This window comes from Vibrio variabilis, from assembly GCF_003263785.1.
Taxonomy (GTDB): domain Bacteria; phylum Pseudomonadota; class Gammaproteobacteria; order Enterobacterales; family Vibrionaceae; genus Vibrio; species Vibrio variabilis.
The window spans coordinates 1-57,671 of the sequence record NZ_JYJK01000130.1 but is presented as its reverse complement, the minus strand read 5'-3'; the positions used below and the strand labels follow the sequence as shown (position 1 = coordinate 57,671).

Below are 57,671 nucleotides of genomic sequence, written 5' to 3'. Positions count from 1 at the left end.
AATATCCACCAACTTATCCGCTTCCACCAAGATCGGAGACGTGAAGGACGTTTGAGCGTGAGCTACTCCCGCAATAAGTGAGCAAAGCAGAGCCAATACAGTCCAGAATTTTGAGCCCATGACGGTTTCCATTAATTGAGAGTGCTTACTGTCGTGCCATACGCATATTGTGAGAAGGTGCGCTGTCTTGGTTTGAGCGGTACGGGTTGATGTCCAAACCGCCACGGCGCGTGTAGCGAGCATACACGGTTAGCTCTGTTGCTTACAGTACGCCATAATATCTGTGAAGATACGCTCAACACATTGCTCGTGGAACTCATTATGTTCACGGAACGAGACAAGGTAGCGCAATAGGGCTTCACGGTCGATCTTTGCGCCGTGATATTGGATCTCGACACTGCCCCAATCAGGTTGATTAGTGATAAGGCAGTTGGATTTTAGCAGGTGACTGTGCAGCGCTTCTTCAACCACTTCCTCTCCTGCAGCACCCTCAAGTAGCGCCGCGTCGAAGTCGTAGCTGTCGATACGAATATCTTGGTTGTCGATGCACTCGCCCTTCATGCCTACGATCTGAGTGTTTTCAAAGTCGCCCACTGGGATAAGTTTGACCGTCACTGTTTCACCAGCGCAGTTTGATAGGTCGCTAGCGATGGTGTTTTGTACTTCATCCCATGAATCAAATCGCGTTTGGTTGTAGCTGTTGAGGTACAGCTTAAATGACTTAGATTCGATAAGGTTGGCACTGGTTGCTGGGATGTAAGCTTCACCAACGGCGACCTGTGGCAAGCCATTGGCATTGAGCCAAGAAATCTCATACATAGTCCAAATATCACAGCCTTGGAATGGCAAGCTATCACCGAGTTCAAGGTCGTCACGGTTTAGGCTTCGTGGTACAGGTTGCAAAAGCGAAGCGTCATACTGGTTGGCATAATCGGTCTTTTGACCCAGAGTGAGCCCCGAAAGCTCTTTCGCGTTGGAATATTTGCTCATAATTGTGTGATATTTCGATTAGAATAAAACGAATTTTACGAGATCCCCGAATAGCTGTCATCCTTTGTGCTCGGAAATCGCCGAACAATTGAAGGATGAGTGGAGAGCATATGAATCAAAGTGTACAGCAAGCTTTAGAGGCGTTTTCACAGCGCTATCAACAAGCTTGGCAAGAAAAGCATCAAACACTACCGGCCAGTGAAGAGCTTCACGGTTTAGTTTCCCCTTGTATTGACCGCAAAGATGACGAATCGGTGTATTGGCGTGCCTGCGTCCGCGACGTCCCTGAGCGTTTGGAAAACATCGAGCAAGGGATAGAGCTAACGCTACACGATGACATTAAAGCTTTCTATGGGCACCAGTACAGCGCAGACATGAATGCCACATGGCAAGGTAACGAACTCACGTTGCTGCAAGTATGGAGCGATGACGACTTTACCCGTCTGCAAGAGAATATTTTGGGTCACTTGGTGACTCAGCGTCGCCTAAAGCTCAAGCCAACCGTATTCATTGCGGCCACCGATGCGGATATGGATGTGATTTCTATCTGTAACATCACCGGTAACGTGATTCTTGAGCGTCTGGGTACCGATCGCCGTGATGTGGTTGCCGAAGATATCGAGACTTTCCTAAATGGTCTGGAGCCTGACGTTTAATTATGTATGTGGTAGAGCTTCATTTTGAGTGTTTTGATAACACCACAATCAGCGCGGTAGAGAAGGGCATTAACGGTCTGATGGACGCGCTGCGCTATAACGGTCAAGTGTTAGGTCGCGAGTTTCCTGTGGTGATGGGCGAGGGGAATTCTTCGTTCGCGCGGTATGCCCTGAGCAAGATAGCTTGCACCCAAGTAACCACTCAGATTTCGTAAAAGTGTGTTTAAAGCGTTTGTCGGATGCGTGTCTATTGGCACCTAAGGTTCGCCTTCTGGGGCGTGATATCAACTCAGAGCAAGCTGCAGAAGATGAAACGCCGAGCTGGCAAGTGCTGTACACCACCTATGTGCACACCTGTTCACCGCTTCGAAGTGGTGAAACCTTGTTGCCGATCCCGTTGTACCGTAATCCACCAACACTCAATGGCGACCATAAATCGGTGATTAAATGGCAAACCGAGTGGCAAGCGTGCGATGAAATCCAAATGGCAGGTGGTTGTAAAGCAGAACACGCTACGCTGCGCGAGTTGTCTGACGTAGGTAGTGACTTGTTTCGTCGAGGCTGGGATATTCGCGGTCGTATCGAGTACATTACCCAAATCCCAACGTACTACTATCTATACAAGGTAGGCGGTAAGAGTCTTGAGGAAGAAAAAGCACGTAAGTGTCCGAAATGTGGTGGAGAGTGGTTGCTTGATGAGCCGCTGCACGACATCTTTTACTTCAAGTGCGATTCATGCCGAATCGTCTCCAATATTTCTTGGGATCACCTAAAGTAAACAGACTTATCGGGTGAAAATACAAAAGGGGTTGAAGCTAAGCTTCAACCCTTTTTGATGCTTGGTGCAAAGGTGGTGAGATTACCAGCCTTTAACCACGCCACCTTTGAAGATATCAGAGGCTGCGTTGTACACATCTTCTGTTTGGTACGCTTTGACAAAGTTCTGAACGTTTTCTGCGTTCACATTGTCTTCACGCGCAACGATTAGGTTTACGTACGGAGACTCTTTGTCTTCAACGAATACACCGTCGCGTTGAGGTGTTAGGTCGATAGAGCTTGCGTAAGTTGTGTTGATGATAGATAGCGCTACGTCATCAAGAGAGCGTGGTAGCTGTGCAGCGTCTAGCTCAACGATAGTGATGTTCTTTGGGTTTTCTTCGATATCACGAACTGTCGCCAGTAGACCAACACCTTCACGTAGAGTCAGTAGACCTTGCTGCTCAAGTAGTAGTAGAGAACGACCTAGGTTTGTTGGGTCGTTTGGTACTGCGATACGCGCGCCGTCTTGGATTTCATCGACAGACTTCACTTGCTTCGAGTAGCCCGCGATTGGGTATACAAAGGTGTTACCTGCAATAGTCAGTTTGTAGTTACGATCCGCTACTTGTTGGTCTAGGTATGGCTTATGCTGGAATGCGTTGATATCGATAGAGCCATCATCAAGCGCTGCGTTTGGTGTTACGTAGTCGGTAAAGGTAACTAGCTCAACGTCTAGACCGTATTGCTCTTTAGCTACTTTTGCTGCAACTTCTGCAACTTGTGCTTCCGCACCTGCCATCACACCGACTTTGATCTTGCTGGTGTCGACTTCTTTTTCACCACAGCCAGATAGAATAAGTGCTGATGCAGCGGCTGCAATTGCGAGTAAATTCTTAACGTTGAATTTCATGACTCTCTCCTTGTTATAAATCTTAAAATCTCGATTATCTGTGGTCTACGCGGCGAACAACGGCATCACCGATAGACTGAATAATTTGTACCAATACAATGAGCATCACCACAGTCACGGCCATAATGGTCACATCGTATCGGTGGAAACCATAGCGAATGGCTACGTCACCTAGACCGCCACCGCCGACGGTACCCGCCATTGCTGAGTAGCTTACTAGGGTCACTAGAGTGATTGTCACCGAATTGACAATCGTAGGTAATGCTTCTGGAAGCAATACCTTAGTAATAATTTGGTATGGTGTTGCGCCCATTGATTGTGCCGCTTCTACCAGACCTGTTGGTACCTCAAGTAGTGCACCCTCAATAAGGCGTGCCACAAATGGAATCGCACCAACGGTTAGTGGAACGATTGCTGCTGTGGTACCGATAAAGGTGCCAATCAAAATCTTGGTCAGTGGAATGATCGCTACCATCAATACTAAGAATGGTACCGAGCGACCGACGTTAACAATGGCACCTAACACACTGTTTAAGCGCGTATTTTCTAGCAAACCACCTTTTTTAGTGGTATGCAGAATAACGCCCAGTGGAATACCCACGGCGAAGCAACCACACCTGCTACCGCAACCATGTAAAGGGTTTCCCATGTTGCCCCTAATAGTAGGTTACTGTTTAGAGATAACCAGTCTGTGACAGTGTTAAAGGACATAACCAAGTACCTCTACTTTTACATTGTGGTCACGAAGATATTGAATCGCCGCGTTGTCGTCTTGCTCATTACCAAATAGTTCTGCCACCATCATGCCGAATTTTACGCCGCCTGCGTAATCAAGATCGGAGCTTAGGATGCTGACATCAATATTGTATTTACGTGCAATTTGCGTCATTAGCGGCGCGTCTACAGTAGCACCGGTAAACTCTAAGCGAACAAGCGGGTAGCTGCCTTCAACACGCTCAGCTTGCAGCCTTGCTTGGTAGTCTTCTGGAATCGATAGATCGAGTGTTGAACGAATGAACTCGTGTGCAAGCTCGGTTTTTGGATGAGCAAAGATTTCTCCCACGGTGCCTTTTTCAACCAAGCGACCGTCGCCAATGATTGCGACCTCATGACAGATGCTTTTTACCACGTCCATTTCGTGAGTGATCAGTAACATGGTGATCTTTAGCTTGCGGTTGATTTCTTTCAGTAGTTCAAGAATCGATTGTGTCGTCGCAGGGTCAAGTGCGCTGGTGGCTTCATCACAAAGCAGTACCTTAGGGTCTGACGATAGCGCGCGAGCAATCGCAACACGCTGCTTTTGACCGCCACTTAGATTGGCAGGGTAGGTATCGCGCTTATCTGCCAAACCGACAAGCTCTAGAAGATCCGTCACTTTGGTTTCTATGTGTGAGCGCTCTTTGCCAGCAAGCTCAAGTGGCAGTGCCACGTTTTCAAATACAGTGCGAGATGAAAGCAAGTTAAAGTGCTGGAAAATCATGCCGATGTTGCGGCGCGCTTCTGACAGCTCGGATTTCGACAGCTTAGTCAGATCCACACCGTCAACGATGACTTCACCCGACGTTGGCGCTTCAAGCATGTTTACGCAGCGAATCAACGTACTCTTACCTGCACCAGAGGCGCCAATCACACCAAAGATGGTGCCTTCTGCGATATGCAGATTGATGTCTGCCAAGGCGTTGATTTCCTTAGCGCCTTGATAAAACACTTTGTTTACTTGATTAATTTCGATCATCTAAGCAACCTGAAGTCCGTGAGTAGCATAAAAGTTTGAACTACATCTCAATTGATAGAAGATGCTATGGTTTTCACCTTTTAGTGTCAATAGATATTTTTACGTCTAGACGTCTAAACGGCATTTTCATAGTGCCGTGACTATAAAAGCGTGTAATAATTCAGTTTATTAGCACCTATCTATAACAAGAGAGTGAACTGTGGCAAAACCAGCTGTTTTTTTGGATCGTGATGGCGTCATCAACGTTGATCACGGGTATGTGAGCGATGAACACGACTTTGAGTATGTTGAAGGCGTCTTTGAAGCGACGAAAAAACTGCAGGACATGGGCTATATGCTAGTGTTGGTGACCAACCAATCAGGCATTGCTCGCGGTATGTTCTCCGAAGATCGCTTCCTTTCTCTAACCCAGTGGATGGATTGGAACTTCTCTGATAATGGCGTTGAGTTCGATGGTATCTATTACTGTCCACATCACCCAGAGCATGGTATTGGTGATTACAAGCAAGATTGTAACTGCCGTAAACCAAAGCCGGGCATGTTTATCTCTGCTCGTGACTTCCTAAAGATTGATATGGAAAACTCGGTCATGGTTGGTGATAAAGCCGAAGATATGATGGCCGCTGAAGCGGCTGGCGTTGGTACCAAGATCTTAGTGCGTACTGGCAAACCGGTTACTGAGCGCGGGGAGTCTGTCGCAACTGTGGTACTTGATAGTATCCGCGATGTGCCGCAATACTTAGCTAAGTAATCAGTCGACCCAAAAGGAGTCATTATGAATACTTACGTTAAATACGGATTGGTTGCCGCGTTGATGGCGGGTGGTTTGACAGCGTGCAGTAGCTCGGAGCGGGCAGCGCCGCAAACCCCGTATCATGTTCTTCAGTATCAGTGCGATAACCAGAGCTTTCAGGTAACCCAGTTATCGAGCGAGCAGGTTCTGCTACTCATTGATGGCGAAGAGTATCATCTGCATCGTGTCCCTTCTGCATCTGGTACCAAATACTCTCTCGATGGCCAGTCGCAAGCTGAGTCTGAGGTTGAGCTGTTTAGTAAAGGCAGAGAAGGTATGCTTACCATTGCCGGTGAAACCGATAAAAGCTGCATGATGACTACGCGAAGCGTACCAAAAAACGGATATTGAACCTTTTAGACACCCATGAGCAAAAAACTCACCATACTTGATATTGCCAAGCTGTCGGGAGTCGGTAAATCTACCGTCTCTCGAGTGCTGACTAACGATCCTAAAGTAAAACCCGAAACCCGCGAGAAAGTGGAGCGTGTGATTGCAGAGCATGGCTATGTGCCCTCCAAGTCGGCGCAATCGATGCGTGGGGTGGCGTGCAAAAGGTCATTGGTGTCATTATCTCTCGTCTCGACTCGCCTTCTGAGAACAAAGCGGTGAGCAGCATGCTTAATGTGCTTTACTCGGCAGGTTACGATGTGGTGATCATGGAGAGTCAGTTCGATCCCGAGAAAACCAACGAACACCTGAGCGTACTGCGTAAACGCAACGTTGAAGGTGTCATTGTGTTCGGTTTTACTGAGCTTGATATCGACAAAGTGTCTCAGTGGCAGGAGAAGGTTGTCGTCATCGCTATGGATACCGATCAAGTTTCTTCTATCAACTACGACAATCACGGATTAATCCGAGCGGTTTTGAATAAACTGCAGGCACAAGGCGTCAATCAGCTTGCTTACATTGGTGTGGATCCTAGGGATAAAACCACGGGCTTGGCTCGCCTCAATGCATTTCAAAAGTGGTGTGATGATAATGATCAGCATGCCGAGTATCGTACCGGTGAACTTCATCATGAGAGTGCCTACCAGCTTGTTGATGAGGTAGTGACGGACTCACTTCAAGCGATCGTGTGTGCCAGCGATACCTTAGCGCTTGGCACGATCAAACGCTTACAAGAGCTTGGCCGAGAAGATATTGTGGTGACGGGCGTTGGTGGTAATGAACTGTTATCTTTCCTGTTCCCGAATATCTACAGCATTGATCCTGGCTATCAGCAAGCGGGAGAAAAAGCAGCTAACCTATTGATCAGTCAGCTTACTGGTAATAAAACTATCTCTCACCTCACGCAAGAAGCGGTGTAATCACGGCTTCTTTTTCTTAGCAGTTCCCTTAATCAACTTGGCGCATTTATCAACAATTATTGTGATCACACTCAATTAATGGGATTGTTCCCATTTTTGTTTGAATCATTCCGTGGCACACTTTACGCAACTTTTGGGAATGTTCCCATTCGCGTGTTGCGATATTATTAATACAACGAGACAAATGGACCTAGACGTCTTAACCCTACGTCTCTATATCAGTAAAAGGTGTACAAACGATGAGCAAAATAGCCCAGCAAGACATTGCAGCGATCATCGACGGTGTTGGCGGCGCTGACAACATTGCCAGTGTTAGCCACTGTTTAACTCGCTTAAGATTCGTTCTTAACGATACCGATAAAGCCGATAAGTCGGCACTAGAAAGCCTCAAGATTGTTAAAGGCTGCTTTACTAATGCCGGTCAGTTCCAAGTGGTGATTGGTACTGAAGTCGACGAAGTCTATAAGATGTTGATTGACTCAGCAGGCAAGAAAGCGGCGTCTAAAGACGATGCCAAGTTGGCTGCTCGTCAGAACATGAACTTTCTAGAGCGTGGTATTTCGCACTTAGCCGAAATTTTTGTTCCCCTTTTGCCGGCGATTATCACGGGTGGTTTGATTCTTGGTTTCCGCAACGTTATCGGCGACATCCGCATGTTCGATGGCAAAACCTTAGTAGAAATCAGCCAGTTCTGGGCAACCGTACACTCGTTCTTGTGGCTAATTGGTGAAGCAATCTTCTTCTTCCTACCGGTTGGTGTGTGTTGGTCTACGGTGAAAAAACTGGGTGGTACGCCAATTCTTGGTATCACGTTGGGTGTGACCTTGGTATCGCCTCAGCTGATGAATGCCTATCTCATTGGTAAAGAAGTGCCAGAGGTTTGGGACTTTGGATTGTTTGTGATTGAGAAGGTGGGCTATCAGGCTCAGGTGATCCCGGCGATGCTCGCGGGTGTGGCATTAGCGCTTATTGAAACCAATCTAAAGCGTATTGTCCCAAGCTACCTGTATCTGGTTGTGGTGCCATTCGTTTCAATCATTCTGTCGGTCATTCTTGCTCACGCTTTCATCGGTCCTTTTGGTCGCGTGCTAGGTGATGGCGTTGCATTTGCGGCAAAAGCGGCGATGACGGGTGATTTTGCAGTACTGGGTTCTATGGTGTTTGGCTTCTTGTACGCACCATTGGTGATTACTGGTATCCACCACACAACCAATGCGGTTGACCTTCAGCTTATGCAAGACCTAGGCGGCACGCCAATCTGGCCTCTAATTGCACTGTCTAACATCGCTCAAGCATCTGCGGTTGTTGGCATCATCATTATTAGTAAGCGTGAGGGTGAGCGTGATATCTCAGTTCCTGCGGCTATCTCAGCTTACTTAGGCGTCACTGAGCAGCTATGTACGGTATTAACCTCAAATACAAGTTCCCAATGCTCAGCGCAATGATTGGTAGCGCGATTGCAGCCGCTATCTGTGGTAGCGCTGGCGTGATGGCGAACGGTATCGGTGTGGGTGGTCTACCGGGCATCCTATCGATTCAGCCTCAATACTGGATGGTGTATCTCATGGCGATGTTAGTCGCGATGGCCGTGCCGATTATGCTTACTTTGTTCCTGTACAAACGTGCTCAATCAAAAGGCGAGCTAGAGCTTGCGAGCGCGTAACCCCATTAGTGGCTCATCTTGAGCCACTTCTTTGCTTTTTATTTTGACGAATTTCCAAATTGGTAAGTGAGATTAAACCTATGAGTCAAACTGCTCAAAAAGACTGGTGGAAAACAGCCACGATTTATCAAATCTATCCAAAGAGTTTTTGCGATAGCGGTGATAAAGGGATGGGGGACATCAAAGGAATTACCTCGAAGCTTGATTACTTAGCGAAGTTAGGTGTCGATGCCATCTGGTTGACTCCAGTGTATGCCTCACCAATGATAGATAACGGTTACGACATCTCCGACTACTATGCCATCAACCCTGACTTTGGCACCATGCAAGACTTTGATGAGCTGCTCGCGGCTGCCCATCAGAAAGGTATTCGCATCATTATGGATATTGTGGTGAACCACACCTCAACCGAACATCAGTGGTTCCAGTCGGCACTAGGGGATAAACAAAGCCCGTACCGCGACTACTACATCTGGAAACCTAACGAAGGCAAGCTACCTAACAACTGGCAGTCAAAGTTTGGTGGCTCAGCATGGGCATTAGACGAGGCCACCGATGAATACTATCTGCACCTATTTGCAAAAGAGCAGGCTGATCTGAACTGGGAAAACCCAAAAGTTCGCGAAGAAGTAAAACAGGTCATCGAGTTCTGGGCACAGAAAGGGGTGGATGGCTTTAGGCTGGATGTGATCAACCTTATCTCAAAACAGCAAGACTTTGCTGATGATGATATTGGTGATGGCCGCCGTTTTTACACCGATGGTCCGCGCGTTCATGAGTATTTACAGGAAATCAGCGAAGCAGTATTCCAGAAGTACGGCTCGGTAACCGTTGGTGAAATGTCGTCTACGACGCTAGAGCATTGCCAGCAGTACAGCTCATTGGATGGTAAAGAGCTTTCGATGGTATTCAATTTCCACCACCTAAAAGTGGATTACCCCAATGGTGACAAGTGGACGAAGGCAGATTTTGACTTCCTGCAGCTAAAACAGATTTTCAACCACTGGCAAACAGGACTAAATGGTCAAGGTGGGGGCGCTATTCTGGTGTAACCACGACCAACCTCGCGTAGTCAGTCGTCTTGGTAATGATCAGCAATATCGAACCGAGTCAGCAAAAATGTTGGCAGCGTCTGTTCATCTAATGCAAGGCACGCCTTACATATACCAAGGTGAAGAGATCGGCATGACCAACCCAGGTTTCACCGAGATGAGTCAGTATCGGGATGTCGAAAGCCTTAATATGTATCAGCTGATGGTGGAACAGGGCGATACCTCTCATGACGATATGATGGCTATTCTGAGGCAGAAATCTCGTGATAACTCTCGCACCCCGATGCAGTGGAACGACAGCAAACACGCTGGCTTTACCCAAGGTACACCTTGGATTGGAGTTGCTGAAAACTATCCTCAGATCAACGCTGAGGCAGCGGTTGAAGATGAGCATTCGGTATTCTACTTCTATCAAGAGCTTATCGCGCTTCGTAAGCAGTTAGCGGTGATTACTGACGGTAGCTATGTGGATTTGTTCCCAGAGCACTCTCAGGTTCATGGTTACTTGCGTGAGAGTGAGGAGGCGATGCTGGTGTGTTTGAACAACTATTATGGTGAGGAGACTCGCGTGGAGTTGCCAGAGCAGTTTGATGGTTTGGTGAGTCGTGCTGTGTTGAGTAACTATGGGGTTGTTGGTGAGGTTGAGTTGGTAGGTGAGGTGGTTTTGAGGCCTTATGAGACGTTGGCGCTTTTGTTGGATATAAACTAAGAGTAAAGAGCTAGAGCTTTACCCCTCCTGCCGGCAGGAGGGGTAAATGAGCAAAGCGAGTAACCCCACCTCACCCATAAGTCACCACATACCTCGTCGGCTTATGATTCATCGCCAACACCAAATTCAACATCACCGCACCAAGAATCGAAATTGCGATAATCGACGGCGACACAAAGAAGAATGATGCAATAAGAATGGCGCAATCAATCGCCATCTGCGTTTTACCGACCGAAATTCCAAACTTGTCCTGAATAAACAGACATAGCACATTAAAGCCACCTAGGTTGAACGGTGTCTGAAGAGAATCAGCATACCCAATCCCATCAATAAGCCACCGGCAATTGCGCAGTAGATGGTATTGACGTTATCCAGCGTGACCACTCGATGCATGTTGTCCGTAATAATAGACACTAAGGCACCAGAGATGGCGCTGCTGGCAGCAAAGCGTTTACCAAAGCGTTTCCAAGCAAGTAGGTAAAACGGGCTGTTTAGGGCGAAATAAAGCGTACCGAAAGAAATCGGTACAAACTGGCTCATAAGAAGGGCGAGACCTGTAGTACCGCCAGTTAACAGTTGAGCGACTGAAGAAAGAATATCCCCTGAGCGACGATAAAGGTGCCAGTGAGAATCGCTATCCAGTCTTCTTTACGTGAGTGTTTTTGCATCAACTTAAAATTCTTCTAATCAATAAACGGCGCAATATTATTGAAAAGTTGATGTTTTCGGTAGCTTGAAGGGGAAATTTACGGTAAACCTATGTAATTCAATTTTTACACTGTGTAAATGGAATTATTGACACTTAGCGCCCGTGATAGTGCCGATTTATCGGCGTATATGATGAAGCCTAAGGTTCACTATGAAAAAACTGCATGAGAAATTTCCAATTTTCTCTTTATGACCTAGATCAAATTATGTATCATGCGAGTCATCAAATGTGGTGACGAAAACGTTTGCTTTTGGTCATTGTGTGGTTTTTTTGAAACTTTCAGAACAATCTGAGTCAGGAGATACAGATGCTTAAGCGTGATATGAACATCGCTGATTACGATGCGGAGCTATTTGCAGCAATTCAAGAAGAGACACTACGTCAAGAAGAGCACATCGAGCTTATCGCTTCGGAAAACTACACCAGCCCTCGCGTAATGGAAGCGCAAGGCTCTCAGCTAACCAACAAATATGCTGAAGGCTACCCAGGCAAGCGCTACTACGGTGGTTGTGAGTATGTTGATAAAGCGGAAGCACTAGCGATTGATCGTGCTTGTGAGCTATTTGGTTGTGAGTACGCGAACGTTCAGCCGCACTCTGGTTCTCAAGCGAACAGCGCAGTATACATGGCGCTACTTAACCCAGGCGACACAGTTCTAGGTATGAGCCTAGCGCACGGTGGTCACCTGACTCACGGTTCACCAGTAAACTTCTCTGGTAAGCACTACAACGTTATCCCTTACGGTATCGACGAAGCGGGCCAAATCAACTACGACGAGATGGAACAGCTTGCTGTTGAGCACAAGCCTAAGATGATCATCGGTGGTTTCTCTGCATACAGCCAGATCGTAGACTGGGCTCGCATGCGTGAGATCGCAGACAAGGTTGACGCTTACCTATTCGTTGATATGGCGCACGTAGCGGGTCTTATCGCTGCCGGTGTTTACCCAACGCCAGTGCCACACGCTCACGTGGTAACAACAACAACGCACAAGACTCTAGCAGGTCCTCGCGGTGGTCTTATCCTGTCTAATGCAGGTGAAGACATGTACAAGAAACTGAACTCTGCGGTATTCCCTGGTGGTCAAGGTGGTCCTCTAATGCACGTTATCGCTGGTAAAGCAGTGGCGTTCAAAGAGGCGATGGAGCCAGAGTTCAAAGAGTACCAAGCGCGCGTTGTTAAGAATGCAAAAGCGATGGTTGCACAGTTCCAAGAGCGCGGTTACAAGATCGTCTCTAACGGCACTGAAAACCACCTGTTCCTTGTTGACCTAATCGACAAAGACATCACTGGTAAAGAAGCAGATGCAGCGCTAGGCGCGGCAAACATCACTGTGAACAAAAACTCAGTACCAAATGACCCACGTAGCCCATTCGTAACGTCTGGTATCCGTGTTGGTTCACCTGCGATCACTCGCCGTGGCTTCACTGAAGCGGATGCGACTGAGCTTGCTAACTGGATGTGTGACGTTCTAGACAACATCAACGATGCATCAGTCATCGAAGCCACGAAAGCGAAAGTACTAGAGATCTGTAAGCGCCTTCCTGTTTACGCGTAATTCTCTATTGCCGAAACGCAATGAAAAAAGCGAGCTAAATGCTCGCTTTTTTAGTGCTTGAAATTTGAAGGTCGAAGGGAGTATTACTTATTGATATTAAGCAACGTGCCCGACTTGCATCGGAATGAGTAGTACTTGCGACTCTCACTAAACTGACCCAAGCCTTCGCCATTACAGTAATCAATGTTGATATCACGCATGATATCTAATGTCTTTTCGCTGTTAAGGGCGAACTTAGCACCATCCTTACAAACGATACGAACGCGACCATCGTCGCTGACCGAGTATAGGTTCACTTCAGTGTTACATAGCTCGAATGACGCTTCTAAATAGTTGTCTTGCTGAGTGTTTTGCGCACAGCCTGCGATCACTGTTGCCGCTAGAATCGGCAAGCCAATTTTCAATAACTTCATGCTACATCCTTGATTGGGTGAAACTTTTTCTTTAAGCCTACTTAAAAATAGCAAAAATGCGAGTATGAGATTGTCATGTTGCCTATTTTTCTCAAAAAAACACGGATTGCTTCAACAGCGAACCCGTGTCTCTTGTTCCGAAAAAGGCGATATTACTTCAAAGAAGCAATGTTCCTTCAAGAAGATAAAGCTATTTCACTTCTTCGCCTTTTGCTTGCAAGTCTGCATGGTAAGACGAGCGAACAAATGGACCACAGGCTGCATGGGTAAAGCCAAGCTCAAGGGCAATCTCTTTTAGCTCATCAAACTCTGATGGCGGCACATAACGCTCTACCGGCAAGTGATGACGACTTGGAGCTAGGTATTGACCAAGAGTTAGCATGGTAACGCCGTGAGCTCGAAGATCTTTAAGTACTTCAATAATCTCTTCTTTGGTTTCTCCTAGACCCATCATCAAGCCAGACTTGGTCGGTACGTCAGGGTGCATTTCTTTGAACTTCTGAAGTAGTTGCAGTGACCATTTGTAGTTCGCACCTGGACGCGCTTTACGATACAAGCGAGGCGCGGTCTCTAGGTTGTGGTTGAACACATCTGGCGGGTTATCTTTTAGTGCTTCAAGCGCTACATCCATACGACCACGAAAGTCCGGCACCAAGGTCTCGATGCGGATCTCTGGGTTAAGTGCGCGGATTTCGCGGTTACAGTCTGCAAAGTGCTGAGCGCCGCCATCACGTAGGTCGTCACGATCAACAGAGGTCACCACCACGTACTTAAGCTTCATATCTTTGATTGTTTGAGCAAGCTTTTGTGGCTCACCCGCTTCAGGCGCATTTGGACGGCCATGAGCCACATCGCAGAAAGGGCAACGACGAGTACAGATAGCACCTAGGATCATAAAGGTTGCCGTACCGTGGTTGAAACACTCAGCCAAGTTAGGGCATGAGGCTTCTTCACATACCGAGTGAAGGTCGTTTTTACGCATTGCAGACTTGATGTCTTGAATACGCTGGCTGTCCGCTGGCAGCTTGATCTTCATCCATTCAGGCTTACGAAGGATTTCTTTTTGCTCGGTAGGCATGTTCTTTACAGGAATCAGTGCCATCTTGTCAGCGTCACGGTACTTGACGCCTTTTTCCATTTGGATAGGTTTGCTCATCGTCTTATGCTTCTTCGCTGAATTCTACTTGCTCGTAATCAAGTATTTCTAATAGTGCTTTGATCATTTGTCTTCGACAATCGAGACCTCTTTTGGACCACCCAGTTGGCTCACTTGAACCATTTCCATCCCTGCATAGCCGCAAGGGTTGATACGAAGGAAAGGGGAGAGATCCATATTAATATTTAGCGCCAGTCCGTGGAATGAGCAGCCTTTGCGGATGCGCAGACCGAGCGAACAGACTTTTTTACCATCGACATACACTCCAGGGGCATCCGGTCGTGCCGCTGACTCAATATCATACGCGTTAAGTGTCTTGATAACGAGGTTTTCGATGTGCGTAACCAGCTCGCGAACGCCAAGCTTTTTACGACGCAGATTGATAAGAAAGTAGGCCACGAGCTGGCCGGGACCATGATAGGTCACCTGACCGCCGCGATCGCTTTGAATGACGGGAATATCACCAGTGTTGAGTAGGTGCTCTTCTTTACCTGCTTGTCCTTGAGTAAAGACCGGGTTGTGTTCCACTAACCACACTTCGTCGCGTGTGTCGTCTGTTCGATTGTCAGTGAAATCATGCATGGCTTTCCAGACAGGTTCGTAGTCTTTTCGCCCAAGCTTCCTTACAACTAGCTGATTTTCCACCAGTCACCTCGCTGCCACTTAATAAAGTATTCGCATTATAAACATGTTGATGGTTTTGAACTACCAATAAATAACGAATTCTTAACCAATGTATGATGAAGTACTTTTATCTCGTTGATAAATAAAAAGAAAGCAGCCGAAGCTGCTTTCAAAAAAAATTTAAAGTTTCAAATTTTTACAGAACCATGCGAACGATGTCGATATCACCAAGTTCTTTGTAAAGGGTTTCTACCTGCTCGATTGAGGTCGCTGTAATGTTAATCGATACAGCGTGGTAGTTGCCTTTGGCACTAGGTTTGATGGTTGGGCTGTAGTCCCCAGGCGCGTGGCGTTGGATCACTTCCAACACTTTTTCAGGAAGCTCTGGTTTAGCGTAACCCATCACTTTGAAGGTAAACGAGCAAGGGAACTCGAGTAGGTCTTTGAGTTTTGCATCAGAGTTGATGGTCAACATAATAGGGACTCCAAAAAATACCAATTCTTTATAACGGTGCGAATAGTAATGCCTTACGTGGACGATCTCAAGCCAATGAAAAAGTAAAGCCGCTTAAAGCGGCTTTACGATGACTCGATTACTTTCGCGTTAAACGCTAAGGCTTAGAAAAAGCTCTTGAAAAGTAATACGATGTAATCCCACAAGCGACTGAACAGGCTACCTTCTTGAACATCTTCAAGAGCAAGCAGCGGATATTCAGCAACGTCTTCGCCTTCTAGTTGATAGTATAGCTTACCAACGACATCGCCCTTAGATATTGGTGCTTCTAGCTGTTTTTCAAGTACGAAGCTTGCTTTTAGGTTTTTCGCTTGGCCGCGTGGCAGTGTGACATACGTGTCTTGATCCACACCAAGTGCGACTGCGTCTTTGTCACCCATCCACACTTTCTCTTCAACGAAGGTTTCGTCAGCTTTGTGTGGGTTCACCGTTTCGAAGAAGCGGAAGCCGTAGCTCAGTAGCTTTTTGCTTTCTGATTTACGAGCGTTAGCGCTCTTCGTGCCCATCACAACCGCGACAAGGCGCATCTTACCCTCAGTCGCAGAGCTCACTAGGCTGTAACCTGCTTTGCTCGTGTGGCCAGTTTTGATGCCATCAACGTTCATGCTCTTATCCCAAAGCAGACCGTTACGGTTGTATTGGGTGATGCCGTTGTAGGTAAATTTCTTCTCAGAGTAGATACGGTACTCATCTGGCACGTCTTTGATAAGTGCGCGACCTAATAGTGCCATGTCGTAAGGCGTTGAGTACAGGTTCGGGTTGTCTAGACCGTGAACGTTAGCGAAGTGCGAGTTGGTCATGCCAATAGACTTCGCCCAGGCATTCATAAGGTCAACGAACGCATCTTCTGAGCCTGCAATGTGCTCAGCCATCGCCACACAAGCATCGTTGCCCGATTGAATGATGATGCCTTTATTTAGCTCATCAACGGTGACCTTAGTGCCGACTTCAATGAACATTTTTGATGAATCAGGGAAGTTTTTTGCCCACGCATTCTTGCTGATGGTCACTTCGTCTTGTGGTGCGATATTGCCACGCTTTAGCTCTTGACCGATCACATAGCTGGTCATCATTTTAGTCAAACTGGCTGGGTGAAGCTGAGTATTCATTTCTTTCTCAGCGAGAACCTTACCAGAGTTGTAGTCCATCAAAACGAAGCCTTTGGCTGCGATTTGAGGTGCATCAGGCATGACAACAGGTGCCGCAGAGGCAGAAGTCGCTGCCAAAGTTGCGGAAAGAGCAATAGTGGTTACAAATTTCATAGAAGATTTATTCTTATTCATTTCGAATGCGTTTGAGTAATAGTTCGTATAGTAACAGAATGTTGCCTGCAAACTAGATAGCTTACACTAAGTAACAACGGTTATTTATGTCAATGATGTTTACAGTTTTTTGACGAAAGCTGAGGGGTAGCCAATCTTTTGCACCTGCTCCAGCACGTCTTGGGTTTGCTTGTAATCTTTAAATGGGCCAAGCATTAGTCGATAATTTTTGTTTACCGGGGTAAGAAAGGTGTCAACCGATAGTTTTTCGCTCAGTTGCTTGGACAAGTTGTCGATGCGATCTTTATGCGGTGAGGCAGCGACTTGAATCGTGTACTCCGGGTGCTTGCTCAGCTCATGTTGGCTGGACGGCTTTTCGACGATAATCACTTCAATTTCAACGTTAGCCGTCCCCGTTTTAATCACATCTAGCTTGTTTGCAGCGGCATAACTTAGGTCGATAATACGGCCGTCATGAAAAGGGCCTCGGTCATTAACGCGAACAATCGTCTCTTTTCCGTTATCAAGATTTTTCACTTTGACATAGCTCGGCAGAGGCAAAGTTTTATGCGCCGCCGACATTGAGTACATGTCGTACACTTCGCCATTCGAGGTTAAGTGTCCATGGAACTTTTTGCCGTACCAAGATGCTTCGCCACGCTCTTTGAAACCTGCAGGGTCTTTAATCACTGTGTAGCTTTTGCCGCGCAGACGGTAACTCTTATTGCCTCCGAGACTGTATGGTTCATATTTTGGCACCGCGCCTTCAATATGATCGACAGAAATAGGCGCGTTAGGCGCCACATCGTCTTTCAGATCATAGCGACTGTCTGAGGACGACGAGCATCCAGCTAGTAAGGTCAGCCCTAAGGCTAAACCAAGCCAAGAAAGGCGCTGGCGCAGTATGTCATTCCATTTGTTCATTAGGTTGCCTTTGAGAATGCTTTTCTGTGTGTATGAATGGACATTAGAATGCCAAATCCAGCCATTAGGGTCACCATGGAGGTGCCACCGTAGCTGACAAGCGGCAATGGTACACCAACTACCGGTAATATACCGCTCACCATACCAATATTTACAAAAACATAAACGAAGAAGCTCAGAACGATACTGCCGGCCATCATTCGACCAAATGCAGTTTGAGCGGAACTAGCGAGATATAAGCCTCGCCCGATGATGAATAGGTAGAGAGTAAGTAGCAGTAGAATGCCAATCATTCCCCATTCTTCTGCGATAACGGCAAAGATGAAGTCGGTGTGACGCTCAGGCAAGAACTCGAGCTGTGATTGGGTGCCTTGCATCCAACCTTTACCGGTAATTCCCCCAGAACCGATAGCAATTTTACTTTGAATGATGTGATAGCCCGCGCCCAGAGGATCCGACTCGGGGTCAAACAAGGTACGTACGCGCACTTTTTGATACTCACGCATCAAGAAGAACCAAAGTACAGGAATAAATGCACTTAGTGCGACCACGGCACCAAAGATAATTTTCCAACTAATGCCGGCTAAAAAGATAACGAAAATCCCCGAGGCGGCAATCAAAATGGAAGTACCAAGGTCTGGCTGCTTAGCGATTAATATTGTCGGTACGAACACCATCACTAGCGAGATGAGCAAGGTCTGAAACGTGATGGGTAGTGAACGTTTACCAATATATCGCGCCACCATCAGCGGTACCGCCAACTTGAGAAGTTCGGAGGGCTGAAAGCGCACAAAGCCCAGATTTAGCCAGCGTTGTGCACCTTTAGATGCTTCACCAAAGAATAACACGCCAAATAGCAGCATGACGCCCGCAAAGAACATCAAGGGAGCCAAGGTCTCGTAGGTTCTTGGCGATAGTTGAGCCAGAACAACCATTACCACAAGAGCAAGCACCATACGCATCGCTTGTCTGTCCATCATTGCCATACTTTGGCCGCTGGCGCTGTACATCACCACAAGACCAAACCCCATAAGCGCCAGAATTCCCAGCACCAAAGGCAAGTCAATGTGGAAGCGCTCAAACATTACTCGGCTTTGACCGGTGGAAGGATCAAATCTCATTCTTCTTCACTCTCTTCCTTTTCTGCCAATGCCAAGTCGAACAGTTGTCGAGCGACTGGCGCACCGTTGCTAGAACCACCACCGGCGTTCTCAAGAACGACAGTAACCACGACCTTAGGATTCTCAAACGGTGCAAAGCCGGTAAACAATGCGTGGTCTTTGAGGTGTTCAGCGAGCTCTTCAGCATTATACTCTTCGTCTTCTGCCAAGCTAAATACCTGCGCGGTTCCTGATTTACCACCGCTTTGATAAGGCATATTGGTGAAGGCACGTCGAGCGGTACCTTTAACGCCGTGATTCACACGTCGCATACCTTCTAACGCAATGTCCCAGTAGCGCTCTTGTACACCAGTGATGGGTGGTCTTGAGTCAACTTCACTCAAGGTTTGATGGTCAAAGCTGTCGCCATTGTTGATGGTTGCACGCAGCAGGTGAGGGGAGAGAACTTCACCGCGATTGACGAGAACGGAGGTCGCTTTCGCTATCTGCATCGGCGTTGCTGTCCAATAACCCTGACCGATACCGACAGGGATGGTATCGCCTTGATACCATGGCGTGCGGTGTCGTGCCATCTTCCATTCGCGAGTTGGCATATTGGCTTTGCTCTCTTCAAAGATATCAATGCCAGTATAATCGCCGAAACCAAACATCATCATCCATTTAGATAGGCGGTCGATGCCCATATCGTAAGCAATTTGGTAGTAGAAAGTATCCACTGACTCTTCAATCGCTTTGACAATATCAACCTTACCATGTCCCCAACGCAACCAGTCACGGAATGGGCGCGTCTTAGAGTTTGGAATACGCCAGTACCCCGGGTCATTACGTGTGGTCTTGGTGGTAATGACGCCTTCTTGAAGTGCGCCAACCGCGATAAACGGCTTCACCGTCGAAGCGGGTGGATAGATACCCAAAGTCGCGCGGTTTACTAGTGGACGGTTTTTGTCTTCTAATAGCGCGCGATAGCCTTTACCGGAGATCCCGTTCACAAAGGCATTCGGGTCGTAGCTTGGGCTAGATACCATCGCTAAGACACCGTTGTCACTAGGATCAAGAATGATCGCTGAGCCACGTCTGCCATCGAGCAGCTTGTGAACTTTAAGCTGAAGCGTGATATCCAGGTTAAGAACGATGTCTTTGCCTGGGACTGGTGGCACGAATTTGAGGGTTCTTAATACGCGGCCGCGACTGTTCACTTCTACTTCTTGATAGCCAGCGGTGCCGTGCAAAATATCTTCGTAGTAGCGCTCAATACCGAGCTTACCAATATCACGAGTCGCTTGATAATTGGCGTCTTTCTCTTCACGGATCAGGCGGCGCATGTCTCGGTCATTAATGCGGGACACATAACCAATCACGTGAGTAAGCACATCACCGTATGGATAGAAGCGTTTTAGGTTCGCAGCAATCTCAACGCCCGGGAACTTATGCTGATGGACGGAAAAGATCGCGACTTGGTCTTCAGTTAATTGGGTCAGAAGCGGGATCGACTTGAAGCGACGTGTGCGCTTGCGATCGCGATTGAAGGCTTCTTCTCGCTCAGGAGAGATCTCTAGATATTGCCGCAGCGCTTGGATGGTCGCATCCATGTCTTTGACTTTCTCTGGAGTGACTTCCAAGTTGAAGACAGGGCGGTTCTCAGCAAGCAAGATACCGTTACGGTCGTAGATAAGTCCGCGGTTTGGCGCGATCGGCACCACCTTAATGCGGTTATCGTTCGAGCGGGTCTTGTAGTCTTGATACTGGTTGATCTGGATGTTGTAGAGGTTAGCGACGAGCACCAACATCATCACAACGATACCAACAAACGCCACAATGGCGCGACTTTTGAAGAGTCGCGCCTCGGCCTGATGGTCCCGTATCTGGCTGCGTTTACGTTTCATCGCTAGCTCAATTACTCTCTGTGATACGGATGATTAGCGGTAATTGACCATGCTCGGTACAAGCTCTCCGCCATCACAATACGTACTAGCGGGTGAGGAAGTGTTAACGCAGACAAAGACCAGCTTTGGTCTGCGGCTGCTTTACAAGCAGGAGCCAATCCTTCAGGGCCGCCAATCAAGATAGAAACATCACGACCATCGAGCTTCCAGCTTTCTAACTGCTCAGCGAGTTGCGGTGTGTCCCATTTTTACCGGGAATATCCAAAGTGACAATACGGTTGCCTTTTGGCACGGCAGCAAGCATCGCTTCCCCTTCTTTTTGGAGGATACGCGCGATGTCGGCATTTTTGCCTCGCTTACCTGCGGTAATTTCGATGAGTTCCAGTGGCATATCATGTGGGAAGCGGCGACGATACTCTTGAAAGCCTTCTTCTACCCACTTAGGCATTTTAGTGCCAACGGCGATCAGTTGAAGTTTCAAACGATTAGCTCCAAAGCTTTTCTAGTTGGTATAGCTCACGGTGCTCTTCCTGCATCACGTGTAGCATGGTCGAGCCCATATCCAGTACGACCCACTCGCCCTCGGTGCTGCCATCGATACCAAGTGGTTCAAGACCAAGCTTTTTCACTTCTGCAGCCACATGATCCGCAATTGAAATGACGTGTCTTCTAGAAGTGCCAGTACAGACGATCATAAAGTCTGTGACGCTAGACTTGCCTTCAACATCAAGGGTGACTATGTCTTGGGCTTTCATATCGTCCGCTTTATCAGCTAGAAAAAGTTTCAATTCTTCGCGTTGCAAAAGAGATTCCTCAGTGTATGTATAGTTAGGAGAGTATCGCTACTCAATCGATCGGTAATTATATCACGATTTTAGGGTTGCAAAGACAGGCCGTTGTCAGCACTGCTCAGGTTAAGAGACAGTTGCTGCAAGTATGGCCAAGGGCTTTGCTCGTATTGGGTTTTCACCTGCACCTCAATGGCACTGAGCAACTGAATGTTTTGGCGCAGTTTTTCTGGTGAGAGTCGGTTTAGTGCCGCGCTATAGAGCGGCTTTTTATTTTGCCATACTCGAAACTGATCAAGCACCTGACCCAGTGACGATTGAGCTAGCATGGCTTGCATCTTACCCAGTTGTACCAACTCTTTTTGGATCGTGCGCAGTAAAATCGTGGCTTCTATGCCTTCAGCTTCAAGCTGACTCAAGATGCGATGAGCGCGTTTTGGCTTGCCTTCCAACAGGGCATCAACCCAATGAAATACAGTGAAGTGATTGTGTCTGCTGAGCGACTCTTGAACCCTCAGCAGTGTCAATTGACCATCAGGGTAGAGCAAACCGAGCTTTTCAAGGCTTTGTGACAAAGCAAATAGGTTGCCTTCATGCCATTGGCAAAGCAGTTGAACGGCTTCCCCATCAGGCATTAATTGATGGGCTCGGCAGCGCCTCATGACCCATTGTGGCAACTGTTTAATATCCGGCGTATTGCAACTGACTAAGCAGCCGCTGAGCGCCTTAAACCATTTCGCAGATTCTTGCGCACGGGTAAGCTTAGTGCCAGTGATGATAAGCACAATGTCTTCATGCAGAGTAGGTGCGATATCGGCGAGCTGTTTGGCAATACCGGCATTAACACCGGTCTCTGGTACGCTGAGTTCAATGATTTGCTTTGAGGAGAAGAGACTCATTGCTTGCGTGCAATCATACACCTCATTCCAGTCAAGCGAGCTGTCGACACTAAAACGGTGATGTTCTTCAAAGCCAAGCTGCTTGGCATGACGAACCACCGCATCGCGACTCTCTTGAACGAACAGAGGTTCATTACCAAACAACAAGAAGCAGTGGTGCCACTGTTGGTAAGGTGCTCAGAAAGGCGGTCAGCAAAAATTCTCACTATCGGTTACCTATTAAGACGGTGAGTTGTCTTGCGTGTTGCTGTTTGATTGTTCAAGGTTTTGTTTTTCTTCAAACTCTTGAATTTCTGTTTTCAGTCTTGCCATTTGACGCATCATTTGCTGCGCAGAAAACTCGCGCATTTCATCTTCAATAAGCTTACGCTCTGCGGATTTCGCCAGTGCGGATAGAGGGTTGTCTAGGTAGCTACGAGTCATGGTTGCGGTAAAGTCTTTTGCGCCAAGATCAGGAACAGTGACTCGATAGTTGACCTCGTAGACGATCTCTTTTTCCGCCGCTCGAGTGTTTTGATAAAGCGATAGGGTACGGTCGGTGATGGTTTCACCCGTGATGTGTATGTTCGGTACATCTTTGTTAGGTGTCACAAGTTCGATTTGGCTAAGGCGCAACTGCTCTTTGACCAAGCGTGTGATCTTACTGTATTGGTCGAAACTGGTGACAGAGATAGCGGTAATATCCTCGGGTACAGAGTACTCGCCACGTAACTGGAATCCACACGCAGTCAGTAGCGAAGAGAGAAGAATGATAAAACTGGCTTGTGTTAGTTTTTGTTTGAATCGAAACATAGCGACCGAAGACTCTCGTTGAAAAGGCTTATGTAAGTCCCAGAGCAGACACTTAGATAAGACTTTGCTTAAAATGGACGAAAGAGCCGCAGTAGCGAACTGCGACTCTTAGTATCATAAAGTGATGATGATTAGTTCGCTACAATATTCAGTAGCTTACCTGGTACATAGATCACTTTACGAACCGTTTTGCCATCTGTGAACTTAGTGACGTTCTCGTCGTTAAGACCAAGCTCTTCGACTTGCTCTTTAGACGCGTCAGCCGCCACAGTCAGTTTAGCGCGCAGTTTGCCGTTTACTTGAACCACGATCAGCTTCTCGTCTTCAACAAGGGCTTTCTCGTCATGCGTTGGCCATACTGCATTATCAATGTCAGATTGACCTAGAGCAGCCCACATTTCAAATGAGATATGTGGAGTGATTGGGTAAAGCATGGCAACGACTGCTTTTAATGCTTCATCTAGAATCGCACGATCTTGCGCAGACTCTTGAGGCGCTTTCGCTAGCTTGTTCATGAGTTCCATGATCGCAGCGATTGCTGTGTTGAACGTTTGACGACGAGCGATATCATCCGTTACTTTCGCGATAGTCTTGTGAACGTCGCGACGAAGTGCTTTTTGGTCACCAGAAAGAGCTGCAGTATCTACGGCTTCTGCTGCACCTTTCGATGAGTGTTCATTAACCAGTTTCCAAACACGTTTTAGGAAGCGGTTAGCGCCTTCAACACCAGACTCTTGCCACTCAAGTGTCATATCAGCAGGTGATGCAAACATCATGAATAGGCGTACTGTATCTGCACCGTACTTGTCTACCATCTCTTGAGGGTCGATACCGTTGTTCTTCGACTTAGACATCTTGATCATGCCTGAGTGCTCAACGTCACGGCCTTGGTTGTCTTTCGCCGAAGTGATGCGACCTTTACCGTCACGCTCAACCGCAACGTCAGTCGGTGCCACCCACTCTTTACCGCCTTTGTCATTCTCGTAGTAAAACGCATCTGCCAGTACCATGCCTTGACATAGTAGCTGTTTAAACGGCTCGTCAGACGTTACGTAACCTGCGTCACGAAGCAGTTTGTGGAAGAAGCGCGAGTACAGTAGGTGCATACATGCGTGCTCGATACCACCGATGTACTGGTCTACTGGTAGCCAGTAGTTTGCTTTTTCTGGGTCTAGAATGTCATCCGCTTGTGGTGAGCAGTAACGCGCGTAGTACCAAGAAGATTCCATGAAGGTATCGAACGTGTCTGTTTCACGAAGTGCTGGTTCACCGTTAAATGTGGTCTTCGCCCACTCTTTGTCGGCTTTGATTGGGCTGGTAACACCATCCATAACCACATCTTCTGGAAGAATAACTGGCAGTTGATCCGCAGGTACCGGATGAACTTCACCGTCTTCAGTCGTCACCATTGGGATTGGCGCACCCCAGTAACGCTGACGAGATACACCCCAGTCGCGTAGACGGAAGTTCACAGTCTTGTGACCTTTGCCTTCAGCTTCGAGTTTTGCTGCGATCGCATCAAATGCCGCTTGGAACTCAAGACCGTCGAACTCACCAGAGTTAAACAGTACGCCTTTCTCTGTGTACGCTTCTTCAGAGATGTTTAGCTCGCTACCATCAGTTGGCTGAATCACAGGAAGAATATCTAGACCGTATTTAGTTGCAAACTCAAAGTCGCGTTGGTCGTGACCTGGAACCGCCATAACCGCGCCTGTGCCGTAGTCCATCAATACGAAGTTAGCCACGTAAACGGGTACTTCACGGCCGTTCAATGGGTGAATAGCAGTAAGGCCAGTCGCCATACCTTTCTTCTCCATTGTCGCAAGCTCAGCTTCCGCCACCTTGTTGTTTTTGCACTCTTCGATGAAAGCCGCAAGCTCTGGGTTATTTTCAGCCGCGATCGCCGCTAGAGGGTGACCTGCTGCGATACCCACGTACGTTACACCCATTAGGGTATCTGGACGAGTTGTGTAGACTTCTAGATCTTGTTGACCTTTAACTTCAAACTTGAGCTCAACACCTTCAGAGCGACCAATCCAGTTGCGCTGCATGGTCTTAACCATTTCAGGCCAACCTTCAAGGTTGTCTAGATCGTCAAGAAGCTCTTGTGCGTACTCAGTGATCTTGATGAACCACTGCGGAATTTCTTTTTGTTCAACCGGAGTGTCACAGCGCCAGCAGCAGCCATCTTCAACCTGCTCGTTGGCAAGAACAGTTTGGTCATTTGGACACCAGTTAACCGAAGAGGTCTTCTTGTACACTAGGCCTTTTTCGTAAAGCTTAGTGAAGAACTCTTGCTCCCAACGGTAGTACTCAGGCGTACACGTTGCGAATTCGCGGTTCCAGTCGTAGCCAAAACCCAGCAGTTTAAGCTGGTTTTTCATGTATTCGATGTTTTCGTACGTCCAAGGCGCAGGAGCCGTGTTGTTCTTAACGGCTGCGTTCTCTGCTGGTAGACCAAACGCATCCCAACCGATTGGTTGCATTACGTTTTTACCTTGCAGACGTTGGAAACGAGATACCACATCACCGATGGTGTAGTTACGTACGTGACCCATGTGCAGTCGTCCGCTTGGGTAAGGGAACATTGACAGGCAGTAGAATTTTTCTTTATTTGGGTCTTCACTTACAACAAAGGTTTCATTGTTGTCCCAATGCTGTTGAACTTTACGTTCAATGTCTTGTGGGTTGTATTGTTCTTGCATCGATGATGTCCGGTTATCTTGGAATTTGTGAGTTCTGTTACTACAGAGACTAATAGATCGTCATAGAATACCTAAAGGAAGCTCGGTCAACAATAGCCAATAACAGGGGGATGTATGCCTAAGCGTAAAACCAGTTATGAAGAAATGATCGAAGATGTGGTTGAGAATCTCAAACACAGTCCAGAAGAGCTACAGCACGTGCTTGAAAAGTCGGGACAAGTGGTGGAAGCTGCGAACGACATGACCAAGGATGAGATGGCGTTGATCTCTGCATATGTTAAATCGGATCTTAAAGAATTTGCCGATAACTACGAAGAGAGTAAAAGCGGCCCCTTCTACCTAATGATTGCTAACTCAATTTGGCAAGGGCTATTGGACATTACCGATCGAACTAAAGTGGAATGGGTGGAGCTGTTCCAAGATCTCGAGCACCAAGGTGTGTACACATCGGGAGAAATGATAGGGCTTGGGGTATTGGTATGTGAGAAATGCGGTCATAAGACCGAGTATAATCATCCAACGGTGATTGGCGATTGCGCTAAGTGTGGTAATCAATCCTTTAGTCGTAAACCTCTAAAACCGTGAGTGATACCAAGCCCCACTTTTGGGGCTTTTTTATCAGTATTTAGGTACTAGCTGTGTTGTTGCTTAAACTCTTGCACCCACATTGCTGTCGCGCCACAGACTGAAACGGGTACGATAAACAGATTCAAAATCGGAATCGCGGTAAACAGAGATACCAGCATGCCAAACCCATATGCCTTGCCTTGTTTTTGTTTAATCGACAAGCGCATGTCGTTAAAAGGCACTTTGTGATTATCAAATGGGTAATCACAGTACTGAATCGCCAACATCCAAGCGGTAAAGATAAACCATGCGAAAGGGCCGACTGTCTGGCCGAGTGCTGGGATCAACAGTAATAAGAACAAACCGATCGCTTTTGGTAAGGTGTACAGCAACTTGCGCCATTCTCGCGCCATGATTCTTGGCACATCTTTAACGACGCTCATGAGTCCTTCATCATTGATTTTATTGCCAGTCAACTTTTCTTCTACTTTCTCTGCCAGCAAGCCGTTAAACGGGGCGGCGATAAAGTTGGCTAGGGTGCTAAAAAAGTAGGAAAAAGTCGCAAGGATAGTGAGTGCTAACAAAGGCCACAAGATATAGCTCAGCCAAGACAAAAACTCAGGTAGATAGCCGAGCCAACCCTCAATCCAAGTGTTCAAGTGAGAGAATAAATAATACATTGCTGAGCCAACCAAAAGGATATTGGCTAAAAGAGGCATCAGCACATAGCGCCTGATCCCGGGCATAAAAGCGATTTGAAAACCTTGCATGAAGTAGCCAAACCCAGTGTTTGCTTTGTTCAAAATTGGTGTCCTTTATCTGGTTTTTGCGTTGCTTATGAATTCGACTATAACAAAAAAGGGTTTACGAAATCACAAACTTCTTATACTTAGGTGTTCTAATCATCTATAGAGTTTTGGTAAAGTAGACAAAGCTGAAGTGTGTAAGCGCTTCTTTAAGGACTATTTTTAACATTGAGAGCAAACAATGCAGGAATTGCGATTCGTACTCATTATTGTCGGTGCTTTAGCTATCGCGGCGCTGTTGTTTCACGGCTTGTGGTCGAGTAAGAAAGAAGGTCAAAAGAAATTCGGTGACAGACCGCTAGGAAAGTTAGACGACAATGATAACGCCGACGATGAATACGTCGCTCCTGAAGATGACTTTGAAATCATCAGAAAAACACGCACCGAGCCTGATTTTGGATTGGATGCGCAAAAGCCTGCTTACGATCCGCTAGAGTCAAGTTCTTCTGATAGTGACGTTTCAGAGCCTTCGTACAAAGCAGAGTCTCTGGTTGAAGCGCCCTCACTGCAGCCAACACAAGCTGACGACATTGAGCCGGCCTTTGCCGCTTCTCAAGAAAAAGAGCAACAAGAGCCATTGCCGTCATTTACGGCAAGTAAAGAAAATGACGATATTGATGAGAGTGAACCTCGTATCGATCTAGATTCACTGGATGAAGACTTAGAGCAAGAGCCTCAAGCCGGGGTGAACCTAGCGGATAGCGCGAAAGAAGTTGAGGAAGAGCCAAAAGAGCCTGAAATGCAGGTGTTGGTTCTGAATGTCCATTGCTCTGGCGAAGAACCCTTTAACGGAATTCAGCTCTTTGACAGTATGCGTCAAAACGGCCTCATTTATGGCGAGATGGATATTTTCCACCGCCATACTGACCCCTCTGGTACTGGTAAGGTGCTATTTAGCGTCGCTAACATGATGCAGCCAGGTACACTTGAGCATGATGACCCTGCTACTTTTACCACCAAGGGAATCTCATTTTTCATGACGCTGCCTTGCTTTGGTGAAGCCGATCAAAACTTCAAGCTAATGCTGCGTACAGCGCAGCAGATCTCTGATGACCTTGGCGGCAATGTACTCGATGACCAGCGTAATCTAATGACACCACAAAGACTGGATGCTTATCGCCAGCAAATTAAAGACTTTAACCGAGCGAAAGCCAGCGCTTAACCCAATATATTCGAAGCAAAAAAGGCTCCTTTGGAGCCTTTTTTATCAATACTATCAAGGTATAACATGTCACAACAACGATTGAACGAACTCAAGCAACAGCTTCACTATCATGGTGTGAAGTATTATGTTGAAGACAGCCCCGAAATCCCAGATGTCGAATACGACCGTCTGATGCAAGAGCTGCTCGCCATTGAAGCTGAACACCCAGAATGGGTGACGGTGGATTCTCCAAGTCAGCGAGTGGGTGGTTTACCGTTAGATAGCTTTAGTCAAGTTCAGCATGAAATTCCTATGCTTTCGCTTGATAATGCCTTTTCTGATGAGGATCTCGATGGCTTTAACAAGCGAATCTGCGAGCGCCTAAATCGAACCAGCGTTGGTGACTACTGCTGCGAAGTGAAACTCGATGGTTTAGCGGTGAGCCTACTTTATGAAAACGGCATCCTTGTTCAAGCCGCAACACGTGGTGACGGTACGACGGGTGAAAACATTACTGAGAATGTTCGCACCATTAGTGCAATTCCACTCAAGCTGCAAGGCGATGACATTCCTGCTCGTATCGAAGTACGTGGCGAAGTCTTTATGCCAAAAGCAGGCTTCGACAAGCTCAATGAAATCGCCGCGAAAAAGGGAGAGAAAGTCTTCGTTAATCCACGAAATGCGGCTGCGGGTAGCTTGCGTCAATTGGACTCTCGCATTACCGCTAAAAGACCACTTAGCTTTTATGCCTACAGTCTAGGAGTTGTTGAAGGTACTGAGCTACCGGCAAGCCACTACGATCGCTTCCTGAAACTAAAATCACTGGGTTTCCCAATGGGGCCAGAGACCAAACGAGTAAGCAGTATCGAGGAAGTGAAGCAATACCATAAAGCCATTCAAGAGAAGCGCGACGAGCTAGCGTATGAGATTGATGGTGTGGTTATCAAAGTCGACGAGATTGCGCTTCAGGAGCAGCTTGGCTTTGTTGCTCGTGCTCCGCGCTGGGCGATTGCGTACAAGTTCCCAGCTCAAGAAGAGATTACGGTACTGAACTCGGTTGACTTCCAAGTGGGTCGCACCGGCGCGATTACCCCAGTAGCGAAACTTGAGCCTGTATTCGTTGGTGGTGTAACCGTAAGCAATGCCACACTTCACAACGCCGATGAGATAGAACGTCTTGGCGTCAAGACTGGCGACAGTGTGATTATTCGCCGTGCGGGTGACGTGATACCACAAATTGTCTCTTACGTCCCAGAGCGTCGTCCTGACGATGCCAAAGCAATTACGTTCCCAACCCACTGCCCAGTTTGTTCATCGCTAGTCGAGCGCATCGAAGGTGAAGCTGTAGCTAGATGCACTGGTGGCTTAGTTTGCCAAGCTCAGCGTAAAGAAGCTCTAAAACACTTTGTATCGCGTAAAGCATTGGATGTCGATGGGCTAGGTGAGAAAGTGATTGAGCAGTTGGTGGATAAAGAGATGGTAGAAACACCTGCCGATCTGTTCCGTCTGTCGGCGGGTCAACTGACGATTTTGGAGCGTATGGGACCAAAATCGGCACAAAATGTGGTTAATGCTTTGAACGTATCCAAAGAAACCACATTGGCTCGTTTTCTTTACTCGCTAGGTATTCGCGAAGTGGGCGAAGCGACAGCGGCTAACCTAGCGGCGCACTTTAAGACGCTAGAAGCCATTAGCAAAGCGACGCACGAGCAGCTTATTGAAGTTCAGGACGTGGGTGAGATAGTTGCTAAGCATATTCAGTTCTTCTTTAAAGCGGAACTGAATCAATCAGTGATCACAGCATTAATTGAAGCTGGAGTACATTGGCCTGCTATTGAAGAGCTTGCAGTAGACGCTCCTCAGCCACTTGCTGGGAAGGTAGTGGTATTGACGGGGTCATTATCAGTACTAAACCGCAATGATGCTAAAGCTGCGCTACAAGCTCTCGGTGCGAAAGTAACGGGCAGCGTATCTAAGAAAACAGATATTTTGTTTGCGGGTGAGAATGCGGGCTCTAAACTGGCGAAAGCGCAAGAATTAGGTGTTGAAATAAAAACAGAAGCGGATTTGATAGCGTTAATTAATTAAAACGGCATTGTTTGATACTAGCCCGATTATAGCGGGGCTTTTTTTTGCGAGTAATATCAAATTATTTTTCTCTAGTGCAATGGTGATTTAAAATCAAATGTCACGATCTCTATATTTTTAATAATTTAAATAAAATAAATACCATGCGAGTCACTTCACGAAAATCCGTGGATAAACTGCCGAAATACCGTTGATTTATCAGTGTAAAGCATTTCATTAAAGTGCGTTTTAAAAATAAGATCTCCATCAATAACTAACCTCAAAATTTGTACTGCCTCCTATTTTTCTCACCCAAAATAAGTCTTGAATTGATATTTTTTCTCGCGAAGTTAGTCTAGTAAACATGGATACACACAGTGTAGACAGCAAAATTAATCAGAAGTTCTGATTAAAAATAAAAAGGAAATGATTCACTCTTCGGCGGCCAACTAAAGCGTGAATTATGGACAGCAGCTATACCCATTTTTAGGAGTTTAATTCCATGGAAAAAATGTTTAAACGCACCCTTCTAGGTGCAGCAGTGGCGTCATTAACAATGGCAGGTGCAGTTCAAGCGAAACCAGCAACAGATACCGTTGATCTATATGGTCAGGTTGCGCTTTCTGTTTGGCAATTTGGCGAAGACAAAATTGGCGGCGGCGATGCTCCAATTAAGTTAGAAAACGAATCTCGTTTTGGTTTGCGTGGTTCTCATGAACTGGCTCGTGGTCCTAAGTTCATTTGGCAACTTGAAGGCGGTAACGTTGGTGACGATGGCGCTGGTAGCGGTCTGGGTGTTCGTGATACCTACGGTGGTTTTGAGTTTGAAGACGCAGGTCGTATCCGTATCGGTCGTATGTTAACGCCTCTATACGAAATCATTGACTGGCCATACTCAGGTCAGCGTGCTGGTGCTGTCTTTGACTGGGGCGGTGACATCATCGGTGGTGCACGTTATGACCGTCAATCAAACATGGTTCGTTATGACTCTGCAAACCTAGGTGGCTTTACGTTTAATGTTGCAGCAGGTCGTGGTACAGAAAGCGTGAAAGACTCAAACTTTGTTGGTCTAGGTGCTCACTACACGGCTGGCTTCTTTACCGTACACGGTGGTTATGAAGCAGGCCAAGATCGTCAAATCAGTAAGCTGGGTGACCTAGTCAAGCGTTGGCAGAACCAAAACCCTGGTGAAGGTCCAACAATTGGCGAAGAATTTGATGCGAAAGGTGAGTCTGATACTAACGCAGCACTACTAGGCTTCGAGTTAAACTTTGATACATTTGCATTCTACGGTGCCTACAAACGCGAAGCTGCAGACTACAGCAACATCACAGTTACGTTTAAAGAGAACGGTGATGACAAAACTGAAACGTTTGAAAACACTAAGCTTGAGCAAGATAGCTACTCTCTAGGTGTGGTATTCAGTGGTGTAGAGAACTGGCAGTTCAAAGCGAACTATGCAGCAAACATGGACGTGAAACTTGACGGCTCTTCAGTTGCTGATACAGCAGACAGCATCGTTTCTGCTCAAGCTCTTTACTTCCTAGATGATTCAGCAGTGACTTATGTTCGTCCATACATGATCTCTAAAGATGGTTCTGACAATGAGTTTGGTTGGGGTCTAGGTGTAGAATACTACTTCTAATCTCAATACAATATACTGCCTAATTCGCCGGCTCTTTGAGCCGGCTTTTTTGCTTGTTTGAATCGCTGAAAATAAAAAACTCGCTATATGAATAGCGAGTTTATAGTTCTTATTAAATAACTTAGTTAATCATCTAGATTACTGATAGCCCAAGTTAGGAACTTCTTTCTATCTTCTAATGATGCGGATTTAAAAGTGGTTTTCAGGCTATCATAGTGGTCGGTTGTTTTTTCGCTAATTAGTAGCGTTGGATTGCGGTAGTTTTTCAAACTCGCAGGTAGATCAGTTTGATTGTAGTTTTCAACTTCTTTTACCATGTCCGCTGCAAGGCTGAAAGTAAGACCTAGTTGACCCTTATTAACATTAACGACTTCACCGGAGCTTACGTTGATATCAAATGTTGGTTTGTCATTGAACATGCTGCCTTCATAGAGGGTTTTAATGTTGGGCACATCAAATGACAAAACGGCATCTTTACCTTCAAATGTTGCTACCAAAGGCTGAGACTTATACTTTGTTTTTTCTGAGCCAGTCTCCATGACGATTTTGGAGATACGGAATACGATCTGATTGACGCCATCTTCAAGTTGAATATCACTCTTAGAATCAAAGCCAAAGCTCGAGTAGCCAGAGTCCTTTTCGTTTACGGTTAATACTTGAATGCCATTGGGTACTTTAACGGTAACGGCTGAGAATGCGATTGATGGTGCGAGTATGAGACTCGCTAGCATAGGGTATTTTAGCTTCATTGCCACTCCTTTAGACTTTGCCTGTATGGCAATCTTTGTGTAGGGTAACCATGATTTTAGTTTTTTTGTTTCGCGAATAATAGCAGTGCTATGTAAACTGGAGAAGGAAGAACATATTTTTGCGAGACAGTTATCACTCTGTTGTCCAATGTGAAACGAAGGTAAGTAATGAACATTAGTGAAGTGGCCAAGCGTACCGGGCTAACGGCAAAATCGATCCGTTTATATGAAGACAAGCAGCTTATCTCGTTGCCCAAACGAGACGGTAATGGCTATAGAATCTATGGTGAGCATCATATTGAAGAACTCCGGGTTATTGCTAGAGCTAAAGGGGTCGGTTTTACTCTGGATGAGTGTCGTGAGTTGGTGCTTATTTCGATGAACGAACAGCGTATGAGTGCCGAAGTAAAACAAAAGGCGACTGAGAAACTGGATGAAGTTCGGAGGAAGATCCTTGAACTACAAACAATAGAAAGTCAGTTAACCGATTGGATATCTTCATGTCCGGGCGACGAAAACTCGACGTGCCCGATTGTTGATGATTTAAAAAGAGGCTGCACGCGATAATCACACGCAGCCGCATTGTTATAGCAAAAGCCTATTTTTAGAATAGTTTCTCACCGCCCGCTCGTTGACAAACCACTAGTGGGACAAAGGTACGAGACCCATCTGGTAATTGACAATCTACAAATGGGCCTGCTGCTGAACTTTGGTATGCTGCGCTTGGCAATGAAAATGCGAGTACGCCCCTAACAACAATGCTTTGATGTATTTCATAACCTTCCCTCTCAATCGATACAAATAATGTGAACTATCTCGCAAAATTGGCGAGTCGACTTAAGTATGAGTATTAGAGAATAAAGATCAAAAAATATTGAAAGAATAAAAAAATTTTTATTTCCAAATAAGTATGACTTAATTGCTTACGAGAAAAAATAATAGATTGAAATTAAAAAGAATTGTTTTAGGTTAGTCATGCTGAGGAAATGAATGAAATCGAATACATAGCCTATCACGCATTACTTTGTTTCTAACATAATCTAACCCTTTTGGGGTTAATATTCTGATTTATATTAACTTTTAATGTTCTTGCACTGGTGTTTTGTGAAAAAATCAGCCAGTTTCGAAAAAGTCGCTCGTCTTCGTAGTTTTTGGTCATTTTGTCGTCTTATGCTGTCTCAGGTTTAAGACGCTATTCATGTGTTTTCATACTGCAGTGCGCCGATTCAGAGCGACTTATTTGCTTTATTGCAAACCCTTGCTGCTTAAGCAGTGCTACCACACTCTCTTGTCCAACTAAATGTAATGCCCCCACCGCGATAAAAAATGTCCCATTTTGATACTCAGATGAGGTGACTAAGCGTCGAACCCATGCTTGATTTCTGTCGATAAGAAATCGCTGGTAAAAGTCGTCGTTGTCGCTATCGATCTGCAGCATTGCCTCTAGGTTAGCGATGTCACCATGGCTCCATGACTTGATTAAGCATTGGATATTGTTTTCGGTATATGGCCATTCTTGAATCGTCTGAAGCAGCATTTTTTTTCCGCCTAGTGGCTGATCCGCAAGTAAGTCGATTTGAAATTGTAGCGACTCAAGCCCTTTCACTGGAAGCGCATGAATTTGTGCCCAGTGGCTTAACTGGTGTTCCACGCCAAACTCGGCATGAAAGTCGAGCGCTGTAAAAACATGTTGCTGCAATACCAAAGCGGTTTGCCATGAGGGCAGGGACGTTAGCATGTCGATATTAAGCTGGCTCTCTGAGGCGATCTTATTGAGCTGTGCTAGTTCGTCATTTGTTAATACTTCCTTAACTGGATGTTCGACAGGACTGGGAAAGTCGATATTGCCCCCGAGTTCAGCCTCTAAGACGAGCGCGTCGCTTTGCTTGATTGCCGTTTCAACCGGCTGGCTTATGGCTTGCTGAGACTTCGAACCAACATGAACAGTGCCAAACAAATACAGTGTTTGTGACCCCTTTTTAGCTTTGTATAGCAGAGGCTCTGCGGAGACGACAAAAGAAAGTAATGAAATCAGTAACGTAGAAAACGTCAAAATGGACTTTTGGGGTTTAAATGCTGACCAGGTGAATTGCGAGACGACTAACATTTTTAAGCTCAATGAAAATAAGGGATAACCAAAGGATATCAATTGGTTTGAATATGGGGAAGAAGTTCTAAAATTCACTGTAACAAAAGCGTCATATTGTTGAGCGGACATTCTGAAAAATTACGACACTTGGGTTTTAAGCTGCTGTAATTATTAACTTTACTTTTTGTTTGTTTTTCTGATAACGATGGAGATCACAGTTATTTGGAGGGCTAATTGATGCTGCTGAAGGGGAAGATAACTTGTGCCGCATAATTTACTTCCATCCGGAGAACTCATGTTCCGTAACAGCATGATTAGCTTAGCCATCTTGGCATCAGGAATGTCCCATGCGACGCAAACGCCACAACAACTTGTGGATCGTATTTCACAAGACCTGTTGATTCACTATCAAGTCGAGGCTAACACCTCAGATGCGAATCACTTGCCGTGCCAAACATTGGGAGCTGATTGGGCGCTATGCAATAAGAGTGTGATGACGCTTAGCAATCAAGGTCAAGCTATCCGCAGCAAAGACTGGTCTTTGTACATACACAGTGTGCGTATTATTTTGTCTTTGGATAGCGAACAGTTCACGATAGCACGTCTTACCGGTGACCTATACGAGCTTAAACCAACCGCTAAGTTTGAAGGTCTTGAGCAAGGTGAAAGTCTAGATATTCCAGTAATTGGCGAATATTGGCAGTTGTTTGAATCAGACTTCATGCCGCGAGCATTTGTGAATCATGAACAGGCAGAGCCTAGAGTGCTCGCGCAAATGGACACGGAAGATCTCAGTCAATTTGTTAAGCCCATTGCGCCGAGTCTATTAAAACGTGTGTCGACGGATAGCAATACTGTGATGACACCAAAAACACGATTCGAGCAAAACCAAGACTTAGGCGAACTCGATATTACAAGTCATATCATACCCACGCCGAATCAAGTTCGCTTAGGCAATGGAAATTTGGATATAAGCCAAGGGCTCGATTTTACGTCATTGCCAATCTCTAATGAGGCGTTAGAAGCCATTGAGCATAGAGCGGTGACGCTGGGGCTGGCTGGGCAAGGTGAGCAAAAGGTTTATGGCGATATTGCTCCCAATGCGCTGGACAGCAAGCTTCGGGTCAGTGGCGGTTACCAACTGTCTATTACCGATCGTGGCATCGCAATTACCGCGTTTGATGAGACGGGTATGTATTATGCGGTTCAGTCCATTTTTTCACTGGTGGATATTAAGAAACCGACGGTTTTGCCTTTGGTTGATGTTGCCGATGCGCCTCGTTATCAGTATCGCGGTGTGATGGTCGATGTGGCGCGAAATTTTCATTCCAAGTCGGCAATTTTCCGAACCCTAGATCAAATGGCGGCATATAAGCTCAACAAACTGCATTTACACCTAACAGATGATGAGGGTTGGCGTTTAGAAATTCCGGGGTTGCCTGAACTTACTGACATTGGTGCTAAGCGATGTTTCGACAAATCGGAAACTCGCTGTTTGTTGCCGCAGCTTGGTTCTGGCCCTACTAGTGATAATTTTGGTTCGGGCTTCTTCAGCCGACAAGATTACATCGATATCTTGCAATATGCTGCAGCACGTCATATCGAAGTCATTCCAGAAATCGACATGCCAGCGCACGCCAGAGCGGCTGTTGTGTCTATGGAAGCGCGACATGGTAAGTACGCTAAGCTCGGTGAAATAGAGAAGGCCAATGAGTTTCGATTGCTCGATCCTCAAGATACATCAAATGTCACGACGGTTCAGTTCTACGACCTTAAAAGCTTTCTAAATCCATGCCTTGACTCGTCTCACCGCTTTGTGAAAAAAGTGATGAGTGAAGTTCTAGCCATGCATGAGACCGCGGGCGTGCCATTAACGACTTGGCATTTTGGCGGAGATGAAGCGAAAAACATCAAAAAGCTAGCTGGCTATCAAGACGTAAGCTCGAAAACTAAAGTGCTTGGTAAAGGGGAGATAGAGCTTAGTGCAGAGCACCATCCGTTTGAGAAGTCGCCCAAATGTCAGGCGCTCATTGCTGATAACACGGTTGACTCAGTACAGGCACTGCCGAGTTATTTTGCTAAGCAGGTAGCCAAGATGGCGGCAGAATTGAATGTCGGAGCATTTCAAGCTTGGCAAGATGGGCTTAAAACGGCGAATAGTGCCGCAGAGTTTGCTACGGAAAAAACTCGTGTCAATTTCTGGGATACGCTCTATTGGGGCGGCTCAACGTCAGCATATCAATGGGCGAACAAAGGTTATCAGGTGATCATCTCGAGCCAGATTACCTCTATATGGATTTTCCCTATGAGTTTGATCCAAAAGAGCGCGGTTACTACTGGGCGACACGGTACAACCATTCAAGAAAAATGTTTGCCTTTGCACCTGACAACCTGCCGCAAAACGCCGAAACCTCTGTTGATCGCGATGGTAACGGATTTAGTGCTAAAGGCACGGTAGAGGCGACACCATTTCATGGCATGTCAGCGCAGTTATGGTCTGAGACTGTGCGAACGGACGCACAATATGAATATATGGTGTTCCCGCGTGTCATCGCAGCGGCTGAGCGTGCTTGGCACAAAGCAGAATGGGAGCTGGACTATCAGGCGACAAGAACGTACAGCCAAGAATCTAACTATGTAGACCAAGCGGCACTAACCAAAGATTTCAATCGATTCGCCAATGCTCTAGGGCAGCGTGAGCTGAATAAGCTCGCTAAAGCCAATGTTCACTACAGGTTGCCAGTGCCAGGTGCTGTGATTGAGCAAGGTAAGCTGTATATGAATAGTGCCTTCCCCGGCGTGGCACTTCAGTATTCGCTAGACCGCGGTGCAAGTTGGCAAAGCTATGAGCTAAATCGAGCGCCAAGTGTTTCCGGTGAAATTTGGATACGCAGTGTGGATTATCAAGCTCAAAGAGCCAGCCGCGTGACCACCTTAACCTCTAAAAACTAGATCCCTTTCCTCCAACGCTTCCCTTTCTTGCGCACAACAAAGGATGTTTGAGAAAGGGAGGCCACAACTAAGAAAACAACAATGAAACAAAAAACAGTACTAATGCTGACGTGTTTGTCGGCAGGGGCTTTTGCGTCCGATAACATTGTCGATATTGAAGCAATCAAAGCAGGCATGAAATACGAGGTATACGGAAAAATTGCTCTGCAAGCTCACGTTCGTGATTATGAAAACTCACCGAACTTAGAAGGTTTTCAAACCAATAATGAAAGCCGAATAGGTTTTCGAGGCAGCAAACAGTTTGCCAAGTTTAAGCCACTGTTTATATGGCAGATAGAATCTGGCTATGTTGATCCTTCCTATAAGAACCATGAAGCAAGCGGTGGCTTGGGGGAGCGTGATACCTTTGTCGGTTTCGAAGATTGGGACTCGTTTGGGCAAATTCGCTTAGGTCGAGTGCTGACGCCTATGTATGAAATTGTTGATTGGCCTGGTGCAAACCCTGGTATGGGGGACGTTTGGGATTGGGGGGACTCATTGGTGGTGCGAAATTCCAAGATCGCTCGTCCAATACAATCCGTTGGGATTCACCTGAGTGGGGTGGTCTATCGGTTGACCTCGGTTATGGTAGAACCAAAGCTGCAGCGGTTGGCAATGATCAAGGCTGGTGGCAGGGCGGTGCAGCGCATTATAAAGTTGGGCCGTTTTTAGTATCAGGGGCGTATGAGCTCAACCGCAATACTAAGGAAACCTTGAGTTATGAAAAGCCGGGAACGACGGATAAGAAAGTCTCGGATAGCCGAATTTGGGACAACAACACCTACTTAGCGAGCCTACAAGGTTGGTTTGACAACGGTATTTCATTCTTCACTCAGTACCGCTGGCAAGATGCGTCAGTGACCTCGGGCATCGACACTGGACGAAAAGAGAAACAGAACGCTCTATCAAGTGCCATCATGTACGACATTGCTGATTGGCAGTTCAAGCTGGGGTATGCAAAAAACGAGGAACTGCACGTGAATGGCAAAAAGCTCGCGGGTACGGATGATGACGTGATCTCATTCCAAGCGATGTATTATGTTGACCCAACGGCGGTTCTTTACTTCCGTGCTAGAGATGTACGTATGGGAGACAACAAGGTGCCGGTGAGAGGTGGGCAAGATGTGGCGTACCGACGCTGGAAGTCGGACTCCTTTAATGAAGTCTCTGTAGGCGTAGAGTACGTATTCTAATTGTTGGCTATTTTCAGGGAGGCAGTGCCTCCCTTTATTGAGGTAAAGCATGAAAAAGATAGTAATAGCTCTAATGACATTGTTAGTCGCCTGCGGTGTACAAGCGAACGAGGACAGTGTTCTATCACTGAGTAGAGGTATCGTGGTACACGTGGTGAATAGTAAAGAGGTCGATAAAGAGTGGTTAGTCAGCCAGCAATTATTGAACTTGCCAGCAGGCGACAATCAGATTTTAGTGACACTTGAGCAGCCAGTGCCTTACAACACCATGAAGGAAAAACATCGCTCAAACCCTATAGTGTTGGAGTTTACCCTCCCAAAAGGCGAGAGCAGTTATCATATCGTCTATTTCGTGACAAGGCGGATGCACGAGCGTTTGAACAAAACTTAGACTTCTCACTCTTAGATACAACGGGTAGCCCGATTGATTTTGACGCGACGGTGTTACATGCCTCAGGCTTTGTTGGGTTTGAAGACTTCCTTGAGCTGATTCGTCAGCACAATCAAAACTAGACACGCGCATAGTCGGCTTTGTTGCCCCTTAGTCGGCTATGATTGGCATTGGAGACTTATCTTTTGTGGTGAATTAAGTGGTGTCTCTCGTTAAAAAACAGCGTTGTTTTTTCTAAAATGCCTCATCAAGATCACAGTTTTGGCGTCTATATTGAGGATGGTATCTACAATTTTCTGCCATTATCACGATTTATTGTAGGGAAGTCGGACTTTTTTCGTGATGGCGATCTGGTTACATTGCTTTACAAAAATAGATATTGGTTTTTGTTTGATTTTAAATCTTTGTTTTTTATGGGTTTATATTTTATTTGATTTGTGATTGGTGATAAAGATCACTAAAGGGTGTTTATTATTTGTTGGCGCGAATTAAATGTCGTTATATTGTGCTCAAGCCAAAACGGCAATGTAACAAGACGACAACATAAGTCGTCCACACACAATCAAATAAAGGTGTTTTAACCATGAAAAAAGTTCTCGCTCTTACCGCTCTAGCAGTAACATCAACAAGCGCATTCGCTGGTTCTTCTTATGTAACAGGTAACGTTCAATTTCACTCTACTTACCTGCAAGGCGCAAAACAGACGTCTACACTAGAGGCAGGTCATACTTTTGATTCAAACACGACTCTTTTGGTTGAAATCGATGCAATCCCTCTAGGTGATGTGCGTGATGGTGATCGTCCGCTACCATTCACTACTCTAGGTGCTGAGCAAGTGTTCAACATCAATGACAACTTCTGGGTAGCGGCGGGTTACCACCACTTGATTCAAGCCGGTGATACCTTCCAGTACCGTCCACTTATCAAAATCGGTTACAACTTCGATAACGGTATCTCTCTAAGCAACCGTACTCGTCACCACATCCAAGCGGATGACAAACGTAACGACGAAACTCGTCTAGACAACAAAATCGCTTACGCCTTCCAAGATCAACCTCTAGCGGTTAGCTACAACAACATCTATGTCATCAAACAAGGTGGTGCTGATAACTCTATGGATCACGAGCTTCGTGCAACTTGGACTCGTAGCGGCGTTCAACCATACATCGAGTACCGTAACCAAGCGAACAACGAAAACAACGCGTTGGTGTTCGGTGCATCTTACGGCTTCTAAGGCGTCATTTGCCCATGAAAAAGGCTCCGTAGGGAGCCTTTTTTGTATGTAATGAATGTAACATCTGGTGTTAAATTTAAGTGATGTCTCGCAATAATCGCCGTTCTGGCCTCTAGGGTAGTGGAGACTTTTTTTGAATACGTGATAATGAACACATTCGGTGCGTTTTCGTACAAACGCTTAAATCACTCAACTCTGACGTTTGGAGGTGTTCATGAGAAACTGGACGACACTAGGAGCCATGTTACTCACCATGGTACTAGCGGGATGCGCGGCGACAAACTTACCTACGGATGGTTCTACTGAGTCATGGAGTCAATTCGGGTACGAAGAAGGCCAAAAAGGATTTATTAAAAAAGACCAGGAGTGGCTAGAACTCAAAGAGGAATCGCTTTTTGTAGCTTACTCAGACGGCTATGAGAAAGGTCGCCAAGAGTATTGTAGTCAAGATGCCTATCAGTTAGGGATTATGGGTAAGTCGTATGCCGGAGTATGTGATGAGCTGGATTGGCGATTCCGCATGAGATATAACGACGGTCGATCAAACCAGAGCCTAGGTCGATTGTAGGCGAATCTGTAGCATGAAATAAGCCGGCGCAGCCCGGCTTATTTTTTTTGGTATTCTTTTGCAAAGTTTTAAAGCACACGAGACTTGCGTATCAGCGCAGCAGGCAAGTCAGTATTGTGTATGAGTTGGCTTTGACGATGACATGTCCCTGACTTTCTTGTTTGTTTTTTTTATTAAGGCTATGAAATTACGGGCTTTATAGATATTTTCTTTCTTTTCTAATTAGCTCAATGATGACAATGTCAGAACTTGAGTTTCGCTCGTATCCCCTCATTATTGCCGCAAATTTCTAAGCACAAGGAAGCTTTTTTGCGACACTTATCGATTGCGCTTTTCACACTTGCGAGTTTTGGAACGAGCGCTGCCTCTTCGTATATCGAGGGCAACATCCAATTCAACAGTACCTATCTCTACGAATCAAAGACGACCGCAAAAATGGAAGCAGGCCATACATTTGATACGGATACGACGGTTCGCTTTAAGATTGAAGATATTCCAATTGGTCAAACGCCACACAGTCACCATCATCACCATGACAATGTTTATTACGGTCACTCAGCACGGGCACCGCTCACGACGCTGGGGGTTGAGCAGAAGTTTCAAATGTCGAAAAACTTTTGGCTAGGCGCTGGGTATGAGCATTTGATGCAGCTTGGTGAGACCATGCAGTATCGACCTTTATTTAAGATTGGTTATGATTTTGATGAAGGCGTGTCTCTTAGTCACCGCACACGTGTGGAAGCGTATGCGCAGCATGACCGTTTTGGCTATAAGCCTGACATCGATTATCGCTTTGACAACAAGATCGCCTATCAGCTGAAGTCGCATCCCATTAAATTACACTATAACAACGTGATTCATATGGGCGGCGCTTACTACCCTTATTACAATTATCGCGATAATGCGATGGATCATGAGTTTAGACTTACGCTCACGAAATATGCGTTTCAGCCATATTTTGAGTACAAAAATCAGGGACACTTTAGAACGCCTTACTACCCGCGTGGTACCGCAAACTCAGCGTTTGTTGTTGGTGGTAGCTATCATTTCTGACGAGTTGGTCTAGCTGGCTCGCTTAGCCTTAGAGTCGTTCAATTTGAAAATGGCTCAATGTAAAAGTGCCCACGGTAACGTGGGCGCTTTTGATTACATGTTATGCGAGCGGTAAGAAAAAACCTGCCCTTCTTCATTGTACGCATAGACGTGGTATGGGTCTTTTTGGTCGCCATACTCCATGCCTGGCGAGCCTACTGGCATGCCTGGGACGGCAAGCCCTTTCGCGCCTTTAGGTGGGTTGTCTAAAAATGCTTTGATATCGTCTGCTGGGATGTGGCCTTCAAATACATAATCACCAATGACTGCGGTGTGGCATGAAGCGAGCTCCGGTTTTACGCCAAGCTTTTGTTTAATTGGGTTCATGTTTTTATGGTCTTCTACCGCCACGGTAAAGCCAGCATCTTCCATATGAGTAACCCAATCCTTACAGCAGCCGCAGTAAGGCGATTTGTAGGTCAGTACGTTGGTCGCAAACGCCGAGCCAGTGAATACGGCCAGCGATAGTGTAGCCAGTTTTATCATTCGTTTAGTGGTCGACATAATCCTTCCTTTTAAGTAATTATTCTTAGAAACAATGAGCTGCAAAGCTATAGATATTGCTTATAGCAGCGGTTAGCCTTTGTGCTGAAACTTTCTCAATCTATTGGCATTAGTTACGACAGTAATCGAGGAAAGTGCCATTGCTGCGCCTGCAAAAACAGGGCTTAGCAAAAATCCGAACAGAGGATACAGCACACCCGCAGCAATAGGGATACCTAGGGTGTTGTAGATAAAGGCACCAAACAGGTTTTGTTTAATGTTGCGTACCGTCGCGCGCGATAGCGAGATGGCATAGCTGACACGCTCTGGATTGCTGTTGAGTAGCGTCATAGGAGCGCTCTCTATCGCGACATCACTGCCAGTGCCCATTGCAATGCCCACATCGGCTAGCGCAAGTGCCGGTGCATCGTTAATGCCATCGCCTACCATAGCAACATGTTGATAGCGGCCTTTTAGTGAGGCAATGTGCGCGGCTTTCTCGTCCGGCAGTACCTCAGAAATGACTTCATCTATGCCTAGCTGCTTACCAATGACACCAGCAACATGCTGGTTGTCGCCAGTAAGCATAATAGTGTGAATGCCTTGTGCTTTTAGAGAGCTAATGGCACTCGCAGCATCGACTTTTATCCCGTCGGCAATGGCAATTAAGGCGACGGCTTGACCCTCAATAGCAACAACGATTGGCGTATGGGCTTGATTGGCGGCTTGAGCAAGCGGGACTTCGAGCGCCTCTAGGTCTATGCCCAGTGCTTTTATGTGATTGATTGAGGCAATGACGATCCGCTTACCATCAACGATGCCTTGCACGCCTTTCCCTTTGAGATTCTCAAACTGCTCTGGTTCAAGGGGATGAGCGTCATTCCAATAGTCGATGACCGCTTTAGCGAGCGGATGCTCCGAGCGTTTTTCAAGCGGAACGACCCACTTAGCCAATTCGGCTTCACTGATACCGACAGGATGAACAGCCTGCACTTTTGGCTGCCCAAGCGTCAAGGTACCGGTTTTATCAAATACCACAGCGTTGACTTTACTGAGTTTTTGAAGCGCATCCGCATCTTTAATTAATATGCCTGCTTGGGCGGCTTTACCAATACCGACAGTGATGGATAGCGGTGTCGCTAACCCAAGCGCACATGGGCAGGCGATAATGAGTACAGTGGTGGTCACCACAAGCATGTAGCTTGCCTTCGGCTCTGGCCCGATGAAAAACCAGAGCAAGGCAGAAAACAGTGCAATCGCAACGACAACGGGAACGAACACCGCAGAAATAGAGTCCGCAAGCTTGGCGATAGCCGGTTTGCTACTTTGAGCGTCTCGCACTAAATGAATGATTCGCGAAAGCATGGTGTTGGCGCCAATTCCAGTCGCTTTGATGACCAAGCTGCCATCGGTATTCACGGTGCCTGCGGAAACACTATCCTTAATGCCTTTTGAAACCGCAATGGGCTCACCGGTTAACATCGACTCATCCAGATAGCTGTGGCCCTCAATGACTTCTCCATCAACGGGCACCTTCTCCCCTGGCTTAATGCGCAGCAACATCCCTAGCTGGATGTCACAGACTGGAAGCGTGACGTCTTGGCCATCGACAATCGCTGTCGCGACTTGAGGCTGCAAGTTCATCAATGCCTGCAACGATTGATTGGTTTTCGCTTTCGCTTTCGCTTCAATAAAATGACCAAGCGAGATCAAACCGATAATCATCGCGCTCGCTTCAAAATAGACATGGCGTGATGCCTCTGGAAACCAAGATGGCATGATCACAACGAGCATGGAGTACAGCCAGGCAGCTCCCGTACCAAGGGCGACGAGTGTATCCATAGTCGCGCGTTTGTGTCTAAGGGCTTGGTAAGCATTGGCATAAAAGGCACGGCCAGCGGTCGCGAGAAGCCACAGACACAGCAAGCCAACAACGCCCCAAGCAAGCTGATCCGTTGAGTTTTGTATCGTCATGCTGCCACCGAGTACACCCCACAGCATAAGAGGTGCGCCCATGGCCAATGCCCAAATCGTATTACGCTTTTGCAGTGCTTGATGTTGTTGTAGTGCCTGCTGCTGTTTTTGCTGTGTTGAGGCTAAGTCTTCAACGACCTCACCTTGATAGCCTGCCTTTTTGACGGCTTGAAGCAGAGGTTGTTCTATTTCAGAATTAGCTAAGCTAGTAAGTACTAATGCGCTTTGCTCTGCAAGGTTAACGCGCGCTTTGTCGACGCCCGCGACCGATTGCAGCGCTTTTTCGACCGACGAAACGCAGCTTGCACATGTCATCCCTTGAATAAGCAGTTGAATGCTGGAACCAGGCTGAGAAGAAGCCGCTGAGCTGGTGGCTGATGCCTTAACTGAATCGACAGGCTTATTTTCGGTCGTAGTTTCTGTCGTATGGCTTAGCTCATTTCTCGCGGTGTCGAGTTGCGGAGCATCGCTCAATACGGCTTGGAAGCCACTTGCTCAATGGCGTCTTGGATGAGTTTAACATCAAGATTGGATTCAATAGTAAGTGACTGCTTACTTAGTGCAATGATATTGCTTGAATCAAGCGTTTCAAGTTGAGCCTGAAGCTTGGCGACGCATTTGCCACAGTTAAGGCCTGAGAGCTCAAAATACCGTACGGGTTTGGCCTCAAAGCCTAGGTCGGCGATAGGCTGGATAATGTCATCGATATTGGCGGCCGTCTCGACCGTTAAAGTGTGCTTATCGAGCTGTTTGATTTCAATATCAATCGATGACTGCTCCAATGCATTGCGAACTTTTTTTACGCAACCCATACAGGATAAGCCTGATAAATTGAGCGTATAAGTGACCATAACCAACCTCAATACTTGTGTACTAATGCTAAACATAAACCTTCCCTCAAGGGTAAGGTCAAGTGGTTTCATCTCATTTAGGTATAGAGATTGTAGAATTAGTGTAAGGTGATAAAATAGCGCCCAAAATTTGCAACGCACGATGACAAGCATTGTGCGACGTTGACAACAAGGTACTTTCGATGACGGTTAAAACACGTTTTGCTCCAAGCCCAACTGGCTATCTTCACGTCGGTGGTGCGCGTACTGCACTTTACTCTTGGTTATTTGCTAAAAACCAAGGCGGTGAATTCGTTCTACGTATTGAAGATACGGATCTTGAGCGTAACTCTCAGGAAGCGGTAGATGCGATCCTTGAAGGCATGCAGTGGATGGGACTTGAGTGGGACGAAGGTCCGTACTACCAGTCGAAGCGTTTTGATCGTTACAACGAAATGGTCGACAAGCTACTTGCAGAAGACAAAGCTTACAAGTGCTACGCACCAAAAGAACTACTTGAAGAGATCCGTGCTGAGCAAGAAGCAAATAAAGAGATCCCTCGTTACGATGCAAACCACCCGAAAATCGTTGCTGCAAACGCAGCGGCTAAAGAGGGTGACCCATGTGTGATTCGTTTCCGCAACCCGAAAGAGGGCAGCGTAGTATTTGATGATCAAATCCGTGGTCGTATCGAGATTGCTAACAGCCAAATGGATGATCTTATCATCCGTCGTACTGATGGTGCGCCGACCTACAACTTCGTGGTTGTGGTCGATGACTGGGATATGGGCATCACTCACGTGGTTCGTGGTGAAGATCACATCAACAACACGCCACGTCAAATCAACATCTATGAAGCTCTAGGTGCGCCAGTTCCGACTTTTGCTCACTGTGCAATGATCCTAGGTGATGATGGTGCTAAGTTGTCAAAGCGCCATGGTGCCGTGTCTGTTATGCAATATCGTGATGAAGGCTACCTGCCTAATGCACTTAACAACTACTTGGTGCGTCTAGGCTGGTCTCACGGTGACCAAGAGATCTTCTCTCAAGAAGAGATGATTAACTTGTTCTCACTAAACGCCATCTCTAAGTCAGCATCAGCGTTCAACACAGACAAGCTAAACTGGCTGAACAACCACTACATCAAGACATCTGAACCTGAGTACGTGGCTAAGCACCTGCAGTGGCACCTAGATGAGCAGAAGCTAAACACAGAAAATGGCCCTGCAATCACAGACGTGATCAAGCTTGTAGGTGAGCGTTGTAATACGCTTGTTGAGCTTGCAGAGCAGATCCGTTACTTCTACGAAGATTTCTCTGAGTTTGAAGCGGGTGCAGCGAAGAAGCACCTACGTGGTGTTGCTAAGCAGCCACTAGAAGCTGCGCTTGCTAAAGTAGAAGCGCTAGAAGAGTGGACAACGGCAAACATTAAAGAGCAAGTGATTGCTGCCGTTTGCGAAGAGCTAGAAATCGGCATGGGTAAAATCGGTATGCCACTTCGCGTAGCAGTGACGGGTGGTGGTCAATCACCTTCAGTGGATGCTGTTATGGAGCTTGTTGGCAAAGAGCGCGTGATTGCTCGCATTAAGATGGCGCTAGAGTTTATCGCTGAGCGTGAAGCAAACGCTTAATTGCCACGCAATGAATGTTGAAAAGCCGCGACTTAGGTTGCGGCTTTTTTGTGTCCTCAGAGCGAGGAAAATTGATAATAAAAAAGCGACCCTAGAGTCGCTTTCTGTATTCAACGTGCGTGCACGTCTCTATTTGGAGATGTAATCGCGAATAGAGGCTTCGATACCAGCAGCATCAAGGCCAAGTTCTGCGTGTAGCTCATCTTGAGTACCTTGTGCGATAAACTTGTCAGGAAGGCCAAGGTTAAGCACTGGCTTCATCAGCTTCTCACTCATCATAAACTCAATCACGCCCGCGCCAGCACCGCCAGCGATAGCGTTTTCTTCGAGAGTGACGATTACATCATGATTGTCACAGAGCTCACGGATAAGCGCCTCATCGAGAGGTTTAACAAATCGCATGTCAGCCACGGTAGCATTGAGATTGTCCGCAGCAACCAAAGCGCTGTCCAAGAAGGTACCGAAGGACAAAATCGCTACTTTTTCACCTTCGCGAACAATACGGCCTTTGCCAATCTCTAAAGCGGTGAACTCAGATTCTGGCGAAGTACCATTGCCGCTGCCACGAGGATAGCGAACGGCGCTAGGACCTGTGTGCATGTGACCGGTGTAGAGCATCTGGCGACACTCGTTCTCATCGCTCGGCGCCATGATCACCATGTTTGGAATGCAGCGCATAAAGCTCAGATCAAACGCACCTTGGTGAGTCTGACCATCCGCACCAACAAGACCAGCACGGTCGATGGCGAACATGACTGGTAGATCCATGATGGCCACATCGTGGATAAGTTGATCGTATCCACGCTGTAGGAAGGTCGAGTAAATCGCGACGATGGGCTTATTGCCAGCGATCGCCATACCGGTAGCGAGAGTGACTGCATGCTGCTCAGCGATAGCGACATCGAAGTACTGCTCAGGGTACTCTTTAGAGAAGCGAACCATACCAGAGCCTTCACGCATTGCTGGCGTAATAGCCATTAGTGAAGGATCTTGCGCCGCCATATCACATAAGAAATCGCCAAAGATTTTCGAGTATGTTGGTTTGCTTGAGCTGCTTTTCGGTAAGCTTGAGTGCGACGGGTCGAATTTAGGCACGCCGTGATAACCAATAGGGTCTTTCTCAGCCGGCTCATAGCCTTTACCTTTCTTAGTCATGATGTGCAGGAACTGAGGGCCTTTAAGCTCACGCATGTTTTTCAGCGTTTTGACCAGTTCATTCACGTCGTGACCATCAACAGGGCCGATGTAGTTGAAGCCAAGCTCTTCAAACAAGGTTCCAGGAACAATCATCCCTTTGAGGTGTTCTTCGGTGCGCTTGACCAATTCTTTGATTGGTGGCAGGCCAGACAGCGCTTTTTTACCGCCTTCACGGATAGAGGTGTACAGGCTTCCAGATAGCACTTGAGCTAGGTGGTTGTTCAGTGCACCAACGTTTTCCGAAATCGACATTTCGTTGTCGTTTAGGATAACGAGCATATCAGGGTGCACATCACCAGCATGGTTAAGCGCTTCAAACGCCATACCCGCAGTGATGGCGCCATCACCAATCACACTAACGACTTTGCGATCTTTACCTTCTTTGGCGGCAGAAATCGCCATGCCAAGTCCAGCACTGATAGACGTCGAAGAGTGACCAACAGAGAGTGTGTCGTACTCACTTTCTTCACGCCACGGGAAAGGGTGAAGACCATCTTTTTGACGGATAGTAGAAAGCTGCTCACGACGACCGGTTAAAATCTTATGTGGGTAGGCTTGATGGCTACATCCCAAATAAGCTGGTCGAAGGGCGTATTGTAGACGTAGTGCAGGGCTACGGTGAGTTCCACCGTGCCAAGTCCGGAAGCCAAGTGTCCACTAGACTGGCTCACTGAATTTAGCAAATACGTCCTTAGCTCCTCACACAGCTTAGGTAAAGATTCCTTCGGCATTAGGCGAAGTTCTTCTGGCGTGTTTGCTAATGTCAGTGTCGGATACTTTGAAATATCAAGTGTCATAGTTATTTAGCGCTTTAATATAGTCTAGTTGTTGCGCTCGATGACATATCGGGCGAAGTCTTCGAGTAGTTGCGTATTGTAGGGTATCGCTTGCAAAGCACAAAGTGCTTCTTCAAAAAGCTGTGTGGCTTTTTGCTGAGCCCCTTCCAGCCCCAACAATGCTGGATAGGTACTCTTGTTAAGTTCGACATCAGAGCCCTGTGGTTTTCCGAGGGTTTCGGTATCACCGACAATGTCCAAAATGTCATCTTGAACCTGGAACGCCAGGCCAATCGCTTCAGCGTAGGTTTCAAGCTGTGGCAAATATTCGCGACCTTTTTCACCCGCTGCTAAGGCGCCAAGTTGTACCGCGCATTTTATTAGCGCGCCTGTTTTGTGGCGATGGATTCGCTCAAGCTCATCGAGTGTCACTTGGCGGTTCTCAGCGTCGAGATCCAATGCCTGTCCGATGCACATACCCGCCGCGCCAGAAGCGCAAGCAAGCTCTTTTACCATAGTAATACGTTGTGATTCGGCAAATGGCGCCAAAGCCCTTCTGATAATATTGTGAAGGCCAGGGTTTGCAGAGCATCGCCGGTCAAAATTGCGGTGGCCTCATCAAACTCAATATGGCAAGTGGCTTTGCCACGGCGCAATTCATCATCGTCCATAGCTGGCAGGTCGTCATGAACGAGAGAGTAGGCGTGAATACACTCAATCGCAGCCGCTGGAGTGTCGAGCTGCTCTTCACTGCAACCAAAGATAGAGCCGGTGGCGTAGACTAAAAACGGTCTCGCACGCTTACCACCCAAAAGTAGGGCGTAGCGCATCGCTTCAATCAGTCGCTGCTGCTGAAAGGGATAGCTATCCAACCAGGCATCCAGTTGCTGGTTGTTACGGGTTTGATAAGACTTCAAAGTCTCAATCATGGGGATACTCACTTTTGACATTATTCTGACGGCTGAGCAAAGTCTTGAAGGTCGGCGTCATCATCTTTAGCTAATAAGATGCTCACTTTTTGTTCCGCTTCGGTCAGCTTTTGCTGTCCAGCTCTCGCTAGGGCGATACCACGCTCGAACTTCTTCAACGCGTCATCCAGTGCCAGATCGCCGTTTTCCAGTTGTTCTACGAGTGTATCGAGCTCGTCTACTGTCGCTTCGAACGACATGTTCTCAGGTTTCTTAGTCGCCATAACGTACTTATTTTTTATGAAATGATCGAACGTTACATGAGCGGCTAGCGATGGTCAAACTTATGGTGCGAAAAATGCTGTTAAGACCCGCTGTGCGGATTTTGATTGCTAAAAAAAACGTCAATATTACCCGCTAAGCCGTGATCTTCTCTGTAGAAAACGAATGGGAGCGGAGGAGTTCTGACAGTTTGCGACGCAATTTTGTGATTTTGTGGTCATAAATCGCTTAAAGATATGGTCACTTGGTCGATAACCTAAAAGTAACGAGATAGACTCGGGCTGCTTTTCGGTTCGTCTGAGTGGCTAAGATGTCAAATTTTCTATGGAGTGTTGAGTGGATTTAGCAACGCTGATAGGCCTCATTGGTGGGGTCGCTTCGATAATTATTGCGATGGTGCTCGGTGGTAGCATCATGACTTACTATGATACGACGTCGGTATTTATCGTTATCGGGGGATCGACGTTTGTCGTCTTGATGAAATTCACGCTAGGACAGTTCTTTGGCGCCGCCAAAATCGCCAGTAAAGCGTTTATGTTCAAAACCGATGAGCCAGAAGATTTGATCGCTAAGATTGTTGAAATGGCTGATGCGGCACGTAAAGGTGGCTTCCTCGCGCTTGAGGAAATGGACATTCAAAACAGCTTCATGCAAAAGGGCATTGACCTTCTCGTCGATGGCATGATGCTGAAGTGGTGCGCAATGCGATGCAAAAAGACATCGCCCTGACGGATGAGCGCCATGAAAAAGGTGCCGCGGTGTTTAGAGCTTACGGGGATGTCGCGCCCGCAATGGGCATGATTGGTACCTTGGTCGGCTTGGTTGCCATGCTTTCGAATATGGATGACCCTAAATCCATCGGTCCTGCAATGGCGATCGCACTACTCACTACGCTTTACGGTGCGATGCTTGCGAACATGTTGTTCTTCCCAATTGCCGATAAACTCACCCTGCGTAGAGAACAAGAAAACCTCAATCGTCGTCTAATAATGGATGGTGTGTTGGCCATTCAAGATGGTCAGAACCCTCGTGTTATTGATGGCTATCTTAAAAATTACATCAATGAAAACAAGCGCGCGTTCGATCTCGATGGCGAGTAGCGTTTCCGTAATGATTGATAACGGGATTAAGTGATGGAAGAGAAAGGCAAATGTAAGTGTCCACCTCCTGGCGCTCCCGCTTGGATGGCGACCTTCTCTGATCTCATGTCGCTGTTGATGTGCTTTTTCGTTCTGCTTCTGTCATTTTCAGAAATGGACGTACTGAAGTTTAAGCAGATCGCAGGCTCGATGAAGTTTGCTTTTGGTGTTCAAAACCGCCTTGAGGTCAAAGATATCCCTAAGGGCACCAGTATTATTGCTCAAGAGTTCAGGCCAGGCCGCCCAGAACCGACGCCGATTGATGTGATCATGCAGCAAACTATTGATATCACTCAGCAGACGTTAGAGTTTCAAGAAGGAGATTCGGATAGAGCGGGTGGCAATCAGCGCGATGATGGTAAGATCACCGGAGGCCAAACTGCTGACCGTACACAGAAGAACCAGATCGGTACTGCGTCTTCAGACAGTGAGCAGCAGAACGAAGATCTTGAAGAATTGGAGCAAGTGATTAAGCAAGCACTGCAACAAGAGATTAATCAAGGTGCGGTCGAAGTGGAAAACCTAGGGCAGCAGCTTGTTATTCGTATTCAAGAGAAAGGGGCATTCCCTGAAGATTCTGCGTTCTTACAGCCTAAGTTTAGGCCGCTGGTAAGGCAGGTTGCCGATCTTGTGAAAGATATTCCTGGCCAGGTTCGTGTCTCCGGGCATACCGATAATCTTCCACTCGATTCTGAGCTCTATCGCTCAAGCTGGGATCTCTCTTCGCAGCGCGCCGTGTCGGTTGCGCAAGAGATGGAAAAGGTGAAAGGTTTCTCTCATCTCAGACTCAGAGTCATTGGTGTCGCCGATACAGAGCCACTAGGACCGAATGATACCGAGCGACAAAGGCTCGAAATCGCCGGGTTGAAATCAGTATCATGCAAGGTGAGCCGGTGTACACCGATGAGGTATCGGCTGATGGCAACTAATGGTTAAGTGATTGCCATGACGTCTAAAAACGCCAGAGCTTTGCTCTGGCGTTTCCGTTTTTTTACCCTAGAGTAACGCCCTTTGTTTGAATTGGGTGGATTGCTCGCATCTTATAAAGGTTGCGGGTATACTTGCGCCCCTAATGAACAATCGCTCAGTGACTTCTCATAGTTTGCACTCTGAGTTGAGCGAATTTGTACTACAGTTGATATGTGTTTCCCCATACTGTCGCGCTTAGACAGCATTGCAACGAGATGTGAAAAGACTATGAGATTTATCGTAAAGCCCCATCCAGAGATTTTTGTAAAAAGCGATTCAGTGCGTAAGCGCTTTACAAGGATCCTTGAGTGCAACCTGCGAATCATTATCCAGCGCCGTACGGAATCGGTGGCGGTGTTTAACCGTCGTGATCACATTGAAGTGAGTGCAAGTTCAGACCAATATCACAAAGAGGTATTGGAGATCCTGACTCAAACCCCAGGTATCCACCACGTGCTTGAAGTTCAGCAATCTGATTTTGCTGACATGCACGATATCTATGAGCAAGTTCTTGAGCTTAATGGCAAAAATATCGAAGGCAAAACCTTTGTGGTACGTGCGAAGCGTCGTGGTAAGCATGACTTTACCTCGATTGAGCTCGAGCGTTACGTAGGCGGTGGTCTTAATCAAGCAGTTGAAAGTGCCAGTGTTAAACTGTCTAAGCCTGATGTGACTGTGAATATCGAAGTCGCGAACGACAAGCTTAACCAAGTTATCGCACGTCACAAAGGCCTGGGCGGCTTCCCGCTAGGGACTCAAGAGGATGTATTGAGTCTTATCTCCGGTGGTTTTGATTCGGGCGTGTCCAGTTACCTGCACATTAAGCGTGGTTCAAAAACGCATTACTGCTTTTTCAATCTTGGCGGCCCTGCGCACGAGATCGGCGTAAAGCAAGTGGCTCACTTCCTTTGGAACAAATACGGCTCGTCAGCGAAGGTGAAGTTCCTCTCTGTAGACTTCGAACCGGTTGTTGCTGAGATCCTTGAGAAAGTGGAAGACGGCCAAATGGGCGTTATCCTCAAACGTATGTTTATGCGTGCTGGTGGTATGCTTGCTGAGAAGTTCGGTATTGAGGCACTAGTAACAGGTGAAGCGCTGGGTCAGGTTTCTAGCCAAACATTGACTAACCTTCGCCACATCGATGGCGTGACAGATACGTTGATTCTTCGTCCTCTTATCAACTGGGATAAAGAAGACATCATCGATCTTGCGCGTGAAATCGGTACCGAAGACTTCGCTAAGACCATGCCTGAATACTGTGGTGTGATCTCCCGCAAACCAACGGTTAAAGCCGTTAAAGCGAAGCTTGAAGCGGAAGAAGAGAAATTTGATTTCGCGGTTCTTGAACAAGTGGTGCGCGATGCTCGTATGATGGATATCCGTGATATCGAGAAAGAGAGCCAAGAGCAGGCGCCGGAGGTTGAGCAAGTGGAATCGGTTGAAAACGATGCAATTGTACTAGACATTCGCAGTGCAGAAGAGGAAGAAGCAAGCCCATTAGAGCTTGATAACGTAGAAGTGAAACATCTGCCATTCTTCAAACTAGGCACTAAGTTTGGCGACCTCGACCAATCGAAAACGTACCTGTTGTACTGTGATCGTGGCGTAATGAGCCGTTTGCAAGCCTTGTACTTGCAAGAGCAAGGTTTCAGCAACGTGAAAGTGTACCGCCCATAGGGAGTACACACCTCGCTCAATCGACGAGTTTAATAAGAAAACGCCAAGCGATCTGCTTGGCTTTTTTTGTTTGAGCGTTTAAAAATCCGCGGGTGCAAAAAAGCCAGTCAACAGACTGGCTTTACAATTTACACTCACGTAGAGGTTAGGCGCTGGTCTTAGTGACGTCAACGTACAGTTTTAACTTCTGACCTGGCTTAAGGTATTTGTTTTTCTGCAGACTGTTCCATTTCACCACATCATTGGTGCGCACTTTAAATTTGTGGGCAATGCCGCTAATGGTGTCACCGTTGCGCACTGAATAGAAGATGGTGCGAATGATAGCGCCATCGCTAGCACTCTTCCAAATCACCAGCTCTTGACCGACACGCAATGTGTCTCTTGGCCCCATGCCATTCCATTTTGCTAATGATTGGTGTGACACCTTGTTGGCTTTCGCAATCGACCACAAGCTATCACCACTTTCTACCTTATGGGTGACTTTGTAGTTACCACGAGAAGTCGATTGAGTTTTTGCTAGGCGATTAGCCGCACTTAGGCTGTAAGTGGCGTCGTCCTTGGTTGACGTTGGAACCAACAGATACTGACCTGCACGAATGTTATTGTTGCTTAGACCATTCGCATTACGAATTACCTTAGTCGTAGTTTGGTGGCGCTGAGCAATAACACTGAGCGAATCACCCGATTTTACCTTGTAGCGTACTAGGCGCATACCTTTACCACGGTTTTTCTCTAGCTCAACGCGGAATTTGTCAACGCTATCGATAGGCAGCAGTAGGGTTTGTGGGCCGTTTGGCGCTGTTGCCCATTGGTTGTATGCCGGATTGTAGCTCTGTAGCTCCTTGACAGAAATGCCGGCGTACTTAGCCGCAATCGCGAGATCAAGCTGTTCATTTGGCTCAACCAATTCAAGAACGGGTTGGTTTGGGATCGCAGGGATATCAACGCCGTATTTCTCAGCGTTGGCGAGAATATCAGCTAAAGCCAACAGTTTCGGCACGTAGCCACTGGTCTCTTTGGGTAAATCTAGAGAGAAGAAGTCGATAGGTTTACCGGCATTGCGATTTTTTCGAATCGCGCTAGAGACTCGGCCGCCGCCACTGTTATAGGCCGCAATGGCATGATTCCAGTTGCCGTCAAAGCGTCGGTTAAGCTGCGTTAAGTAATCGAGCGCGGCATGGGTCGATAGCGTCACATCACGGCGACCATCAAACCAATAGGTTTGATCTAGGCCGAACGCTTTACCAGTGGCTGGAACAAACTGCCATAAACCCGCCGCGCTGCCGTGTGAATAGGCAAATGCATCAAACGAGCTCTCTACGATGGGAAGTAGTGCCAGTTCAAGCGGCAAGTCACGCGCTTCGATCTCTTCAGTAATGAGGTATAAAAACGGTTTCGCGCGCTGCGAGACTGTTTTTAGGTGATTAGGGTGCTTGATGTACCACTTGCGATAGTAATCGACTTTCGCATTATCCGGGATCTCCATCTCCAACTGCATCGCGATACGCTTCCAAACGTCCTCTTGTTGTTGAGGCGTGAGTGCTTTCGGTGCAGGTTTTACTTCAGGAGTGGTAACGGAAACGGGCTTTGTTGTTTTAGTTGTCGCTGTTTCTGCAGGAGAGTTGGTTGGCTCTGTTGTGGTGCTGCTTGTATCTGGCTGAGTCATTTGACAACCAGCCAGCAACAGGGCAAATGCCCAACTGTATTTCTTATGCATTGTGTTTGCTACAACCTCTTACTTGAACGGCTGAGCATAATACTAATAGGCGTTGGGCCAAACAAGCAGCAAAACGTTAAAATTCGTTCTTCCACTCACGTAATGCGGTAAAAGTGGCTAAGGGATCATTATTCGCACTGCGATTTGCAACCGAGTTCACAACTTCGGTTTGCGTAGTGCGTAAGAACGGGTTGATGCGTTTTTCCACGGCAATCGATGTAGGTAAAGTCGGAAGTCCTTTGGCTCTTTTCTGATTCGCGTCATCGCGATATTGGTGCAGAAACTCATTGTGTGGCTCAACGGCGAGGGCAAACGCGAGGTTACTTAGCGTGTATTCGTGCGTGCAGTACACTTCAGTTTCTTCCGGGAGTAGCGTGAGCTTTTGCAGTGAGTTGAACATTTGCTCGGGCGTGCCTTCAAAAATGCGGCCGCAACCGGCAGAGAACAAAACATCACCGCAAAACAGCTTACCATCACCCACAAAGCCAATGTGGTCGAGAGTATGTCCAGGCAAATTCAGTACCAGAAACTCCTCGTGGAAAAGGTTTATGCGGTGACCTTCGGCTACCCTATGGGTTAGGTGTTCAGTAGAAGAGTGTTCAGGACCAATGACACTGATAGAAGGATATTTCTCAATCAGCTTGGCGATACCGCCGGTATGATCCCAATGATGGTGGGTCACAAGAATCGTCACAAGCTCAAGTTCGTTTTGCTCTAGGTAGTTAATTACCGGCTCAGCATCGCCTGGATCGACAACAGCACACAAGTTTTGGTTATTTTGAATAAGCCAGATGTAATTGTCATTAAATGCAGGTATGCTTTTGATATGTAACATTGTTGTTTCTCCAGTTCGGTTTGGGAGATTGCCCGAATATGAAACCAGCTCGCAGCAAGAAAAAAGTAGACCATCCTCATTCCTGGGATGAACTCGCCAATGGGCAATGGGTATCGGAATCGATTCAAACGCGCCTTGACGAGTGGTGTCCGAAGTTATTTGGTTACCACTTACTTAAATTAGGTGGTTTAAGCTGCGAGTTAACCAGCTGCAATTGCAATATTCAGCATCAAGTCAATCTTGATGTTAAAAACCCTCTTCACAATGTTATCGCTGACCGCTATGAATTGCCATTTTTAGAAAAGAGTTTTGATGCGATAGTGATGTCGCATCAACTTGAGTATGCAGAAGATCCCCATCGTTTACTGCGCGAAGTTGATCGGGTGATGATGGATGATGGCTATTTGATTTTGACCGGGTTCAATCCCATGAGCTTTACGGGATTGGCAAGCCTGATGCCTTGGCGTAAAAACAATTTTCCGTGGAGTGGTCGAATGTTCACTCCAGGTCGCATCAAAGATTGGCTCGGGGTACTCAATTACCAAGTCGTATATGCCGATACTTATGCCCTGTTTCCAATGAAACGTTATCGCACCATGTGGACTTGGCTAGAGAGCAGTATGGGGGATTGGGCATCGCCAATGGGCAGTTTGTATTTTATCGTCGCGAGAAAGCGTACTTATCCGCTAAAACCGATCAAGCCCCACTGGCGCCTGAAAAAGAAACTGACGCCCGCAAGCGTCAGTTATCGAACTGCAGATAAACAGCAGTCCGGCGATTGTCGTTAGCTAG

36 protein-coding genes and 17 pseudogenes (1 of these 53 running past the window's edge) are annotated in these 57,671 nt (G+C 46.8%); 24 read left to right on the top strand and 29 right to left on the bottom strand.

The features are described 5' to 3' along the window. Both TZ48_RS21635 and queF read right to left on the bottom strand, forming a co-directional pair. Positions 1 to 120 carry the 5' end (the start) of a tetratricopeptide repeat protein gene (locus TZ48_RS21635; protein WP_112480672.1) on the bottom strand. 2,163 nt of this gene lie to the left of the window's left edge, so the window shows 120 of its 2,283 coding nt (coding positions 1-120); it begins with the start codon at positions 118 to 120; its stop codon lies beyond the left edge, outside the window. Between the two features lie 25 nt (positions 121 to 145). Beyond that, positions 146 to 990 (bottom strand): annotated as a pseudogene (gene queF / locus TZ48_RS21630) (NADPH-dependent 7-cyano-7-deazaguanine reductase QueF). Between the two features lie 110 nt (positions 991 to 1,100). On the opposite strand from queF, the gene syd reads away from it, so the two are divergent. Together syd and TZ48_RS21620 are read left to right on the top strand one after the other, a co-directional pair. Then, positions 1,101 to 1,646, top strand: coding sequence for a SecY-interacting protein (syd, locus tag TZ48_RS21625; protein WP_112480670.1), 546 nt, complete (start codon positions 1,101 to 1,103; stop codon positions 1,644 to 1,646). 2 nt (positions 1,647 to 1,648) lie between these two features. Continuing rightward, a pseudogene (locus tag TZ48_RS21620) lies at positions 1,649 to 2,424 on the top strand (Zn-ribbon-containing protein). Positions 2,425 to 2,505: 81 nt separating this feature from the next. Here the strand turns inward: TZ48_RS21620 and metQ are convergent. The 3 genes and pseudogenes from metQ to metN form a co-directional block, all read right to left on the bottom strand. Continuing rightward, the gene (metQ, locus tag TZ48_RS21615) at positions 2,506 to 3,315 is read right to left on the bottom strand and encodes a methionine ABC transporter substrate-binding lipoprotein MetQ (protein ID WP_112480668.1); all 810 of its coding nucleotides are present in this window, start codon (positions 3,313 to 3,315) and stop codon (positions 2,506 to 2,508) included. Between the two features lie 34 nt (positions 3,316 to 3,349). Next, positions 3,350 to 4,026, bottom strand: a pseudogene (locus TZ48_RS21610) (methionine ABC transporter permease). Then, positions 4,016 to 5,050 (bottom strand): methionine ABC transporter ATP-binding protein MetN, encoded by a 1,035-nt coding sequence (metN, locus tag TZ48_RS21605; protein ID WP_112480666.1) that lies wholly within the window; start codon positions 5,048 to 5,050, stop codon positions 4,016 to 4,018. The pseudogene TZ48_RS21610 and the gene metN overlap by 11 nt, the downstream one beginning before the upstream one ends. Before the next feature lie 199 nt (positions 5,051 to 5,249). On the opposite strand from metN, the gene gmhB reads away from it, so the two are divergent. The 5 genes and pseudogenes from gmhB to treC all read left to right on the top strand — a co-directional run bounded on the left by gmhB (position 5,250) and on the right by treC (position 10,577). Next, complete coding sequence (gmhB, locus tag TZ48_RS21600; RefSeq protein WP_112480665.1) at positions 5,250 to 5,801, top strand: D-glycero-beta-D-manno-heptose 1,7-bisphosphate 7-phosphatase; 552 nt, start codon at positions 5,250 to 5,252, stop codon at positions 5,799 to 5,801. A gap of 24 nt (positions 5,802 to 5,825) precedes the next feature. Next, positions 5,826 to 6,194: an MliC family protein gene (locus tag TZ48_RS21595; protein WP_112480663.1), complete on the top strand. Its 369-nt coding sequence runs from the start codon at positions 5,826 to 5,828 to the stop codon at positions 6,192 to 6,194. A gap of 15 nt (positions 6,195 to 6,209) precedes the next feature. Beyond that, positions 6,210 to 7,153 (top strand): annotated as a pseudogene (treR, locus tag TZ48_RS21590) (trehalose operon repressor TreR). A 239-nt stretch (positions 7,154 to 7,392) separates the two neighbouring features. After that, positions 7,393 to 8,816: pseudogene (treB, locus tag TZ48_RS21585) on the top strand (PTS trehalose transporter subunit IIBC). Positions 8,817 to 8,896: 80 nt separating this feature from the next. Further along, positions 8,897 to 10,577 (top strand): annotated as a pseudogene (gene treC / locus TZ48_RS21580) (alpha,alpha-phosphotrehalase). A 70-nt stretch (positions 10,578 to 10,647) separates the two neighbouring features. On the opposite strand, the pseudogene TZ48_RS21575 reads toward treC, so the two are convergent. Continuing rightward, a pseudogene (locus TZ48_RS21575) lies at positions 10,648 to 11,117 on the bottom strand (YitT family protein). Positions 11,118 to 11,593: 476 nt separating this feature from the next. Here TZ48_RS21575 and glyA point away from each other — a divergent pair. Then, on the top strand, positions 11,594 to 12,844 hold the full coding sequence (glyA, locus tag TZ48_RS21570; protein WP_042496689.1) for a serine hydroxymethyltransferase: 1,251 nt from the start codon (positions 11,594 to 11,596) through the stop codon (positions 12,842 to 12,844). 83 nt (positions 12,845 to 12,927) lie between these two features. Here the strand turns inward: glyA and TZ48_RS21565 are convergent, their stop codons facing one another. The 13 genes and pseudogenes from TZ48_RS21565 to leuS all read right to left on the bottom strand — a co-directional run bounded on the left by TZ48_RS21565 (position 12,928) and on the right by leuS (position 25,925). Beyond that, positions 12,928 to 13,257, bottom strand: a complete 330-nt coding sequence (locus tag TZ48_RS21565; protein ID WP_042496692.1) for a hypothetical protein — start codon at positions 13,255 to 13,257, stop codon at positions 12,928 to 12,930. A gap of 190 nt (positions 13,258 to 13,447) precedes the next feature. After that, a complete protein-coding gene (lipA, locus tag TZ48_RS21560; RefSeq protein ID WP_112480661.1) occupies positions 13,448 to 14,413 on the bottom strand; it encodes a lipoyl synthase in 966 nt (321 codons plus the stop codon). 4 nt (positions 14,414 to 14,417) lie between these two features. Further along, positions 14,418 to 15,058: pseudogene (gene lipB / locus TZ48_RS21555) on the bottom strand (lipoyl(octanoyl) transferase LipB). 175 nt (positions 15,059 to 15,233) lie between these two features. Then, entirely contained in the window at positions 15,234 to 15,512 is a 279-nt protein-coding gene (gene ybeD, locus TZ48_RS21550) for a DUF493 family protein YbeD (protein WP_042496698.1), read from the bottom strand. 143 nt (positions 15,513 to 15,655) lie between these two features. Continuing rightward, on the bottom strand, positions 15,656 to 16,834 hold the full coding sequence (locus TZ48_RS21545; protein ID WP_112480659.1) for a serine hydrolase: 1,179 nt from the start codon (positions 16,832 to 16,834) through the stop codon (positions 15,656 to 15,658). Positions 16,835 to 16,933: 99 nt separating this feature from the next. Continuing rightward, positions 16,934 to 17,737, bottom strand: a complete 804-nt coding sequence (locus tag TZ48_RS21540; protein ID WP_112480657.1) for a septal ring lytic transglycosylase RlpA family protein — start codon at positions 17,735 to 17,737, stop codon at positions 16,934 to 16,936. After that, entirely contained in the window at positions 17,737 to 18,858 is a 1,122-nt protein-coding gene (gene rodA, locus TZ48_RS21535; RefSeq protein WP_112480656.1) for a rod shape-determining protein RodA, read from the bottom strand. Before rodA ends, TZ48_RS21540 begins: the two co-directional genes overlap by 1 nt. Next, the gene (gene mrdA / locus TZ48_RS21530) at positions 18,855 to 20,741 is read right to left on the bottom strand and encodes a penicillin-binding protein 2 (protein WP_112480654.1); all 1,887 of its coding nucleotides are present in this window, start codon (positions 20,739 to 20,741) and stop codon (positions 18,855 to 18,857) included. Before mrdA ends, rodA begins: the two co-directional genes overlap by 4 nt. A gap of 11 nt (positions 20,742 to 20,752) precedes the next feature. Beyond that, a pseudogene (gene rlmH / locus TZ48_RS21525) lies at positions 20,753 to 21,222 on the bottom strand (23S rRNA (pseudouridine(1915)-N(3))-methyltransferase RlmH). A 4-nt stretch (positions 21,223 to 21,226) separates the two neighbouring features. After that, positions 21,227 to 21,544 (bottom strand): ribosome silencing factor, encoded by a 318-nt coding sequence (gene rsfS / locus TZ48_RS21520; protein ID WP_112480652.1) that lies wholly within the window; start codon positions 21,542 to 21,544, stop codon positions 21,227 to 21,229. Positions 21,545 to 21,615: 71 nt separating this feature from the next. Then, positions 21,616 to 22,634: pseudogene (holA, locus tag TZ48_RS21515) on the bottom strand (DNA polymerase III subunit delta). Between the two features lie 13 nt (positions 22,635 to 22,647). After that, positions 22,648 to 23,220 (bottom strand): LPS-assembly lipoprotein LptE, encoded by a 573-nt coding sequence (locus TZ48_RS21510; protein WP_112480651.1) that lies wholly within the window; start codon positions 23,218 to 23,220, stop codon positions 22,648 to 22,650. Between the two features lie 131 nt (positions 23,221 to 23,351). Further along, on the bottom strand, positions 23,352 to 25,925 hold the full coding sequence (gene leuS, locus TZ48_RS21505) for a leucine--tRNA ligase (RefSeq protein ID WP_112480649.1): 2,574 nt from the start codon (positions 25,923 to 25,925) through the stop codon (positions 23,352 to 23,354). A gap of 114 nt (positions 25,926 to 26,039) precedes the next feature. On the opposite strand from leuS, the gene TZ48_RS21500 reads away from it, so the two are divergent. Further along, positions 26,040 to 26,510 carry a zinc ribbon-containing protein gene (locus TZ48_RS21500; RefSeq protein WP_112480647.1) on the top strand — a complete coding sequence of 157 codons (471 nt, stop codon included), beginning with the start codon at positions 26,040 to 26,042 and terminating at the stop codon, positions 26,508 to 26,510. A 47-nt stretch (positions 26,511 to 26,557) separates the two neighbouring features. Here TZ48_RS21500 and cysZ read toward each other — a convergent pair whose 3' ends face one another. Next, the gene (gene cysZ, locus TZ48_RS21495; RefSeq protein WP_112480645.1) at positions 26,558 to 27,295 is read right to left on the bottom strand and encodes a sulfate transporter CysZ; all 738 of its coding nucleotides are present in this window, start codon (positions 27,293 to 27,295) and stop codon (positions 26,558 to 26,560) included. A gap of 184 nt (positions 27,296 to 27,479) precedes the next feature. On the opposite strand from cysZ, the gene zipA reads away from it, so the two are divergent. The 3 genes from zipA to TZ48_RS21480 all read left to right on the top strand — a co-directional run bounded on the left by zipA (position 27,480) and on the right by TZ48_RS21480 (position 32,154). Next, entirely contained in the window at positions 27,480 to 28,460 is a 981-nt protein-coding gene (gene zipA, locus TZ48_RS21490; protein ID WP_112480643.1) for a cell division protein ZipA, read from the top strand. Between the two features lie 66 nt (positions 28,461 to 28,526). Then, entirely contained in the window at positions 28,527 to 30,530 is a 2,004-nt protein-coding gene (ligA, locus tag TZ48_RS21485) for an NAD-dependent DNA ligase LigA (RefSeq protein WP_112480641.1), read from the top strand. A gap of 481 nt (positions 30,531 to 31,011) precedes the next feature. Beyond that, the gene (locus TZ48_RS21480) at positions 31,012 to 32,154 is read left to right on the top strand and encodes a porin (protein WP_112480639.1); all 1,143 of its coding nucleotides are present in this window, start codon (positions 31,012 to 31,014) and stop codon (positions 32,152 to 32,154) included. Positions 32,155 to 32,279: 125 nt separating this feature from the next. Here the strand turns inward: TZ48_RS21480 and TZ48_RS21475 are convergent, their stop codons facing one another. Then, positions 32,280 to 32,903 carry a YccT family protein gene (locus tag TZ48_RS21475; protein ID WP_112480637.1) on the bottom strand — a complete coding sequence of 208 codons (624 nt, stop codon included), beginning with the start codon at positions 32,901 to 32,903 and terminating at the stop codon, positions 32,280 to 32,282. A 168-nt stretch (positions 32,904 to 33,071) separates the two neighbouring features. Here TZ48_RS21475 and cueR point away from each other — a divergent pair, with 168 nt between their 5' ends. Next, complete coding sequence (cueR, locus tag TZ48_RS21470; protein WP_112480635.1) at positions 33,072 to 33,470, top strand: Cu(I)-responsive transcriptional regulator; 399 nt, start codon at positions 33,072 to 33,074, stop codon at positions 33,468 to 33,470. Between the two features lie 625 nt (positions 33,471 to 34,095). On the opposite strand, the gene TZ48_RS21465 is transcribed toward cueR, so the two are convergent. Then, positions 34,096 to 34,956 carry a TraB/GumN family protein gene (locus TZ48_RS21465; protein WP_162674687.1) on the bottom strand — a complete coding sequence of 287 codons (861 nt, stop codon included), beginning with the start codon at positions 34,954 to 34,956 and terminating at the stop codon, positions 34,096 to 34,098. Positions 34,957 to 35,287: 331 nt separating this feature from the next. Between TZ48_RS21465 and TZ48_RS21460 the strand changes: the two are divergent. From TZ48_RS21460 to TZ48_RS21425, 6 genes and pseudogenes are all read left to right on the top strand, one after another. After that, positions 35,288 to 37,944: pseudogene (locus tag TZ48_RS21460) on the top strand (beta-N-acetylhexosaminidase). A gap of 81 nt (positions 37,945 to 38,025) precedes the next feature. Next, positions 38,026 to 39,176 (top strand): annotated as a pseudogene (locus tag TZ48_RS26535) (porin). A gap of 49 nt (positions 39,177 to 39,225) precedes the next feature. Then, positions 39,226 to 39,689: pseudogene (locus TZ48_RS21450) on the top strand (DUF2057 family protein). Between the two features lie 461 nt (positions 39,690 to 40,150). Further along, positions 40,151 to 40,801: an oligogalacturonate-specific porin KdgM family protein gene (locus tag TZ48_RS21435; protein WP_112480627.1), complete on the top strand. Its 651-nt coding sequence runs from the start codon at positions 40,151 to 40,153 to the stop codon at positions 40,799 to 40,801. Between the two features lie 214 nt (positions 40,802 to 41,015). Further along, positions 41,016 to 41,369, top strand: a complete 354-nt coding sequence (locus TZ48_RS21430) for a DUF2799 domain-containing protein (protein ID WP_112480625.1) — start codon at positions 41,016 to 41,018, stop codon at positions 41,367 to 41,369. 309 nt (positions 41,370 to 41,678) lie between these two features. Then, a complete protein-coding gene (locus TZ48_RS21425) occupies positions 41,679 to 42,422 on the top strand; it encodes a porin (RefSeq protein ID WP_112480623.1) in 744 nt (247 codons plus the stop codon). A 93-nt stretch (positions 42,423 to 42,515) separates the two neighbouring features. Here the strand turns inward: TZ48_RS21425 and TZ48_RS21420 are convergent, their stop codons facing one another. Together TZ48_RS21420 and TZ48_RS21415 are read right to left on the bottom strand one after the other, a co-directional pair. Beyond that, complete coding sequence (locus TZ48_RS21420) at positions 42,516 to 42,965, bottom strand: DUF411 domain-containing protein (protein WP_112480621.1); 450 nt, start codon at positions 42,963 to 42,965, stop codon at positions 42,516 to 42,518. Positions 42,966 to 43,037: 72 nt separating this feature from the next. Continuing rightward, positions 43,038 to 45,769: pseudogene (locus TZ48_RS21415) on the bottom strand (heavy metal translocating P-type ATPase). Positions 45,770 to 45,951: 182 nt separating this feature from the next. On the opposite strand from TZ48_RS21415, the gene gltX reads away from it, so the two are divergent. Beyond that, positions 45,952 to 47,379 (top strand): glutamate--tRNA ligase, encoded by a 1,428-nt coding sequence (gltX, locus tag TZ48_RS21410; RefSeq protein ID WP_112480619.1) that lies wholly within the window; start codon positions 45,952 to 45,954, stop codon positions 47,377 to 47,379. A gap of 129 nt (positions 47,380 to 47,508) precedes the next feature. Here gltX and dxs read toward each other — a convergent pair. The 3 genes and pseudogenes from dxs to xseB all read right to left on the bottom strand — a co-directional run bounded on the left by dxs (position 47,509) and on the right by xseB (position 50,544). Then, positions 47,509 to 49,373 (bottom strand): annotated as a pseudogene (dxs, locus tag TZ48_RS21405) (1-deoxy-D-xylulose-5-phosphate synthase). Between the two features lie 24 nt (positions 49,374 to 49,397). Next, positions 49,398 to 50,281 (bottom strand): annotated as a pseudogene (gene ispA / locus TZ48_RS21400) ((2E,6E)-farnesyl diphosphate synthase). 20 nt (positions 50,282 to 50,301) lie between these two features. Next, positions 50,302 to 50,544: an exodeoxyribonuclease VII small subunit gene (gene xseB, locus TZ48_RS21395; RefSeq protein ID WP_042496747.1), complete on the bottom strand. Its 243-nt coding sequence runs from the start codon at positions 50,542 to 50,544 to the stop codon at positions 50,302 to 50,304. Between the two features lie 334 nt (positions 50,545 to 50,878). Here xseB and pomA point away from each other — a divergent pair. The 3 genes and pseudogenes from pomA to thiI all read left to right on the top strand — a co-directional run bounded on the left by pomA (position 50,879) and on the right by thiI (position 54,327). Next, a pseudogene (pomA, locus tag TZ48_RS21390) lies at positions 50,879 to 51,642 on the top strand (flagellar motor protein PomA). Between the two features lie 33 nt (positions 51,643 to 51,675). Next, positions 51,676 to 52,617 (top strand): flagellar motor protein MotB, encoded by a 942-nt coding sequence (locus TZ48_RS21385; RefSeq protein WP_420822976.1) that lies wholly within the window; start codon positions 51,676 to 51,678, stop codon positions 52,615 to 52,617. A gap of 261 nt (positions 52,618 to 52,878) precedes the next feature. Beyond that, positions 52,879 to 54,327, top strand: coding sequence for a tRNA uracil 4-sulfurtransferase ThiI (thiI, locus tag TZ48_RS21380; RefSeq protein ID WP_112480617.1), 1,449 nt, complete (start codon positions 52,879 to 52,881; stop codon positions 54,325 to 54,327). A 145-nt stretch (positions 54,328 to 54,472) separates the two neighbouring features. On the opposite strand, the gene TZ48_RS21375 is transcribed toward thiI, so the two are convergent. Both TZ48_RS21375 and gloB read right to left on the bottom strand, forming a co-directional pair. Further along, positions 54,473 to 56,044, bottom strand: coding sequence for a lytic transglycosylase (locus TZ48_RS21375; protein WP_112480616.1), 1,572 nt, complete (start codon positions 56,042 to 56,044; stop codon positions 54,473 to 54,475). Between the two features lie 76 nt (positions 56,045 to 56,120). Next, positions 56,121 to 56,879, bottom strand: a complete 759-nt coding sequence (gene gloB, locus TZ48_RS21370) for a hydroxyacylglutathione hydrolase (protein WP_112480614.1) — start codon at positions 56,877 to 56,879, stop codon at positions 56,121 to 56,123. 38 nt (positions 56,880 to 56,917) lie between these two features. Between gloB and TZ48_RS21365 the strand changes: the two genes are divergently transcribed. Continuing rightward, complete coding sequence (locus TZ48_RS21365) at positions 56,918 to 57,667, top strand: class I SAM-dependent methyltransferase (protein WP_112480612.1); 750 nt, start codon at positions 56,918 to 56,920, stop codon at positions 57,665 to 57,667. Positions 57,668 to 57,671 lie beyond the last annotated feature (4 nt).

Coding starts and splice junctions, on each gene's coding strand:
- syd (WP_112480670.1), top strand. CDS start 1,101: ATGAATCAAAGTGTACAGCAAGCTTTAGAGGCGTTTTCACAGCGCTAT.
- metQ (WP_112480668.1), bottom strand. CDS start 3,315: ATGAAATTCAACGTTAAGAATTTACTCGCAATTGCAGCCGCTGCATCA.
- metN (WP_112480666.1), bottom strand. CDS start 5,050: ATGATCGAAATTAATCAAGTAAACAAAGTGTTTTATCAAGGCGCTAAG.
- TZ48_RS21595 (WP_112480663.1), top strand. CDS start 5,826: ATGAATACTTACGTTAAATACGGATTGGTTGCCGCGTTGATGGCGGGT.
- glyA (WP_042496689.1), top strand. CDS start 11,594: ATGCTTAAGCGTGATATGAACATCGCTGATTACGATGCGGAGCTATTT.
- TZ48_RS21565 (WP_042496692.1), bottom strand. CDS start 13,257: ATGAAGTTATTGAAAATTGGCTTGCCGATTCTAGCGGCAACAGTGATC.
- lipA (WP_112480661.1), bottom strand. CDS start 14,413: ATGAGCAAACCTATCCAAATGGAAAAAGGCGTCAAGTACCGTGACGCT.
- ybeD (WP_042496698.1), bottom strand. CDS start 15,512: ATGTTGACCATCAACTCTGATGCAAAACTCAAAGACCTACTCGAGTTC.
- TZ48_RS21545 (WP_112480659.1), bottom strand. CDS start 16,834: ATGAATAAGAATAAATCTTCTATGAAATTTGTAACCACTATTGCTCTT.
- TZ48_RS21540 (WP_112480657.1), bottom strand. CDS start 17,737: ATGAACAAATGGAATGACATACTGCGCCAGCGCCTTTCTTGGCTTGGT.
- rodA (WP_112480656.1), bottom strand. CDS start 18,858: ATGAGATTTGATCCTTCCACCGGTCAAAGCCGAGTAATGTTTGAGCGC.
- mrdA (WP_112480654.1), bottom strand. CDS start 20,741: ATGAAACGTAAACGCAGCCAGATACGGGACCATCAGGCCGAGGCGCGA.
- TZ48_RS21510 (WP_112480651.1), bottom strand. CDS start 23,220: ATGTTTCGATTCAAACAAAAACTAACACAAGCCAGTTTTATCATTCTT.
- leuS (WP_112480649.1), bottom strand. CDS start 25,925: ATGCAAGAACAATACAACCCACAAGACATTGAACGTAAAGTTCAACAG.
- TZ48_RS21500 (WP_112480647.1), top strand. CDS start 26,040: ATGCCTAAGCGTAAAACCAGTTATGAAGAAATGATCGAAGATGTGGTT.
- zipA (WP_112480643.1), top strand. CDS start 27,480: ATGCAGGAATTGCGATTCGTACTCATTATTGTCGGTGCTTTAGCTATC.
- ligA (WP_112480641.1), top strand. CDS start 28,527: ATGTCACAACAACGATTGAACGAACTCAAGCAACAGCTTCACTATCAT.
- TZ48_RS21480 (WP_112480639.1), top strand. CDS start 31,012: ATGGAAAAAATGTTTAAACGCACCCTTCTAGGTGCAGCAGTGGCGTCA.
- TZ48_RS21475 (WP_112480637.1), bottom strand. CDS start 32,903: ATGAAGCTAAAATACCCTATGCTAGCGAGTCTCATACTCGCACCATCA.
- cueR (WP_112480635.1), top strand. CDS start 33,072: ATGAACATTAGTGAAGTGGCCAAGCGTACCGGGCTAACGGCAAAATCG.
- TZ48_RS21435 (WP_112480627.1), top strand. CDS start 40,151: ATGAAAAAAGTTCTCGCTCTTACCGCTCTAGCAGTAACATCAACAAGC.
- TZ48_RS21430 (WP_112480625.1), top strand. CDS start 41,016: ATGAGAAACTGGACGACACTAGGAGCCATGTTACTCACCATGGTACTA.
- TZ48_RS21420 (WP_112480621.1), bottom strand. CDS start 42,965: ATGTCGACCACTAAACGAATGATAAAACTGGCTACACTATCGCTGGCC.
- gltX (WP_112480619.1), top strand. CDS start 45,952: ATGACGGTTAAAACACGTTTTGCTCCAAGCCCAACTGGCTATCTTCAC.
- xseB (WP_042496747.1), bottom strand. CDS start 50,544: ATGGCGACTAAGAAACCTGAGAACATGTCGTTCGAAGCGACAGTAGAC.
- TZ48_RS21385 (WP_420822976.1), top strand. CDS start 51,676: ATGGAAGAGAAAGGCAAATGTAAGTGTCCACCTCCTGGCGCTCCCGCT.
- thiI (WP_112480617.1), top strand. CDS start 52,879: ATGAGATTTATCGTAAAGCCCCATCCAGAGATTTTTGTAAAAAGCGAT.
- TZ48_RS21375 (WP_112480616.1), bottom strand. CDS start 56,044: ATGCATAAGAAATACAGTTGGGCATTTGCCCTGTTGCTGGCTGGTTGT.
- gloB (WP_112480614.1), bottom strand. CDS start 56,879: ATGTTACATATCAAAAGCATACCTGCATTTAATGACAATTACATCTGG.
- TZ48_RS21365 (WP_112480612.1), top strand. CDS start 56,918: ATGAAACCAGCTCGCAGCAAGAAAAAAGTAGACCATCCTCATTCCTGG.